Consider the following 57,671-nt stretch of genomic DNA (forward strand, 5'->3'; position numbering starts at 1 on the left):
ATAAAAAACTTGTATGTTAAATTCTGAATTAGAGACCTGACCAAAGGGATTACGACTTTCTTTATCCTCGTAAAAAATTCCTTTTTGAGCATCATTCTGAATTAGAGACCTGACCAAAGGGATTACGACTTACCGGTTTCGTCAACAACTGTCCCCTGTCCGCTCCAGAATTCTGAATTAGAGACCTGACCAAAGGGATTACGACAAGTAAGAATAACAAGCATTTTTTAACAAAAAATTATAAATTCTGAATTAGAGACCTGACCAAAGGGATTACGACTTATCCTCAAGGCTCAGAATTTCTTCGTCCTCAAAACATTCTGAATTAGAGACCTGACCAAAGGGATTGTTCAAAAAAACTTTTTTTTTGATTTTTTATTATTAGCTATTTATTATGAGATATTGTTGTATTGTAATTCTGTTTTTTGCTGGATGTCTAAATTGCAGTAAATATTAATTGTTCCTAATTGCTAACAGGCTGCCTGCCAGAGGCAGGCAGCCCGTAAGGGCTGCCGTTCGGTTTACTTTTTGGGTCTTGTCATGTCAACGGGGTTCACGAGTTTTTCAAAGTCTTCTTCTGCTATGAGGCCTAGCTTCTTTGCTGCTTCTTTAAGTGTAAGGCCTTCTTTATGGGCGGTTTTTGCTATGAGTGCTGCGTTTTCATAACCTATGTGCGGGGTCAGGGCTGTTACAAGCATGAGCGAGTTGGTGAGGTGGTCAGATATTTTTTTTGTGTTTGCCTGAAGTCCGATGAGGCAGTTCTCCGTAAAGCTTGTTATTGCGTCGGAAAGAAGCTGGATGGAGGTGAGTGTGTTGTGTATGATGAGGGGTTTGTATACGTTGAGTTCCAAATGGCCACTTAGGCAGGCTGTGCTTGTGGCTGCACTTAGGCCGGTTGTTTGTACGCATACCATCGTGAGGGCTTCTGCTTGTGTGGGGTTTACTTTGCCGGGCATTATGGAGCTTCCGGGTTCGTTCTCAGGAAGAAGGAGTTCTCCAAGTCCGCAACGGGGGCCAGAGCCCATGAGACGGATGTCGTTGGCTATCTTATGCAGGGCTGAGGCAAGGGAGGTGAGTGCTCCGGCAAGGGCAGAGAAGGTGTCATGGGCTGCCATTGCCTGTGCAGGGTTGTCCATAGGGGAGAGCTTCAGCTTGGTATATAAGGATAGGTGTTGCGCTGCTCTTTCTGCAAAGCCTGGAGGGGTGTTGAGGCCAGTTCCTACTGCGGTTCCACCTATTGGTATGTGTGTGAGTTCTTCTGCTGTGTTTTCTATTCTTTTTTTTGCACTTGTAAGTTGATCATGGTATGTGGCAAATTCTTGTCCAAGGGTTATGGGAACAGCGTCCTGCATGTGTGTTCTGCCTATTTTTACTATGTCTTTAAATTCTGTGGCTTTTTGTGTGAGTGTGTTTATCATTTTTTCTAGTGCGGGATACAGCTGGTCTCTAAGTGCCATAAGTGTAGAGATGTGCATTGCGACAGGGAATGTGTCATTTGAGGATTGGGAGCGGTTTACATGGTCGTTGGGGTGTACGGGTTTTTTTGTGCCTGGTTCTGAGCCTAGGCTTGTATTGGCAATGTTGGCTATTACTTCGTTGAGGTTCATGTTGGTTTGTGTTCCGCTTCCTGTCTGCCAGATTTTTAGGGGAAAGTGTTTTGCTATGTCTTCTTCTGTGATGCTATCACAGGCTTTTTTTATGGCTTCTGCTATGTCTTTTTGCAGGGTGTTGCATTCATAGTTTGCAGTTGCACAGGCTTTTTTTATTGCAAGGTATGAGCGTATAAATATTGGCGGAAAGGTTTCCTGTCCTATTCTAAAGTTTTCCAGTGAGCGTTGTGTCTGCGCTCCCCACATAGCGTTTATGGGAACTTTTACTTCTCCCATGGTGTCTGTTTCTATTCTATGGTTTTGTTTCATCGTTTTTCCTCTTTTTTTGGTTTAGAGACAGGATAATCAAGTGGGAAGCAAAAGCCAAGATGGCAGAGGATAAAAAAAGCCCCCTCATTGCGAGGGGGCTAGGTACGCCCAAGAGGACTCGAACCTCTGACCCGCTGCTTAGAAGGCAGCTGCTCTATCCAGCTGAGCTATGGGCGCATTTTGTCGGGATGAGAGGATTCGAACCTCCGGTCTCCTGCTCCCAAAGCAGGCGCCTTAGCCACTAGGCTACATCCCGTTAGTGCGCAATTATACATATACGTGGCGTTATGGTCAAGATATGATGCTTTTTTGTGTAGTTCTTTTTGTGTTTATTGTCTTCAGTTTGATGGGATATATGTTGTGTATCGCATTTTTTTATGTGCTTTTTAAAGGTGTGCCGCTTATTCTGTGGAAGATAATTATGTCTAAGTTTTTTTGTCGTATAACATGGTATTCTCAAATAGTACTTTTGGTTTATTTACAAGGTCAAATAACGTGGTAAAATTGGACATTCTAGAGATTCTATACTTTTGGGGAGGTTTCATGAAGAAATCCTTTAAAATGCTGGCAGTTATGCTGCTCCTGCTAGCTTTTCTCTCTTCTTCCTGTTCTCTTATAACAGGAAATTCTGAGCAGCAAGGTATAAGTGCCAATGTAGCAAGGGCTGCAGGTACTTATAATTATGCCGAGGCTCTGCAGAAGGCTATTTACTTCTATGAGGCTCAGCAGGCTGGTCCTCTGCCGGAATGGAACCGTGTAGAGTGGCGCGGCGATGCTACCATGAACGATGCTGTTCTTGGCGGCTGGTACGATGCCGGTGACCATGTCAAGTTTAATCTGCCTATGTCTTATACAGCAAGTATGATGGGTTGGGAAATCTATGAGTATGCTTCCTATTTCCAGCAGGCAGGTCAGCTTGATATTCTCAAAAACAACCTCAAGTTTACTCTTGACTATCTTGCCAATTGTTGGGATGGCAATACTTATGTTTACCAGATTGGCGATGGTGGAAAGGATCACTCATGGTGGGGTCCTGTTGAGGTTATAGAGAAGGAGGCTCAGGCCGGTAATCGTCCTGCTTTCTCTGCAAGTCACGGTCTTTCTGCTGTTATGGGGCAGACTGCTGCTGCTCTTGCTCTTGGTTATTATGTTTTTAAAGAGCCTGTATACCTGCAGAAGGCAAAAGAACTTTTTGCAAGGGCTGATGCAGACAGGAGTGATGAAAACTATACAGCAGCAAGTGGCTATTATAACTCTTGGAGCGGATTTTATGATGAGCTTATGTGGGCTTCTGTATGGCTCTATGTTGCAACAGGAGATGCATCTTATCTGACCAAGGCTGAGTCCTATGTTCCTCTTCTCAATAGGCAGGGACAGACAACTGACATAGAGTACAAGTGGGGACATGCATGGGATGATTCTCACTACGGTGCGATGTTGATGCTGGCAAAGCTCACAGGAAAGCAGGAGTATATAGACTTTATTCATATGCATCTTGACTGGTGGGCAAATGGTGCCAATGGTTTTACTCCTGCAGGTCTTGCATGGCTTGATCAGTGGGGAAGCCTCCGCTATGCAACAACAGCTGCTTTTCTGGCTTTTGTCTATGCTGACTGGACAGGTGCGGATCCCGTGAGGGCTCAGACTTATAAGGCTTTTGCAGAAAAGCAGGTTAACTATGCTCTTGGTGATAATGAGCAGAAGAGAAGCTATGTCATAGGTTTTGGTGTAAATCCGCCTCAGCATCCTCACCACAGAACTTCTCACGGTTCATGGTCGGATCAGCAGACTGTACCAGATCATCACAGGCATATTCTCTACGGTGCTCTTGTAGGTGGTCCAGGAAAGGACGGTAGCTATGAGGATGATATTTCTAACTATGTTAACAATGAGGTTGCTTGCGATTATAATGCGGGTTTCTTGGGTGCTCTTGCCCGCATGGTTGGAGAATATGGTGGAACACCTCTTTCCAACTTCCCTGAGCCTGAGGCTAGGCCCGACTACTCAGATGATGAGTTTTTTACAGAAGCTGCTCTCAACAGCTCCGGTTCCAACTATACAGAGATAAAGGTTCTTGCCAACAACCGCTCTGCATGGCCTGCAAGGATGATAAAGGATCTTAGATTCCGTTATTATATTGATATATCAGAGCTTCTTGCCGCAGGCTATACTGCTGCTGATGTTACTGTTACTACCAATTATGTTGAATTCCCTGTAACTATATCTCCTCTCAAACAATACAGCGGAAGCATCTATTATGTGGAAGTTGCTTTTGTTGATGGTACGGATATATATCCTGGTGGTCAGAGCGAATATGCTGGCGAAGTACAGATGAGAATTGCCGCTCCCATAGGTACAACAGTATGGGATCCAACAAATGATCCATCTTACCAGGGGCTTCCTCTTACAAGTACTGCCATAACAAAGACTCCCAATATTCCTATGTATGACGGAACTACTTTGATTTTTGGTAATGAGCCTGATGGAAGCACACCCACACCAACACCCACACCAACACCCACACCAACACCCACACCAACACCCACACCAACACCCACACCAACACCCACACCAACACCCACACCAACACCAACACCAACACCAACACCAACACCAACACCCACACCCACACCAACACCCACACCCACACCTACACCTACACCTACTCCTACTCCTACTCCTACTCCTACTCCAACAGCTACACCTACTCCAACTCAGGGTACTTATGAGCTTATAACTCTGCCTTTTACTTACGACGGTGCCGGCGAGTTCTTCTGGAAGACAGATGCTTTTAGCACTACTGTTAACTGGAATAGGTTTATCAACTCATGGAATCTTGATCTTCTTGACGTAAACGGCGTTGATATAACCAACACATGGACAGCCCAGCATACAATACCTGCTGCTGCAGATGGTTTCTGGTATATTCACTTTAAGTCTTCTGTTGCATGGGCACATGTAGAAATCAAATAATTTTGTTTTACAACAAGGGGAGCAGCTATGCTGCTCCCCGTTCGGTCTTTTATTTCTATTTTTATTAATATCAATATTTTACGGAGAAAAGAATGAAAAGATTTTTTAAGATAACAGGCTTTTTGCTCCTGTTTACTGTGTTTTTTTCTTCCTGCAATCTGGCTTTTGACAGCAGTATAGAAAAGGCAGCTACTGCTCCTTCCCGCGCAACAAGTCTTTCTGTAGGAAGGCTTACTGGTATCAACTGGTTTGGTTTTGAAACCGGTAATTATGTTCTTCACGGTCTATGGGCTCGTGATTACAAGGGGGTATTAAAACAGATAGCTGATCTTGGTTTTAACACTATAAGAATTCCATGGTCTAATGAAATGCTGGATAAGACTCCCAGCTCCATACAGATCAATCCTTCTGCAAGCGATGCTTATACCGGAGAGCCGGGGCTCAATCTGGACCTTGCAGGTCTCAGTTCTCTTGAGGTTCTGGATAAGGTTATAGAAGAGGCTGCAAAGCTTGGACTCTATATAATTCTGGATAACCACTCAAGAAATGCAGACGGATATCTTAACGAGACTCTCTGGTACACAGACACCGTATCAGAAGATAAATGGATTGCAGACTGGGTTATGATGGCCAAACGTTATAAAAATTATCCCAATGTCATAGGTATGGACCTCAACAATGAGCCTCACGGTAACACCGGCATGGGACAGAAGCCCCCTGCAACATGGGGCTATAACCTCACAGAATACGGAAATACGGACTGGAAGGCTGCAGCCGAAAAGTGTGCAGCTGCTATTCTTGATGTAAACCCCAACGTATATATCCTTGTAGAAGGTGTAGAAGAGTATAAGGGCGAGACATACTGGTGGGGTGGAAATCTTGCAGGTGTTAGAGACTATCCCATAACTTCTATACCGGCAGACAAGCTGATCTATTCTCCTCATGAGTACGGTCCCGAGGTATACAATCAGGCATGGTTTAGTGCTTCTGATTTTCCTTCCAATATGCCTGCTATATGGGATGAGCACTTCTGGTTTATATATAAAGAAGGAATTGCACCACTTCTGTTTGGCGAGTTTGGCATAAAGGAAGAGAGTGCGGCTGATCCCTCAAGTGTTGCTTATCAGTGGTTTACAACTTTTATGCAGTATGTGGGCGACAAGGCTTCCTGGACTTTCTGGGCACTTAACCCCAACTCAGGTGATACTGGCGGTATTCTAAAGGACGACTGGGTAAGTGTTAACACAGCAAAATACAACCTCATAAAACCCTATCTTGCAAATGCTCCCACTACACCACCCACAGCTACACCCACAGCTACACCCACAGCTACACCCACAGCTACACCCACAGCTACACCCACAGCTACACCCACAGCTACACCCACACCTACACCTACACCTACACCCACACCTACACCCACACCTACACCCACACCTACTCCTACTCCTACTCCAACAGCTACACCTACTCCAACTCAGGGTACTTATGAGCTTATAACTCTGCCTTTTACTTACGACGGTGCCGGCGAGTTCTTCTGGAAGACAGATGCTTTTAGCACTACTGTTAACTGGAATAGGTTTATCAACTCATGGAATCTTGATCTTCTTGACGTAAACGGCGTTGATATAACCAACACATGGACAGCCCAGCATACAATACCTGCTGCTGCAGACGGATTCTGGTACATTCACTACAAAGGCTCAGTTCCATCATCCCATATTGAGATAAAATAAGCTCCATCTTCTCTCATTGGGGACCATCCGGTCCCCTCTCTTCTCATATCATCAGTCATCACAGCTAAATATCTATCTTATTAAACAAAGGAGAAATCATGAAAATAAAATCTTTTACAATTCTAATAACAGCATTATTACTAACAAGTTGTTCCCTAACCTCACCGGACAGCAACAGAACACTGGAAAGTGCAGGAAGATTTGCAAGCCCTATCAATCAATTTAACTATGTAGATGCTTTTGCTAAGTCAATATTATTTTATGAAGCAAGCTGGTGTGGTCCGGATGCAGGCAATAACAGACTAGCATGGAGAGGGCCTTGCCATACAGAAGACGGAAAGGATGTAGGACTGGACCTTACAGGCGGATTTCATGATGCAGGCGACCATGTAAAATTTGGGTTACCTCAGGCATATGCAGCATCAACACTGGGTTGGGCATACTACGAATATAAAGACACCTTTGTTGCAACAGGACAAGATTCTTATATGCTCAACATCTTAAAACATTTTACTGACTATTTTCTAAAAAGTTACACTAATCCGACAACTTTATACTATCAAGTAGGTGATGGAACTGTAGATCATTCTTACTGGGGACCACCAGAGCTTCAGGATACAAATAGACCGACACTTTTTGTTGCAACACCAAGTACTCCTGCATCGGATATTGCAGGTCAGATGGCAGCTGCACTCGCCATAATGTCCATAAACTACAAAGATATTGATCCGACCTATAGTCAAAAATGCTTGGAAGCTGCAGAAAACCTCTTCGCCTTTGGAAATACATACAGAGGCGCAAGTAAAAGCGGTGGTTTTTATGAGCCCGGTGACTATAAGGATGAACTTACTTGGGGAGCTTTATGGCTATATATCGCAACAGGAAATACAACTTACCTGGATAGTGTAAAAGCTCTTCTTAAGGAAAAAGGAATTGATGGTAGCAATTCATACACCAACTCTTGGACAATCTGCTGGGATGATGTCTGGGCAGGAGTTTTTGTAAAACTCGCACATATAACCAAGGACGCTTTTTATATAAAAATAGCAGAAGACAATTTGGACTTTTGGCTCAACAGGATTCCATACACCTCTGGAGGTCTTGCATATCTTAACTCATGGGGAGTGCTTAGATACAGTGCAGCAGAAGCCATGATAGCAATGGTATATTCTAAGTATTTTCCCAATCAGCAATACATAGATTTTGCACTGTCTCAGATAAACTATATACTCGGTGACAATCCGTTGGGAATGTCCTACGAGGTAGGTTTTGGCAACAACTATCCTAAATTTCCTCACCACAGAGCAGCGAGTGGAAGATTAGAAGGACCTCCAGCAAACGAAAGCAAAACAGATCCTGAAAAGCACCTTTTATATGGCGCTCTTGTTGGCGGCCCAGATGATACAGATAACTATTCCGATGCAATTGATTCATACGAACACACTGAAGTTGCTCTAGATTATAACGCGGGTTTTGTAGGTGCACTGGCAGGGGTTGTCAACTATTTTGGAGCAAATCAAAGTCCGGAACCTACTCCAGGTATAGAGCCTAATCAGCCAGAAATATACGTAAGCGCATATAAAGTAGAAGACACCAATCAGCAAACAGTTATAAAGGCGTATATAAACAATAATACTTTATTACCTCCACGTTGGGAAACAGGATTAAGCTTTAGATACTTTGTAGATCTCAGCGAGATATATCAAAGCGGCCACACTGTCAATGATATAACATCAGCTGTATTTTATGGTCCTAATAATGGCACAATATCAGCACTGCTCCCATGGGACAAAGAGAATCATATCTATTATGTAGAAGCAAGTTGGCCTGATTCTCAGCTCTATGGAAAAGTGGAGTTCCAATTTTCCATTGCATCTTACAATGCTCCCGTATGGAACTCATCCAATGACTTTTCTGCCCAAGGGATTCCCTTAACCGCTCCAGACATAATAAGCGAGAACATTGCGGTATACAAAAACGGAATATTAATTTATGGAAAAGAACCTACAGGGATAATTACTCCGCCACCAACACCTACTCCAACACCTACTCCAACACCTACTCCAACACCTACTCCTACTCCAACACCTACTCCTACTCCAACACCTACTCCTACTCCTACTCCTACTCCTACTCCTACTCCTACTCCAACAGCTACACCTACTCCAACTCAGGGTACTTATGAGCTTATAACTCTGCCTTTTACTTACGACGGTGCCGGCGAGTTCTTCTGGAAGACAGATGCTTTTAGCACTACTGTTAACTGGAATAGGTTTATCAACTCATGGAATCTTGATCTTCTTGACGTAAACGGCGTTGATATAACCAACACATGGACAGCCCAGCATACAATACCTGCTGCAGACGGATTCTGGTACATTCACTACAAAGGCTCAGTTCCATCATCCCATATTGAGATAAAATAAGCTCCATCTTCTCTCATTGGGGACCATCCGGTCCCCTCTCTTCTCTATCTTATTTGCACGAAACCTACACACAAAACATTATACCGAACGTCGGACCTGAGCCATATAAGGCAAAACAGGAAGGAAACCTCAGCCCCTCCTGCCTTCGGCATATATGCTGTACACAAAAGAAGCGTCGCTTTCTTATTAATGCATCTGCCTGAGGCAGCATGGGCCGCAGGAAGCGGCCATGCGTTCGGCATAAAAAAGCAGCATCCTTATAGTACTCGCAAAAACTTGAAATCTATCTGCTCAAGCGGTATAAAAAGATATGAATAAAAACTTTGACAAAATCTACTCGATTCTTCTCAAAGCATATCCAGACCTCTCGTCTTTTATAGAATACAAGCAGCCCTTTGAGCTCCTTATAGGCGTAATACTGTCTGCCCAATCTACTGACAGGCAGGTCAATATAATCCTCCCAAATCTCTTTGCGCGCTACCCGGGAGCAGCAGAGCTTGCGCAGGCAAGTCAAAAGGACGTAGAAGAGCTCATAAGAAGCGTGGGATTCTATCGTATAAAAGCAGCCAACATAATAAAAACCGCAGACATCATCCATAACCAGCACGGCGGAACAATCCCGAGCAGCATGGAAGAACTTACAGCACTTCCTGGAGTAGGAAGGAAAAGCGCCAACGTCATAAGAGGCACAATATACGGACTTCCGGCAATCATCGTGGACACCCATTTTATGCGCGTAAGCCGACGGCTGGGACTGACAGAGCAAAAAACACCGGAAAAAATAGAGAAAGACCTGGCAGCAAAAATCCCACCGAAAAAACAATACCCACTCTCCATGACAGTAAACCGCCATGGAAGAACAACCTGCCATGCAAGAAAACCTGACTGCACAAACTGCATACTCAGAGACTACTGCCCCAAAATAGGACTATAAACCGAACGCAGAAACTGCGCCATATAAAGAAAAGCCCCAAACAAAGCGCAGCTTCTGCTGCCTACGGCAAATAAGCTGCAAAACAAATTGCTCTGGGGAAGAAAACAAAGTTACTCTCTATAATTGAGAATTTTTTTAAGGTAAGGTGAATAAAGCTTTAAGCACTGTTTTCTGATCTATGTCTAAAGATTTTACAAATTCTGAAACGTATTTTGGATATTGATCTTTGATTAAAACAAGAATATTAAATATATCTATATTTTTGCTTTTGATATACCTTGCCATCTGGAAGTCCTTTCTTATAAAATATACAGCATCTCCTAGATATTCGTGTATAGTACTTAAAACATTTACATCCGCTCCTTTTTGAATAAGAAAATCAGCCAAATCAAAGTGGTAGTTTGAGATAGCTGTTAGCAGAGGTTCTTCATTTCTTGCATGCACATCGGCTCCGTATTGTAATAATACATCTACAATCTGATGATAGTTTTTTTCTACGGCAAATATCAGTGCTGCATCTTTAAATGCATGAACATCTGCACCATTATCTAAGAGGAATTTTACAATTTCAACGCTTTGGGCAAGTACGGCTTTTACTATTGTATAGCCAAGGGCTGCGTGTATATTTGCACCATATGGGATAAGCATTTTTACTATATCCAGATTTCCTATTTCTATTGCTTTTTCTATGGGAGGGTCGCTTTCTCTATAGTAGTTATAATCTTTAAAATTTTTATATATACCCATTTCTAAGAGAGTTTTTATCAGTTGTATGTTTTCTTTTGTTATGGCCGTCATAAAAATCTTCTCTAATAATCTGTCGGGATAAGTTACTTTCTGCAACTTTTTCAGTTCTTCTATTTGTCCCTCTGGGGATAAAGAGGCTAATCTGTAATAACATTCTGTTAAGAAACTCATAATACTTTTATTATATATAAACAAAGAAAAAACAAGAAAAAAACCTGATAACAGGTGTACTTTGGAGTCTATTTGCTGATTGGTTTAACTTTTTATAACATATAGCATTCACAAGTAAAAAGTATTTTTTACCACCAAGGGGCGTTTAATTTTTATAATAAGAAATCTTTTTCTGTACTTGGAGGTTCTTACTTTTTGAGAAATTTCTAGCACTGCTTAAGAGCAGATTTTTCTGTTTTTCTTTGCCTTTTATGCTTTTTTCTACGATGATTTTTTCTCCCGTAAATGGGTTGCATCCTGTATAGTACATAAGAGTAGATATGGTAGATGGTGTAGGTGTAAATATCTGGATTTGTTTGGGATTGATATGCAGTTTTTCAGCGGCAAAAGACTTGAGTTTTCTCATGTGCTTCTCAGAGCATCCGGGATGAGCTGCTATAAAGTAGTATGTCAAAAACTGTTTCTTACCTGCTTCTGCAGAGAGTTTGTCAAAAGCTGTCTTAAACTCTATCAATCTGTCGATTGATGGTTTGCCCATAAGTCGTAGGATGCTGTTGTCTATGTGCTCTGGTGCTATCTTGAGTTGGCCTGATACATGGTGCTTTACAATTTCTGCAAGGTATTCTTTTCCATTCTTTGTATCGTCCAATATCATATCATACCTAAGTCCGCTTGCAACAAAGACTTTCCTTATTCCGGGTATGTTTCTTATTTTTTTTAGAAGCTGTATCTGCAGTCCGTGGTCTATGGGAAGACCAGAACAGCTTGAGGGGAATATACAGCGTTTTTTTCTGCATATTCCGGTTTTTATCTTCTTTTTGCATTCCACTTTATACATATTTGCTGTTGCTCCGCCTACATCGTTGATTATACCTTTAAAATCGGGATGAGTGGTGTATCTTTTTATTTCTCTCAATATTGATTCCTGACTTCTACTCTGCACGGTGCGTCCCTGATGCATGGATATGGCGCAGAAATTGCATTCTCCGTAACAGCCTCTGTGGGTGGTTACAGAGAAGCGGATGGTGTCCATTGCTCTTATTTTGCCTTGGTTTTTGTAGATGGGATGAGGTCTGTTCTCAAACTCAAGCTCGTATATGCTGTCAATCTCTTCTGTTGTAAGCAGAGCTGGAGGAGGTGTGATAACAAGGTAGCGATTGTCATAACGTTGGAAGAGTTTTTTTGCTGTTATAGGATCTGTGTTATCATAAAAGGCCATAAACATGCGGGTAAATGCATTTTTATCTTCTTTTACCTCTTGGTACGAGGGTAATTCTATTCCATCGGATGGTTTTTCCCCTGATATATAGCATAGTCCACGTATGTCTTCTATTGTTCTTCCTTCCTTTATTGCTTGTGCCAGCTTGAGTGTGCTGTACTCTGCCATGCCGTACAAGAGATAATCAGCTTTGGCATCCGGCAGTACAGATCTTCGCACTGTATCAGTCCAGTAGTCATAGTGAGCTATTCTCCTAAGGCTGGCTTCTATTCCGCCAAGTACTATGGGTGCTGTTTTCTTAAAGTGCTGTCTTATCAGGTTGGTATAGACTATTGTGGCTCTGTCCGGTCTTCTGTTATTTATTCCTCCAGGGGTGTAGTCGTCTGTTTTGCGTTTTTTACCTGTAGCTGTGTAATTAGCTACCATGGAGTCTACGGCTCCTGCGCTTACTCCCCAAAACAGTCGGGGCTCTCCCAGTCTTGTTATGTCTTTGCTGCTCTTCCAGTCTGGCTGTGGTATTATTGCTACTCTAAATCCATGTTTTATTAGGAATTTGCCCAACAGTGCCACGCCTGTAAATGGCGAGTCTATATAGGCATCTCCTGTTACAAATATGATATCAAGGCTGTCCCAGCCGAGTTTTTTTGTCTCATCCTGTGTTACGGGAATAAACATATGGCTCCTATAAGATGGGAAGTACTGTAAAGTATAGATAATTTTTTGCCGGTAAGGAAGTATCGTGTCCATACAGAGTGTATAGTGGCTGTCTTATAATGGGTTTCTGGTTTTCTGCCGCAGGCAGCAGAGGATGCTGTGTGCAGCATCCTCTGCGTTCGGTCTATGTTATTAATATAAAAATATTTGTTGATTTCTTTTGGGTTTGGTTTTATTCTGTTTATATGGCAAAGCGTTCTTCTATTACAAGAAAGGTTATTGTTATTATCTCTGTTACTCTTATCCTGGGGATAGGGCTCATCACTTATCTTTTTACAAGAAATATTATCAAGACTATCAATGATAGTACTGTCAAAAACCTTGAGGTGCAGACGGATGTGCTTTTTAATGCCATTGAGAATATGATGATGCCGGGTGATGCGGCTCTGGCTTCTGCTTTTTTTTCCGATATTGCAGAGGATAATCCTGGCTCCGAGATTCTGCTTTTTAGGGCGGATGGGAGGCCTGCTTTTACGGATACGAGTACCATAGAGAAGGTAAATGCTATTATAGGGACGGAGAGGTTTGATAAGAATACTCCACGGGTCTTTTCTGATATAGAGAGTCTTTCTGCTGATGAGATTGCTTATATCATGCAGCCCTTTCCTCATACGTTTAAGGAGTCTTATTCCAGTGACAATAGGACTTATATCAGGGTACTTACGCCTCTTATCAATCTCCCCAAGTGTACGCTTTGCCATGGTTCTGACCATACTGTGAGAGGTATTGTAGAAATTAATGAGGATATTACAGACTCCATAATGCAGCAGCGGGATAATCTTGTGTTTGCAGGGGTTTCTTTTGTTGTTATTGTTGTATTGTTGGGCGGGATTCTTACTTTTTTTATGAGAAAAAGTGTTCTTGACCCTGTAAGGGAGATTGGAAGGGCTTGTACTGCTGTTACTGCCGGAGATTTTGATGTGCGCATAGACTTAAGTCAGCAGGATGAGATAGGGCAGTTAGCAGAAACTGTCAATACTATGGTCAAGGGGCTTTACGAGCGTTTTGCTCTCAGTAAGTTTGTGTCCCGTTCTACAATATCGGCGATAGCTAGTGCAAGTGAGGAGGGGGAAAAGCAGTTTGTAACTATGCTTTTTAGCGATGTCAGGAGTTTTACCAATTATTCTTCCAGCCGAGAACCAGCTACTGTTGTGTCCGTTCTCAACAAGCTCCTGTCTCTGCAAACGGATATTATTCATAAGCATGGTGGTGATATCGATAAGTATGTGGGTGATGAGGTTGTTGCAACTTTTATAGGAGAAGGCGCTGAGCTGAGGGCTGCCCGGGCTGCTACGGAGATTGTAGAGGTGCTGTCTGCAAGGCAAGGTGAGCTTGACAATCTTATGGTTGGTCTTGGTATACATTATGGTGAGGTTATTATGGGGCGTGTGGGAAGCAGCAGCAGAGCAGATTATACTGTTATAGGAGATACTGTTAATCTTGCATCGCGTCTTTGCAATTCTGCCAAGCCCGGCATGATTCTGATATCTTCTGCTTTCTACGAGAAAATAAAGGCCAGTGTTGATGTTACAGGCCCGTATGAGCTAAGGGTTAAGGGTAAGGAGGATGTGCAGAAGGTATACGGCCTAAAGAAGGTCTTGCAAGATGCTGGTAAAAAAGAGGAGGAAGCATAAGATATGAAGAAACTGTTTTTATTTTCTATCTTTATAATGTTATTTTTCTCATGCAGTGCAGGTAAAAAAGATTATACGATAGAGGATGACTACAGAAGCTGGAAAAGAACTACCAATATCGAGCTTGATTATCCTATACCCGGACATGGATCTGCATACAGAAGGATATATATCAACCCTACGGGAGAGAATGTAAAGATAGAGAAAAAGGGCAATTGGGAGTCTTATATATATCCAGAAGGAACCGTTATAGTAAAAGAGATTTTTAATAAAAAGCCAGCAGGAGAGGAAAAAGCGGATATTTTGACTGCCATGATCAAGGCTCCCAATGATCCCAATAGCAAAAACGGCTGGGTATGGATAATGCAGCGCGGCAACACTGCTACCATTATAACAGACCCTTTCTGCGTAACATGCCATGAGAATGCCAATGAGAGTCATCCTTATGGAGACGGCAATCCCGGCGCTGTTTTTAGGGATTTTGTATTTTTTCCATACAATCCTTAAAGCGATATAAAATTATTAGCCGTATGAATGCTTTCCATCAAATAAATACGGCACTCCTAGAAGTGTAAATAGCATAAAGACAATGGCTAATAATATTACTGCTCTGGCCCAGTTTTTTTTCTTATAAGCAGGGCTTAGATGAACATAGGCCGTAAGCATGAGCCAGGTAATAAGGCTCCATGTCTCTTTGGCATCCCATGACCAGAAACTCCCCCAGGCAAAGTATGCCCAGACTGCACCAAAGATAAGCGCTCCTGCCGTAAAGAAAAGATATCCCCAATATATGAGGCTTTCTTCTATTCCTAATCCCCTGTCTTTCTTGCTTATAAGTCTTGCTACGAGTATAAAGCCTCCTGCATATATAAGGGATTCTCCCGCTATGCTGGTGAGGACATGAAGAATCAGCCATGCACTTGCAAGGACAGGCTTAACCGAGCCTGGCGGAGGTGCTAGAGGAGACATGGCGAGGCTTATTGCAATCCATGATGCAAAAGAAAGCGCAAGTCTGGCAACAATGTCTTTTTTTATAAAAATTGCTATAAGTGCAGCCATCAGAGATAAAGAAAGGAATACATCATGAAGAGATATCAGGGATAGTACACCCAAGTTTATCGTATTATAAAGCATAAGAGAGATTACAAGGGCTAAAAATAAAAAGAGTATTGTCCCGTATGCTTTCTCAGAAAAAGGCTTTATCATAAAAACTATTGCCATGAGAAGATGAAGCAATGCAATAGCCCAGGCTGCGAATAGTATAATATTATTCATATTTTTTCTCCAATATTTTTATCTTTGCAATCCCCAGGAGGATAAGTCCCACAAGGCTAAAAAGGATGCCTGCAAAAACAATAGCAGAGCCGGATGTTCTTTTTATGAGTAGACCTGCATATATCTCCCTTTGATAAGCTGTTATTTTTATTCCCTCACTTAGTGTTCCGGGAAATATTGCATACTTTTTAGTGTCATAGTATATGGCCTCCTTGTCCATTGTAATTGTCTTGTCTCCAACTATGATACTTTGCCCAGAATAAACAGCCTGTTTTTCTCCATGTATATCAAGGATAATTCTTGAATCCGCATATGTCCACAGATAAACAAGACTATCCCCCAGTCTGCAGGGCAGATTGGCTTCTATCACAACAGGAACCTTACCATTTATAAGAGCCTTTACCTTGAGGACTTCCTTTTTATCTGTTGCTTCTATCTCCGATACCAGAAGGCTGTTTTCTCCTATTTTAAACCCCTCTTCTTTTCCAAGAAAAATAAGACGGGCAGGCGGGTTATGCATGTAGATAGCAAGACCTATTATCACAAGAACAATACCTAAATGAAGAACATCAGCTGCTATACTTTTTATGCCTCTAAAGCTTTCTCCCTTTACCAGCCTGGATGCCATACAGAAAATAAGGCTTAGTCCAAGCGCCAGCATTATTCCAGAGAGGACTATGTTATGTATGCTGCTCCCTGACGCAAGAGCAGAAAGTACACCTGCGGCAAGTCCGGCTGCTGCTGTTTTTAACGCACCGTTTAGAGTTCTGCTCATGGGCTAAGTCTAACATAGGAGCGCCGGCTCTGCTAGTTTTTTGCACAAAGAATAAGAAACAGATACTACCCAGTCAAAGGCTGTACAGCATACCTATCAAAGTCTGGATAAATTGCACTATGATTTATTTATACCGAACGCACGGACTCGGAAAACGAGTCCGTGCTGCCTCCAGGCGGAAGAAAAACAGTCCAAAGGTCGGATAATTTACCCTGATATATGTGCCGCAGGCAGGAGGACATGCCCCCTACCCTTTAATGCAGCACTCAGTACGCATGTCCGACGTTCGGTATAAATTATAATCCAGGGCAATGGAGATTATGCTGTAGATAAATAGCTTTACATGAGTTGACAGTAAACAAAAGGATTGACCTTTGTCGGTTTTGTGTCTAGTATCTCATAATCGGACACCGGCCGATAAACTACCGGAGGATTTTATGATTGATGCTATGATAAGCGGCACAGGCTCTTATGTTCCCAACAAACGCATGAGCAATGACGAGCTTGCGCAGATTGTAGATACTTCTGATGAATGGATATTTTCTCACACTGGAATAAGGGCGCGGCATATAGCTGCTGAGCATGAGGCAGCATCCGACTTAGGTGTAGAGGCCGCAAAAAAAGCGCTTGAAGATGCGGGGATTGAGCCCCTTAAGATAGACCTGGTTTTGGTCGCAACATCTACACCGGATTATAACAGCTATCCGTCCACAGCATGTATTATTCAGGACAGGCTGGGCTGCAAGAATGCCGGCGCCATGGATATAACAGCTGCATGTACAGGTTTTGTCTATGGCCTGGAAACAGCTTCTTCTTTTGTTGCAAGCGGCAGAGCAAAACATGTGCTACTGGTAGGTACAGAGGTTAACAGCAGGATTCTCAACTGGAAAGACAGAAACACCTGTGTGCTTTTTGGCGATGCTGCAGGTGCAGTAGTAGTCAGTGTATCACAGGATAAAGACTCCAGAGTTGCAGACAGCATACTTCGCTCCGACGGTTCAGGGGAGAGAGCACTGCTAAGGCCCGCAGGCGGTTCCCGCAAGCCAATAGAAACAGGAAGCAAAGCTGATGATACCTATGTTACAATGGATGGCCGAAAGGTATATCTTTTTGCAGTTGACGCACTCCGTCGCACAGTAGAGGAACTTATGCAAAGAAACTCGCTGGACATAGAAGATGTTGACTGGATAGTCCCGCATCAGGCCAATGTCCGCATAATACAGGCATGTGCCAACAGACTAGGTATACCGCAGGAAAAGTTTTTCCTCAACCTAGAAGAATACGCTAACACATCGGCAGCATCAATTCCGCTAGCAATGGATGAAATGAGAAAAAAAGGACTGCTAAAAAAAGGCAACAGAATAATAACAGTAGGTTTTGGCGCAGGGCTAACTTATGGAGGCAATTACATAATATGGTAGCAAAGGAGGACGCAACCATATAAAAAACAGGCTGCCACATGGCAGCTTTTTTTACAAACCAAGCATAAGAATAAAAAGGAGCAGGATAAGATAGCAGACTTTCCCTGGACTGTTCAGCAGACTATAAAAGGATTCCTCTAGGATAGACTGCTATCACCATATAAAACAAAGCAAAGACAGAGCATCATGCCCCCCCATCCCATCATATACTTCTTCCAGGGTATAACATATAGGATGTATAACATCACAACCATCAAGTACAACCAAGTCTTATACACTCATCATCGGAGCACTCCTGCCTATCTATCAGGCATCAGTCACATAAGCACTAGTACCATCTGCAATAAAAGTGTCTACAGAAGAAAGAAAAGATTCAAGAAAGGTTTCCTCCTCCTTCCAGTCATCTTCTTTAAAAAACTCATAAACTGCAGGCTCCCCTTTGCCAGTAAAAACAAGCCGTACACTTATATTATTTTTTTTCCATAAAAAATCTGCCATACGTATATATAAGAAGACCTGCATCCTGTATTCCTCGGGAAAGCCTCCAGTCTTCCATTCGTAAATAACAACAGAGTTATTTTCTATTTTTACAGCATCCAGCTTGCCATGGATATAATAATCCCTGTATTTAATCTCCACATCATACTCATGCATAAGAGAAGAAAGCTCAAACCTAGAAGAAAGCCCAACAACAGCATCATAAGCCTTATCAAAAAAGGCATCTACTTCGTCATAAGATAAGGCACCTATGGCATCGGGGTTTAGAAGGACATACTTTTTTAACCTTTCTTTATCTTTTATAAATGCAGACTTTTCTATAAGAAAATGAACAAGATTACCATAGACCGTGGAATCATGCAGATCATATCCAGAAGAAAAAGTCTTTATAATATTCTTTTTAGTCTTTTCATAGGCATCCGCTATCACACTTACGCTGAGACTTTTTTTGATATACGGACCAAGCTCAGGCCTGCATTCTTTGTAAACATGCTTTAGCTCCGATAAGAGCCTTGTATTTGGCTTTTTAAACCATACAGAATCTTGCTTTATCTCTTCTTTGATTATTCTGACATGATTTGAGGCCTTAAGCTCCATCTCCTCTGCATCAGAGAAAAGCAAAGGCAAAAAACTATTATCAGAATTACGCTCAGAAATACTTCCGGCAATAAGTAGATGCGACTCTGCCCTGGTAAGAGCAACATACAAAAGACGCCTTAGCTCATATTCTTCCAGCTTCTTTTTTTTATCCAGATAATCCTTTAATACGGGATTACTCTTGGAAAAAGAGAAAACAGGATAAGAATCATCTATAAAGGCATAAGGAAAACTTTTCTCACTCTCCTTCCTCCCGGACTTTCCTACGGAAACAAGAGCAACAAAAGGAAACTCAAGTCCCTTGGAAGCATGTATGGTCATAATCTTTACAGAACTTTCCGCATCTACTGGAACATCATAAAGCTCCTGCTTTTCAAACCTACCCAGCATATCAAAAAGATAATCTATAAAAGATGCAAGAGATTTTCCCTCGTAACTTCTACAAAGGAAAAGAAGTTCATCATAAACCTTTAAAAAGGGATGAAAATCTATCCTCTTAAGAAGCATAAACCTGTAACCAGCATCATACCATAGATATCGTATAAGCTCTGCAGGAGACATCCTGTCAGCCATGTAAGAAAGCTCTCTGTATATAGTTCTGCCTCTCTTATAAGCATCTGGACTGTCAAGCCCCAGCATATCCAGCTCACTATCCGATAAAGAAAAACACACAGGAAACCTGCGCTCTTTTTCCTTTTTTATAACCTTGGTAATGTCCTTGTCAGACAATGCACACAAAGGCCCCCTAAGGACAGCATAAAAAGACAACCAGTCATCGGGATAAACAATAATAAAAAGCCATGATACAAGATCATTGACAGCAGCTTCAAGAAACATATTTCTGCTTACACCTGCAACATAGGGAATCCCCTCTCTTCTCATGGCTTTTTCGTAAGACAGCTGAGCAGTAGTGCTTCTCATAAGTACAGCTATATCCCCGTATGCAAGAGGTCTAAGCTCTCCACTTCTTTTATCCCTAACCATAAGGGAAGAATTTTCCACAAGCCCCTTGAGTTTTGCGGCAACCCATGCAGCCTCAATATCATCCTTGCTATAAAAAGGGTTTTTGACAACATCAGCAGATTTTTTTTGTATACCTACAAAAACAGAAGGCTCAAGAATGGTCTTATCCATTCTTTTCTCTGCGGGATCAAACCTTATCCCTCCTGCATCAGAGTTATTAAAAAGCTCATGAGAAATCTCGTTAAAAAAATCAACAAGAGCAGGCTCTGATCTGTAGTTATGAGCAAGCCTTATAAACTCCATATCCGGATAATCAGGCTTTACTGCATCATCTCTAAGACTGTTAAAGACAGAAACATCAGCGCCTCTAAAAAGATAGATAGACTGTTTCTCATCTCCCACGATAAAAAGCTTTCCGCGTTCAAGAGAATTGATATCGGGAACAGACTCGGAAAAAATCCCTTTTTTTTCCGCAAGAAAGAAAAGAAACTCTTTCTGCAGCTCATTATTATCCTGGAACTCATCCACAAGAATATAATCAAACCTCTCCTTATAAAAAGCCCTGATCCCTTTATCCTTTTTTATAAGCTCTACAGCTGCTGAGAAAACATCGGAAAAAGTAAGGAGATTGTGGCGTCGTTTAAAAGCTATCACCTCATCATGCCACATTTTTATAAAATCATTGAGAACCAAATTATCCTCAAGATTATCATACATGTGCATAATATCATCAGAAAGATTAATAAGCTCTTTTTTACAGTCATTGGGATTTATGCTATCCTTTGCTGTCCGATCCAAAACAAAAGACTCAAGAAGCCTTTTAATCTCCGGCAGAGACTTGGGAACATTATCAAAGAGAGAAATAAGCTCAGATTCTTTTTCCAGAACCTTATCAAGCTTTTCTGTTGTTTTGTTCTTCTTATTTCCCACTATATCAAGAACAGTCCTGCAGGAAGAAAAAAGATTTCTGACTCCTGTTTCAATCTCTTCTATTTTATCCTCAAGCAGCTTTGTAAATCTGTCGGAGTATTGCCATCTTCCAGAAACAGGATAGCCCGTGATACATGCATAGTTTGCGGCATAGTCCATAAGCACATCTTCTACTATCCTATCCGGTTCCCAGTCTTTACATAATAAAGAAAGAGAGTTCTTAAATTGCTCATCCTGCAATGACCTTAGAAAAAAAGTTCTCGCAAGAGCAGAAAGTCCTTCAAGTTCTTCCCCGTTGCAAATAGAAAAATCAGGAGCAAAACCATAACGGCTGCTATACGGCCTTACGACAGATGCACAAAAAGAATCTATCGTAGATATGACAGCCTTTTCAAAATCCCTTATAAGGTTTTCCTCACCGCTTTCTCTTATACCCTCTGCTATTCTCTGGCGCATCTCGCTTGCAGCCTTTCTGGTAAAAGTAAGAGCCATAATCCTTGATGGTTTTACATTCTTTTCTATGACAAGGTATAGAAATCTTCTTGTAAGCACACGTGTCTTTCCTGAGCCTGCACCAGCAACAACAACAGCATTCTTATCAGTAATAACAGCCTGTCTCTGAGCGCTATCAAGACCCCTCAGTATATCTTCAGTTCTCATTGTTTCTACCCTCTCTTATCGCATACCTTGCGCGGCATAATCGTCTGTAAGCACACGCTCCTGTAAAGGAAGAACACACATTCTCATTATCAATAGCATAGGTAAAGTCACAAACCTGTAGACTATCTACAATACCTTCAAGCAATTCTTCCAATATATTAAAGACATCAAGAAGAGAAGAATCATCCTGATAAGAACCAGCAGAGCTTTTCCTGTTTCTTAAAAGGAGTGGATTGTTCTTATTTTCATTAACTACAGGGAAATACATCCCATCAAGAAGTTTGGAAACATCTTCTCCATAAAGATGATATAAAATCAACATATACAGTAAAACCTGTAAATCTATCTTCTCTCCCCTTTCAAGCTTTTCCTTCTTGGGAAAAGACGGGATATTTCCTGTTTTAAAATCTATGACAATAGTAGAATCATCATTATCGCCAAGAAGTAAATCCATTCTTCCTCTGAGAATAAAACCTGCCTCAGGATTATCCCACTTGAGTTCTGATTCCTGAGACTTGACATATAAGGACAGCCCTATATTCTCAAGACTATCCCGCAACCTCTCCGCAATAGTATTGAGATACGGCTCATATCTTTTTGAAAGAACATCAGAAAAAAAGCCAGCCCCTCTTTTATTAAGACCTTGAAGCAGGACAGATTTAAAATCAAAACCCTCATTTGCAAGCTCATCGAGCCTCTTACCAGCAGAAAAGAAGTAAGATAACACCTCGTGCAAGGCACTTCCCACAATCATCCTGTCATAAAAAATAGGCCTTATCCTATACTCATCGATATCAAGCAGTCTTGAAACAAACATCCTAAAAGGACAATCATAAAAATCCTGTACAAAGTGAGGAGAAAAAACAAAAACACCATCGGAAAAATAATTTTTACTTTCAAACCATGGCTTAATCTCAAAAAAATCACCGGGATTAAAAGACTCCTTAAAAAAATAATGATCAAGATGGAGAGCAGCATCATATCCCTTTTTCTGGGAATAAAAAGGCAAAAAATTGCCAGTCTCTCCAGCAAAAAGACCTTTTTCCCCATATATAGGAAGCTTTTCAAGCTCATCCTGCTCTACTGCATTTGTTTTACCATATATAATCACATAAGGAGGAACCTCATGCTGTCTTCCTCCACCCTCAACATGCATAGAAAAAAAAGCATTACATGCAGAGTAGGCCTGTAAAAAAGCATTACCCAGCTCATATTCCCTTATTGAGGCAGATTCTTTCTCCGGCTCAGGTAGAAAAGAAAGCAAAGAAGTCCTTACACTTGCAGACTCTGCATCAAGTCCCATAACAAAGGTATTTTTAAAAGCAATGCCGGCACTCAACCTGTAAGGAAAAACAGAAACACCACCAGAAGACTCGGAGCTCACATAAGACATACCAGAAAGAACAGCAAGCCACACATCCCATGGCCTTGATACAGAAAACAAACCATCCAATACAACCTCATAATTACATAAACGTTGCAAAGCCCTTCGGGCAAAACCCCATGACCTACGCATCTCTGCACCGGGCTCTCCTCCAAGCAAAAAATCATAAAGAAGAGAAAACCTATCAACAAGCATAGAAAAAGACTCAGAAGAAACAACCGCAGGTAAAAAAGAAAACAGCACCCATGCTATAAAACCAAGCTCAGCAAAAAAACGCTCCTCCGTATCCTTGTAAGCTTCTAAAAAAGAGACATCAAGCACACCCCTGTCAAATCTCTCATCCAAGACTGAGAAAAAAGTATCATCCAGATGATGCTCTACCTCATATTTTATATAAGAAAAAAGCCTGTTTTCACCATAGTCCGCAGAAAAATAAGAAGATTTTACGGCAAGCCTTATTATCTCCCGCATTGTCCCACTAAAACGCCAGGGGACATCAGAGGCAAGACACAAATCCCTCAAAGATTCAAACGAAAAACCAGAAGAAACAGCATCGGATATCAAAAAAACAAGCCTTACTCCCGGGACATCCCTGAGAGACCTGCCAAACTCAAAAGAAAGAGGAACCCCATAGACCTCGGATTCTGTACGCAGAATACCTTCTAAAGCCCTGTCCGCAAGAACAATGGAAAAATCAGCAGCAAAAGCCCCCTTTTCCAGCTGATTTCGCAAAGAACTCAGAACATAACGCACCTCGGACACAGGATCAGGAAACACTGTAAGCTCAACATCCTTGCGCACCAAATCCAACCCAATCCAACCATCTGGAAGCTCATCCTTATAAAAAGCTCTTATTGTAAATAACGATGGATACACAACAACCACATTCCCCGGCAGGCGTCCATCAAGACGCGCATCCAAGAAAGCCTTTTCCGGCTCAAAAAGCATAGCCTCACTAAGAAAACGCTCATAATAAGCCCCCAACAATCTCACAGCTTGTGCCCTCTTCTCCGGTAACCTGTCAAAACCTGCAAGAACATGTGGTGCAATCAGCACATCCGGCAAAATAGAAGCAATATAATTTACAAAAGGCGACTCATCCTCTGGACAATCAAAAAGCCCCTCGAGCTCCCCATCTCTCCTACAAAGCGGAGCAACCATAGAAGCAAAGAGAATCCTCTCCATATTGCCAGCGGGTCTATGCAAAGCATCTGCAACATAAGAACGCAGAAAATCATCCCAGGATAAAAATCGCCCGGCATCAACAGCAGTATAAACATCAGTCATGCAATCAAGAAAGAAACGCCTCACAACCTCGGAAGGAAACACAAAAGCCGCAGCAGGAGAAGACTTATACAAAACACACAGACGGGAAAAAACCCCATCAAAATCAGAAAAAACTTCCTTGTGCATAAAACCCCTTTTTAAACAAAAACATACCGAACGGCGTAAGCGCATAGCGCTTCCGCCTTTTAGAAGAAAACTATATCACAAGCATAAATATTTTAAAAACCATATAAAACTATCTCGAAATAAGATAAGCCTTAAAATCCCTGTAGTGATAAGGGAACCATTCTGCAATCCTGGAGGGAGAAAGGGAAAACATCCTTTGCATACCTTCCACCTCCTGAGGGAAAATAACAGAAATATCCCTCCAGAGCTCAAGCTGAGGTGCAGAAGCCACAGAGAAAAGATTAATAGGAGCAAAAACACTCAATACACCGCCAGCAAAGGTACTGCCCCACTTAAAAAAAGTAATTCTATTGGCCTGGGAATATAGCTCAGATATCTGTCTGTGCAGTTTCTCGGCAGCAGCAGGGTCTGTTTCCGCAAGATAAGAAGGATACAAAGCATCTGCCTGCGCCTTTAATTCCTGACTATTATCATTGAGCCAAAAATAAACAGCAGCAGCATCAAGCCCCAAAGCTATAAGGACTTCGCTCACAGGAAGAATAAAATCAAGAGATGAAACCATCCTCTCTCTATGTCTGCTGTCTGATTTTTCTATAAAAAACACAAGCCTCTCATACCAGAGCTGCCAAGACTCAGAAACATATACAAGAACAGGCCTGAGAGCCTTAAGTCGGCCAAGAGCCTCTCCCGGCCTGTATAGCTCAAAAAGCCTCAGCGCATGATACACATTGATAAGCAAATATTCTTCCCCACAGGAAAAAAGAGTATCCATAAGAAGAGAAGTATAAGGAGTATCGGGGGGAACCTCTGACAACAGTTTTCCTATACGTTCAGGAACAAAAGGGTCCGGAGAAAGAGCCGTATCTTCTATGTATTTCTTGAGCTTGCCAGGCTCAAGAAGAAGCAAAAAACCCTTCTCCTGTCCCCTGTAGACAACAAGAGAAGGAGAAAAAGACACATCGGAAAACATAGCTTTCCATTCTGCTGCTAGCTCTCTAAGTCCTCTCTCGTCACCAGAAATTGCTGCAGAAACAGCCTTTTCTTTTATATCAGCTATATAACTCTTCTCCTCATCCGTAAGCACAGGCACAGAAAAACTAATAACAGAATCAGCCCCCCTGCTCACTGTTATTTTCCCCTTTTCTATAATGACCTGCTTACCAAAACGAAACTGCTCCACTCGCCAGTCATACGTACCCGAAATCACAGGTGCAATGATACCGGACACTTCGCCCAGCTCAACATTGTTGATAACAAGATTATATTTACCCCTTTCTCCAAGATTCTGTACACTGACCCTTCCCATCTCGACTTGCTCAGCAGAAATAGCTTTTATAAGAGAAGTAACCGCTGTCTCCAACTGCTCAAAAGGACTATCCAGTCTGGAGATATTAGATTCTATATTATTAAGGACCTTCCCGTCATCCGTATTTATGAGAGTAAAACTTATAACATAACCTTCGCTACCATTTGAGAAAGCAGTATAAAGAAGTCTGTCTGGATTTTTTTCTTCTATTATTTTTTTTACATCGGTATCCTCACCCTTCTTTATTTCAATCGGGATAACATCCTTTAACAGCATAAGGTCCAGAGAGATAGCATTTTTCAGACTGGACACAATGGCCTTTGCCTGAGGCTCCCTTACATCTGTATCAAAAGGCATTACGGCAACCCGGAGTTCTTTTGAAAAAACAGGAAATACTAACAGAAAAAATATAACAGAAAGAAAAACTTTCTTCATAGTTTACTCCAGGCAATAGATATTTGCAGCAGTTACACCATCCGTATCAGAATAAAATACAAGATACTTTTCTCCGGTATCAGCCAGCGCAGCCTTGATACCATTGGTATAAGAATACAGACTGTAAGGACTATCTGTTTTGGAAGAAGATAGAGAATCATCCTTTCTTATAAGGACAAGAGAACCTGAGCCATCATCATACAGGATAGAAAACCCTTCTGCTTCCATATTGACATCAAGAACACTAACAGTACCAAGTCCCCAAGCTTTACTCCATATTAAATTAGCAGAGTTTAAAAAAATTCCTATTATATCTGTCATATCTGTATCAAGAAAAAAATAATGAGAATTATTGTTACGCAGGGGCAATGCACCAACACCGCTTATAGTTGCAGTAATAGTATCTGAAGAAGAAGCAGAAATTGCATCCGACACAATCGAGAAAAAAACAGAGTTTAAAACTGTTGCACTCGTACCATCATCATCCGCAATAAGCAACATTCCTTCTCCGCTGCCATCACTCCGCATAGAAAGCCCTCCTACAGACATTGATGTTACAGAACCGGAATACACTATTATAGAATCAATAAGACTTGCAGAAGAGGTAGATGTGTCCAAGAGTATGATTTTTACATCCTTTGAAGAATCTGTGTATGCAAAAGCCCATCTGTCAGTACCCATAAAAACAGGCTCGCTCATTTCATGATAGGAAGCAGCTCCAGAAGCCACTACGGTAAAACTGCTTAGGATATTAAGCTCACTGTCAATTAGAAAGAACATAATATCCCCACCATCATATACACTTATACCAATATTCCCACCGCCTGTTGTTGCTTTTATTGCACCTATACTGCTTGAGGCTGTTGCAAGATTACTTGCCCCTACCTTTACAACTGCATCCTCATCACAGGACAATGCAGACAGGACTGTCCCATCAGGCGTATAAAGAAGAACAGCAGCACTACCGCTCCACACTGCCGTAAAGGAAGAAGCAGTGCTGATTCCCATATCATGTTGATTTATGTTTTTCAATGCTATCGCATAAGTATCTGCATTATAAGAAAGCGGATCAAGAGGATTGGAAAAATCTGGCAATCTATATCCGCAGGATATCATACTCTGAGAAAATAAAAAAAGAGAAAAATAGAAAAATATTTTCTTTCCCATACAGCCAGCATACATCAAAAACAGGCTTATTTCAAACGATAAAAAAGAGAAGGCTTCTAAAGCTGTTTTTATTATAAGAGCAGTTTTGACTTATGCCTTTATTTCTTTATCCTTTTATGATAAAAATAGAATAATGCAAAAAAAGATAATTTTGTTTTTTCTGGTTCTAATTTTTTCTTTTCCCATCTTTTCTCAAGAGCTACCGGCAACAGAGATTATACCGGTACAGTTTCTGATAAAAAAACATGCATTATACGTATCTGCCGATAACGGCAAGAGCTGGCAGGAATGCAATATTCCAGGATTAAAAGGAGAGTTTACTTCTTTTTCATGGGATAGAAACGCTACGTCCTTTTTTATTATTTCCACAATGCACCAGCTGGCCATAACAAAGGACAGCGGTCTGTCGTGGAAACTTATCAATGTAGGAGAAAAAATAGAAAGCAGCACCCATATAAGAAGCATTGCAATAGACAAGGGTAAGATATATCTTGGGACATCATTTGGCTCTGTTAGAGTTAGCACGGATGGAGGAAATAGCTGGAAAAAAATAGAGCTTCCGCCTAAGATGCCATTTTTCTTTGGCGGCAATTTTTATGAGGAAATTGCAGGTATTGCTCCTTTTGCAGACGGTTTTGCAGTACTTCTTGGCTTTAAAAATGGCGAATATCTTTTTGATGCATCTTTTTCCAATTATAAAAAGCTTGAAGAACCGGATATCTCCGTAGTACGTCAAATTTTCCCGGAATGGGGATTTAACCTCCAATCAGTTCTCAATTCTTCTTATGTGCTTGTAACACCTGATAAGGGCAGCATAATAAAAATAGACTTTCCACAGGTTACGGATATGGAGAGAGAAAAGCGGCTTGCTCTTGCTTACAATAAATATGCCATATACATACGCGGAGACCTTGCAAAGCCGCAATCCATTGACAAATATATAGAGCTCATAAAGGAGCATGGTTTTAATGCTGCTGTCATTGACTTTAAGGACGAAAATGGACTTATCCGCTATGACAGCAAACTGGAACTGCCACAGAAGATTGGCGCAGTAAGGCCTTTTTTTACAGCAGAGGAACTCATAAAAAAGCTGCACGAGAATAACATATATGTCATAGCCAGGATAGCTGTCTTTAAAGATAAGATGTTTTCTCTTTATGATGGCAGTAAATATGCCTTCATGGATTCCCGTACGGGGAAACCTTGGGGGGTTTTTAAGAAAATAAAAGAAGAGAATAGCGAAGACAGCCGTATTGTGCAGGTAGAATACTGGACAGATGCTTTCTCGGAAGATGTCAGAAAATACAATGTTTCCATAGCAGAGGAGATTGCCTCACTTGGGGCGGATGAGATTCAGTTTGACTATATCAGATTTCCTTCTGACGGTGAGCCTCAGTTCATAGTTTCAAAACACAAACCGGACAATTGGATACGGTCAGATGCTCTTGTTGCATTTTTAAAAGATGTAAGAGAAAAGATTAGTGTACCTATAAGTGTCGATGTTTTTGGCTTTAATGCCACAAGCAGGATGACTTATCTGGGACAGGATATTACAAGATTATGGCCTTATATAGATGTTCTGTGCCCCATGTATTATCCTTCTCACTACGGGGACTTCTACAGAGCGGATATGAGATATTTGGACAGAGCAAGATGGATTTATCAAGAACATACGAGGCGCGCCGCTCTTATGACAGAAAACAATATTATAATAAGGCCTTATGTCCAGGCTTTTCTTCTTGGTGGAGAACTCAAATTTGATGAGACTACTTATTATGAGTATCTAAGGCTTCAGATTGAAGGTTCTCTTGCGGGAGGAGGTTCTGGATATACTCTATGGAATGCTTCCGGAAGATATTACATGGTACCACCCGACTTTAGAGCGTACCAACAGGAGCTTAAAGCTACTGCAGGAGAGAGTTCTTCTCATGTCAGTCTGGACTAGTTATTATCTGCTCAGGAAAAATAATGTCTTTTCATGTTCCAACTATGTTATGCAGGTTCCCTGTCTTCTCTAAATTTTTCTCCCTTATTTGCCGTAGGCAGGCCTTGCCGCAATCACAGCACCTGCTCTCTTAATACAGCGCGGGAAGGCCGTTCGGTATAAAAATAGTTTTTAAAGAAGAAAATTTCAGTCCGCAAGAATAGCCATGTTTTTCCCAAGTTCTTTTGCACGGTACATAGCCCTGTCCGCACGCTTGAGAAAATCCTGGAGATTCTCGTCTTTTTTATACTCGGCAACGCCTATGCTGACGGTTATAAAAACGGTCTTATCCTGCACTGTCACACCAAGCTGAGAACATGCAAGCCTCAATCTCTCTGCCACTGCCATGGCTGCTTCCTCGCAGGTCTCTGGCAGCAAAATGGCAAACTCCTCGCCTCCGTAGCGGTAACCAGAATCATTTTCTCTAAGACTCTCACGAATAAGGCGACCAATCTTACGCAATACCCTGTCGCCTGCAAGGTGTCCATATGTGTCGTTAAACTTCTTAAAATTATCCAAATCCAGAAACAGGAGAGATAGACATCTATCATATCGCGTTGCACGTATAGTTTCCTTGGAAAGTCGTTCGTAAAAAAAGCGTGAGTTGTACAAACCGGTAAGATCATCTGTTATTGATAAAAGCAAAAGCCGTTCTTTTTGCACAGAAAGGTCATCTATTGTCTTTTTGTACATACGCATGAGAAATACAATGCCCGTTGTTATGGACAGAATAGCAAAAACGTAAAATATCTGCAAAATACGCATTGCATATTCATCAACAATAAATATAATTGAGGCAAGAAACTCACCCCACATTGCAGTAAGCAGAAAGACATTACCTATAAATAGCAGTATCATATATTTCAGAGAGAACATCTCCCGCCTTAGAAGCAAAAACCACACCATTGAAACAAGAAACATAAAAAAGTGGAGAAGAGTCTTTAGAGAAAGAGAGAGCTCACCTGTCGGAAAAGTAAAATAAAAAGCGACAGTCTCCGATATAAGTAAAAAGAAAATAATAAGCAAAGAAAGAAAAGCCTTATCCTTCATTCCTACTCCTATTTTAGACTTTACAAAAAAAAAAATCATTAGTATAGTCCGTAAAATGCCGGTTTTTATTACCATAACAGTAGGCATAAGCCTGTCCATAGATGCCTGTGCAGCAACAGTCTCAAGCGTATGCACATATATTGAGATAAAAAAACGACATATAGCACTTATGGCTGCCTTTTTCGGAGTATTTCAGGCAGGCATGGTACTTGCGGGCAGTCTGCTGGGCTCTACAATCATCCGATATATAGAAACATGGGACCACTGGATAGCCTTTATTCTCCTAGCCGGTGCAGGCAGCAAAATGATAGTAGAAGGCATAAGAAACAGAAAAAACGCAGAATGCGAAGCAAAAGAAGGTCGTCCATCCATTCCAACAATCCTGGCACTATCTTTTGCAACAAGCATAGACGCCCTGGGCGTAGGACTCAGCCTGGGACTCGTAGGCATAAACATAACAGAAACAGCAATTCTGATAGGTATGATAACACTCTTTCTCAGCCTTGCAGCAGGCCTCATAGGAAAACTCATAGCACACCTTATAGAAGGAATAGCAGAAATACTCGGCGGTATAGTCCTTTGGATAATAGGCCTTAAAATACTGATAAGCCACATCTTTTTTTCTTAGACCGAACGGATTGACTGCGCAATCACCCTGTCAAGCAACACACAAAAAAGCAAAAACATAACCAGCACTCATAACACATGCAAAGAAGCGCAGTCAATCCTGCCTCTGGCAATAGAAAATAATAAAAAAGAATCCTGCATACAAACAAAGAAAATATAATCGCCAGCACAAGAAAAATCAGGGAGCAGAAACCCTGTTTGCATCCGCAAGAAAAGAAAGCAGAACATTTGCTCCTCGCCTTATCTCCTCACCCGCAGCATTGTACTTAAACCCAAAGAACACACCCAGACCAGAATGTAAAGTATCATGCAAAAAAGCACTCAGAAGCTTAAGATAAGACGCACGCTTTACAGAACCATCCTTCTCACAAAAAATAAAATCCTTAAGCTTATATTTATCCGCAAGCCTGTGTAGCTGAGCCATAAAAAGCGGAAACAATCTGCTCACAAGCCTGACATACGAATTATGATAAGCCTCATCCTTTTCTATAAGATAACGTATCTGCGCAGAGCGGTTTCTGTGGAGACGCCCGTCCTCACCTCTCTTAGAAGGAACAAAATCCATAATAAAACGCTCAACTGTCGGATTATCCCCAAGCATATGGAGAGCAAAAGAAAAAACAAGAAGACCGGCGAGATTATTGAGAAAAGGATTCTTCCTACAATAAGGACGCATAGCTGCAAGCAACCTTACAAGAAGCTTATGGATACGGGAAGAAGAAGCAATAGAAGAATCAAAGACAGCAAAATCATGCTTATTCATCCTCTTCTTAAGCCCGTCTGAGACCTCACATAAAATACACCACAAAGAATTGGAAAGCAGATTTTTTAAAAAAAGTCGGCATTTATCAAGAGAAGCGGAAAAAACTGCAAAAGAATCCACGGATACAATAGCCTCAAGAGAAGAAGAAAAAGAAGAAAGAAAACCATCCACATCAGAAGAAAAACCATCCTCTATAGCCCTGATCCATAAAGCCTTTACAGATGCAGGAAGAGAAAGAGAATCCGACCACAAAGACAAAACCTGATTTTTTACAACAGAAACAGCCTCAAACAGTCTTGCATCCAGAGCAAAAGAAACAGAAAGCTCAGCACTAAGTAAATCAAGAGAAGGATCATAAGGCACTCTTGCCAAAGTTACAATACGTTTTGCCTCATCAGGCAAAATCCTAAGCTCATCTGGAGCAAACCGATTATAGGTAGAAATAACAGCATCGGGCACAAAGCCAGGCTCAATAACAGGCTTAAAACGATTAAGCCATAAAAAAGGCCTTGCATAAGGATTAACATCAAAAAGAGCTCTAAGATATCCCCCAGTAGAGACATGAGAAGTCGGCTCTCCAGTAGAAACAACAAGAACATCCCTTATAGCCGGCAAAAAAATAAGAGTCTCATCCTGAGAAATACCCGGCGGGAAATCCATGATAAGAAAATCATAACGCCTTTCCAACTCTGGCAAAAACCTTATAAAAAGATCATCATATATTCTGCGGGAATCAGAAACCTTTCTCTCAAGCACAGGATACAAAATATCAAAACGCGGCATATAAGAAAAAAGCACATCCTCAAGCCCATAGCCATCAGAAACATGCCTGTAAGACTCCAGAGAAGAAAGAGGGATATCCAGTATTACGTGAATATTGGCAAGAGGGTCAAGATCAACAAGCCCCACACGGAACCCTCGCCTTACATACCATAGAGCAAGATTTAAAGCAGTTGTGGACTTACCTACACCACCCTTACCTGACGCAACAGCAAGAACACGCATAAAACCCCTGGATAAAGATAACAAAAAATAACAATCAATGCCAGATCTGACGCATCTTGGTCTCTACGGTTTTCTGGGTTATAGGCTTTACCATATACATATCACACTTATAGCCTATAGCCTTCTGCACAGTCTCAAGGTCCCTATCGCCTGTAACAACTATCTTCTTGGAAAACCAGCCATCTAAGAGTTCCTTCTCCCGCTGATAACAATAACTAAGCAAATCAAGACCGCTGCCATCGGGCAGATGAATATCTATGCTGATAAGATCATAAGGAAGCTCATCCTCTATAGCCTTTTCAAAGAGGATCTTGGCCTCCGCCATACTCGCAACAGAATCACACATACCATAAGAAGACAAAAAATGCGTCAATTTCTCTCTCGATAGAAACTCATCATCTACAATTAGAATTCTCATATAGATATTGTTATTCAGAGAACTCTGATTTTCAACAATCACTCGAGAAAAAAATAAAAGTTTATTTATCAAACCTCAAGAACCATCGCAGATTTCTTAAGCCAGTCAATAATCTCTATGGACTGCGGACATTTTTCCAGACATTCACCACATTCCACACAATCAGAAGCTCTATGCCCCTTGGGAATCCATCTGTAAGATCCCCTGGCAGCATCCACATCGGAAAATACAACAGAATCATTATATATTTTAAAAATCCTTGGTATCTCAACATCATTGGGACAGGGCTGACAATAATTACAAGCCGTACAGGGGATAACCTTGGAAGACTCAAGCTTTTCTCTCACTCTAGCTATTATGGCAAGATCATTGGAAGAAAGATTGCCAACAGATGCAGCATCAGAAGATGCAAGACTGACATTTTCCTCCACCTGCTCCATTGTGCTCATTCCACTCAAAAGCATTGCAACACCTTCCTTATTCCACAACCACCTAAAAGCCCATTCTACAGGAGACCAACTCCTGCCAGATTCTTTCCATATAGTTTCAAGCAGAGGATTAGACTTTGCTATATAACCACCAAGAAGAGGCTCCATAACAATCACCGGGATTCCTTTCTTACTGGCATACAAGAAACCCTCCGTTCCGGCTTGATAATTTTCATTCATATAATTGTACTGTATTTGACAAAAATCCCAGTCAAAAGAATCGACATATCTTTTAAACTCGGAAAGCTCATCATGAAAAGAAAATCCTCTAAACCTTATTTTACCTTCCTCAACCTTTCTATCCAACCAAGAAAGCAAATCAAATCGCTCTACTGTCTGCCACGCCCCTTTATTTAAAGAATGAAGAAGGTAAAAATCTATATAGTCTGTTCTCAGTCTCTTAAGCTGCTCATAAAAAATCCTATCTGCATCCTTCTCGTTATTGATTTCCCAGACAGGAAGCTTTGTAGCAATAAAAACATCTTCTCTGCGCAAATTGGCAGAAACGAACTCTCCAACAAAAGCCTCGCTGGTCCCCCCATGATAAGGCCAAGCGGTATCAAGATAGTTGAGTCCCTTATCTATAGCATATTTTATTATCCTGGAAGCTTCTGTCTTATCTATAACATTGGAGCGAGAAGCAATAACAGGCAAACGCATACAGCCAAATCCAAGAGAAGAAAGTTTTACACCCAATTTTGGAAGCTCTCTATAATGCATATTACACTCCTGCTATATGAGATTACTTATATATTTTATACTATTTATTTGGTTTAATAAACATAAAAAGAACCAAAAAAAATTAGAGATTTTTGAGATTTTTTATTTTTTTCTATTGACAATCGTACTCCCTTTTTTATATATTTATATCAGAAGATGTGAGCAACAATCTTCTCAGGTTTCACCTCCTTTCCTGAGAAGAAAAATGAGTTACCCGTTTTTATGCCCCTCAGGTTTCTACCTCCTTTCCTGAGGGGCTTTTTTTATAATCATAACAATTATATTGACTTATAAACCAAGCTGCTGTATCATCCAAAACCATGAAAGACTACCCTTTTCAAAAAATAGAAAAAAAATGGCAGGATTATTGGCTGTCCAACAAGACCTTTTCTGTAAAAGAAGATCCCACAGTTCCAAAAGAAAAAAGAAAATATGTTCTTGACATGTTTCCTTATCCATCAGCACAAGGATTACATGTAGGACACCCGGAAGGCTACACTGCAACAGACATATACTGCAGATACCTTAGGATGAAAGGCTACAAAGTACTCCATCCTATGGGCTTTGACTCCTTTGGTCTGCCTGCAGAAATATATGCGATAACAACAGGAACACATCCCCGCATAACAACAGAGCAAAATATAAACAAATTCAGAAAACAGATACAAGCCCTTGGCTTTTCTTACGATTGGGATAGAGAAATATCAACACACACTCCGGAATACTACAAATGGACACAGTGGATGTTCCTCAAAATGTATGAAAAAGGCCTTGCGTACATGGCAGAAATACCAGTCTGGTATTGCGAAGAACTTGGAACAGTACTTGCAAACGAGGAAGTGCTCCAGACTCCAGAAGGCCCTCGATCAGAGAGAGGTAATCACCCTGTAGTAAGAAAACCCTTGAGACAATGGATGCTAAAAATAACAGCATACGCTGACAGACTTCTGGAAGGACTGGATAAACTAGACTGGCCAGAATCCATAAAAGCCATGCAGAGAAACTGGATCGGCAAAAGCGAGGGAGCCAATGTCCGTTTTAAAATAAAAGGCTATGAAGAAAATTTGGAAGTCTTTACCACAAGACCGGATACCCTTTTTGGTGCAACTTATATGGTAATAGCACCAGAGCACCCTCTTGTAGAAAAGATAACAACAGAAAAACAAAAACAGGCAGTAAAAGAATACATAGAAAAAGCTCAGTTAAAATCAGACTTGGAAAGAACAGACCTTGCAAAAGAAAAAACAGGAGTTTTCACAGGCGCATATGCAATAAACCCTTTTACACAACAGGAAATCCCTATTTGGATATCCGATTACATCCTTATGAGCTATGGAACAGGCGCAATAATGGCAGTGCCCGCACATGATGAGAGAGACTGGGAATTTGCCAAGAAATTTAATCTGCCCATCATTCAGGTAGTGTCAAGAGACGGGAAACCCCAAGAGCTTACAGAAGCCTTTACAGAAGAAGGCATAAGCATAAACTCAGGACAATTCTCAGGACTTCCCACAAAAGAAGCAAAAGAGAAAATTATCAGTTATATAGAAGAAAACAAGCTGGGGAGAAGAGCTGTCAACTACAGACTAAGAGACTGGATATTCTCAAGACAGAGATACTGGGGAGAACCATTTCCAGTAGTACACGTAGAAGGAGATGGAGTACAAGCCGTCCCATATTCAGAATTACCTGTAACACTTCCTGAGGTAAAAAGCTACAAACCCACAGGAACAGGAGAATCGCCCTTAGCTGCAATAAAGGAGTGGGTTGAAACAAATGCACCAGATGGCTCGGGGAGAAAAGCCTACAGAGAAACCAACACCATGCCGCAGTGGGCAGGCTCATGCTGGTACTATCTGAGATATCTAGACCCTCACAATGACAAAGAATTCGCATCAAAAGATAAAATAGAATATTGGATGCCTGTAGACCTGTACGTAGGAGGAGCAGAACACGCAGTACTTCACCTCCTATACGCAAGATTCTGGCACAAAGTGCTCTATGATCTCGGGCTTGTAAACACCGACGAACCCTTCATGAGACTTGTAAACCAAGGCATGATCCTCGGAGAAGACGGCGAAAAAATGTCAAAATCCAGAGGTAACGTAGTAAACCCCGATGACATAATAAAAGAATACGGTGCCGACTCGCTTAGAATGTACGAGATGTTTATGGGACCACTGGAAGTCACAAAACCATGGTCAACAAAAGGCCTCTACGGAGTACACAGATTCCTGACAAGAGTATGGAGGATAAGCGAACGTCCCATAGTAGAAACAGAGCCAGAAAAAGAGCACCTTATAGCATTACACAAAACCATAAAAAAAGTTACCAATGACACAGACACACTCAACTTCAATACAGCAATAGCCCAGATGATGACCTATATCAATCAAATCAACAACCTCAAGGAAATCCCAAGAAAACTCTGGGAACCATTTGTACTCCTTCTCGCACCCTATGCACCTCACATAGCAGAAGAAATGTGGGAAAAACTCGGACACAAAGAAAGCCTGGCATACCACCCATGGCCTCAATACGATGAAAAACTCACAATAGACAAAAAAATTACAGTAGTAGTACAGATAAACGGCAAAGTAAGAGCAAAACTGGAAACAGAAAGAGATACCCCCAAGGAAGACCTGGAGAAGCTGGCACTCTCTAACCAAAGAATAAAAGAACTATTGCAAGACAAAACCGTAAAAAAAATAATTACCGTTCCCAACAAAATAGTAAACATAGTCATATAAAAACAGACAATAAAAAAACCGAACGCCATACCCATAAGAGGGTATGGCGTTTTTGTCAACACAACCATAAAAAGAAAATCAAAACACCACTGACTCTGCCCTACCTCGCTCATCTACAAGTACAGAAAAGATTTCTCCTGTATCCACAGAAACAAACCTGCTAACCCCCTCTGGCAAAACGACCTCCATAGAACCATAAAAAGAACCAACATTCAATGGATCAGCAGAAACCCATACATAAGAACCAAAATCAAGCAACACAGAAAAACAATCCTTCTCGGAAACATCATAAACAGAAAAATCACCAGTAAGAATCGCATCACGTAGTCTCAACTTATCAAGAAAAATAGGACTGCTTACGCGCCTTTCAGACTCCTCAAGCAACCTCTTGACATTAAAAGAAGACAAAGAGAACCCCTCCCTAACCAGCTCATATAAAACAGAAACAACAGCACCATCCTCCCAACGAAGAGATACAAATGGGTTCTCACCTGGGAGAATAACTCCACCTGCAGGATATAGGATATCAATCCTACCCGCAAAACGAGGCATCAATAAAAAAACAGCATAAGAAAACACCGGCAACATGAGTTCTAAATCTTTAGAGAGCTCCTTATTATCTACAAAAAGCTCATAAGCAGAGTCAGTAATAACAAAAAGAGAATAATCTATATCAAGCAAATCCCAAGAAGAAGGAACAGACGGCAGAGTTACGGTAACAGAGTAATAAACCGTAGAACAAGAAAAAAACAAAACCATAAAAAGAAATATAAAAATAACCCGCATCAGATAGAAAACATAGAAAATCATATCTCTGATTGAGAAATCTGACTCTTAAATAAATTTCTGATATCTGATAAGACCTTCTTATACGACTCCTCCCTATAATCCGGATATGTCCAAGGAAGAGATAAAAAGTCCTTTTTTCTATAGAGCAAAGTTATCTCAGCGTAGATACCATCCCTTAGAGGTATTCTATGAGCATTATCCTTGGTAGTTGCAAGAATAACACGACTAAGATTTATAAGCCCCGGATCAAGATTTACAAATCTCCGACCATTCCTTAAGAATTCATTTTCTAGATTATTACTAGCAATCTTTATATCAGCAAGCAAAGAAGGATAAACAAGCTCTTTAAAAGCAATAAAAAATCTTTTTAAGCCTCTGCCCATCTCTTCTTCATAATAGTCGGTAAAAGAAAAATCCATAATCTCGGAAATATAATCAATGGCTCCCCACAACTCACCACATCTGGCAATTATCTCATCAAAATTTATAATAGGATTAAAAATAACAGCCACAAAAAGTTTATATTTCGGAAAAGGTTCTGCCACCCCCATAAGCTTACCTCAGTGTTGAAGTTTAAACAATTTTAACCAATACTAAATATATATGGAAGATATAAACAGCAACATAGAAAAAGAACAAGAATTTGGAGAACTCCTAGAAAAAGCTCTAACAGAAAAAACTCATGAGATAAACCAAAACATCCTCCCCGTATTAAAAGAAAAAATAAGAAGCTTTCATACAGCATATTCTACAATATACCAGAACCTCATAAAAAAAGGAGTAATACAGCAGGACCCCTACCACTACGAAGAACAAATGGCAGACATAAACATACCAGACACAAGCCCATTTTCAGAATCAGAAAGAATAAGCCAGATGAGTATAAGGCTGTCAGCATATGATAATCAACTTGATTTTTTAACTACATATTATCAATTTTCGCTTGATTTTATAACAATAGAAAGAATACAAAAAATAGCACAACTTATCAATTATTTTAACTGGCAAAATATAAGCCCCAGAGCAGAACAAATAAACACCCGCTCTATTGCAATAATAATAGATAAAGTTAAACTCGGAAGCGACTCCATGGCAGCAAAACTCATATCATCTTCTGTACAAACCCTTGAAAAATTACAAAAAGAAATAATGAGCATACTACGAGAAATACTTTCTTTCCAAAAAGAAGCTTATAAATTCAGAATAAGACAGATAATACTTATGACTGATAAGCTTGAGAAAAACATCTCAGAAGACAAATTCATTGAACACATTAAAAAAAATATGAAAAAACTTCCAGAAGGAAGCCCATTTTATAAAGAACTTATATTGCAGATATACCAGGAAGACTATGGAAAAGAAAGCAAACAGCTCCGCCAGGACATACTCAATAAAATAGGAATAAAAAAAGAAAAAAAACACAAAGAAGACAAAAGAACAGAGGAAATGCTCTTTATATTGCAAGATTCCCTAACTGCAATAACAACAGTAAGCTCCTCGCTTGATGCGGCCGCAAAAAAGTTATCTGCCAATATAAACCTGTACAAAGGCAGAAAAAAATCAGCATGGCAGAAACTTATAGAATGGCTTTCTGGTCTCTCTGGCAATAAAAAAGGACCTATATTTGATCTTGACTATGTTGACATAACTACTGGTAAAAGGATGCAAGAATCAATAGACATGATTATGTTTTTAAATAACATAAAAATCCTATCAAACAAACTGGATGCATATCACAAAAAACTTTTTACATACGGCATAAAACTCATAAAAGATAAAGAAGAAGAAAGCCTTGACAACATATCAAAACTCTTAGAAAAACTAGGAATAATATCCAGAAGGTTACAATCAACAGAAACATACCTCAAGTCAGAACTTAATAAAATAGAAAGAGAAAAAATACTTACTTTTAAAGAAGAAATAAACAAAATAAGAGCTGCAATACAACTTGCAAACCAAAAAAGACACGAATACATTGCAAGAAAAGAAGAAATAGAACAGCTTAAAAAACTAGGAATAGAAGAATAATCAGCTATAAATTCCCAATATCTTAAGGTTTTCTGCCAGACCTTCAAGCTTTTTGACCGTGTCAAAAAATACATTCTTATTTTCTGGAAGTTCTATATCAAGAAAAAACATATAATTCCACGGTTTCCCCTGGATAGGTCTTGACTCCAACTTCTTAAGATTCAACTTTGCGTCCGCTATTATCCTAAGACAACTTAGAAGAGCTCCTGGTTTATCCGGAGTTTGAAAAGAAAGAGAAGCTTTAGAAGGATTTTCTATAACAGGATGCTCTTCCCGTGCAATAATAAAAAATCTGGTATAATTTCTGGGATTACTTTCTATACCCTGCTTTAAAACCTTTACACCATAGTACTGAGCAGCAACCTCATTTGCTATTGCAGCCTTTCTTATATCCTTTTCTTTTGCAACATAAGCAACAGCACCTGCAGTATCATAAAAAGGAATACGCTCCCACTCGGGATGCTGATCAAGAAAATCCTTACATTGGGAAAGTCCTTGCGGATGAGAATAAACATACCTTATAGTATCAAAACTTGCATCTTCTATAGCTATGAGACTATGCTCTATTCTTATCTGAGTCTCCCCTACTATCTTAATATCCGGATACTGAAGCAACAAATCATAATTCTCAAGGATAGAACCCGCAAGAGAATTTTCTATAGGTATTATTCCATAATCAGCTTTTCCTTCTAGAACAGTGTTAAAAACATCAGAAAATGCCTGACAAGGGACAGTATCGAAGTCATATTTTGAAAAATACTGTGTAAGCGCCTTTTCCGAAAATGCACCGTGTTCTCCCTGAAAAGCAACAGTTAACTGAGTCGTATCGTTCTTTTCGGAGTAAACAGAATACAAAAGCCCGGAAGATTCCGGAATTTTCTCCACCTCCTTACCTATAACAGGAGACATGGCCTCAATATTTCTCATAAGCAGTTCAAACTGCTCTGGATACAAAGACTGAGCACCATCAGAAAGAGCCTTTTCCGGATTATTATGGACCTCAACCATAAGACCGTCAGCTCCTGCTGCTATGGCTGCAAGAGCCATAGGCATAACCTTTGTCCTGACACCTGTTGCATGACTTGGGTCCACAATCACAGGAAGATGACTAAGTTTCTTTATAACCGGTATGGCAGACAAATCAAGAGTATTTCTTGTATAAGTCTCAAAAGTTCTTATTCCTCTCTCACAAAGAATAACATCGTCAGTACCATGAGCAAGAAGATACTCTGCAGCCATAAGCCACTCTTCCATAGTAGCAGCAAGTCCTCTCTTAAGAATAACAGGCAACCCGGTGGCTCCTACCTTTTTGAGCAACTCGAAATTCTGCATATTTCTTGCACCGATTTGAAATATATCAACATATTTTATAAAGATTTCAACATGCTCTGGCGATACTATCTCAGATACAACAGGTATATTTAACTTATCCGACACTTCTTTTAAATATCTTAGCCCCTCTTCACCTAGACCCTGAAAAGAATACGGAGAAGTACGCGGTTTAAAAGCACCCCCCCTAAGTATCACAGCTCCGGAAGACTTAACGGATTCTGCAATAGAAAACAATTGTTCTCTATTCTCAACTGCACACGGACCGGCAATAACCGCTATGCGACCTCCACCTATTTTTATATTATTTTTGAGCTTTACAACAGTATCGGATTTTTTTAACTCTCGTGACGCAAGCTTGTAAGGCTTGCTTATAGGAATAACTCTTGCAACTCCCGGGAGTATTTCCACTTCTCGAATATCAATGGCTAGCTGGCCTACAGCACCGATGACAGTTTCCTCTTCGCCTATTATTTCTCTTATTTTAAGCTTCTTCTCAGATAAGAAGGCTATTATATTATCTTTTTTTTCCTTGGAGATTCCACGCTCTAATACAATAATCATAAAAAGACATTATTGCGTTGTTTTATTAGTGTCAACAGGCTTAAGCTCTCCATTATACGATTTGAAATATTTTTCTATATTGTTAGAGGAAACATCAGCCACCGAGTTCATATAAGAAAAAAACTTTTCTTCAAGTTTATTCTTGAATGTAAAATATTTTTCTATATATCGTAAAGTCATGGCCGGAGTACCACCTGTAACCACTCTGTATTTTCCTGCATTGTAATAGGCAAGAGCCAAAACCTCACTCTTTGCCTCTCTAAGACAATAACTTATATGCTGTATTCCATATTTTGCGTTTATATCCGGATTAAAGAAATCATCCTCTTCCAAATAAGGAAAGGTCTTTGAGTTGAGCTGAAAAAGGCCTCTATCTATGGAAGAAACATTTTCATTTATAGCATAAGGATAATACTCACTCTCTATGTAAGAAAGGGAAAAAGAAACAAAAAGAGGAACATTATACTTATCGGAATAATACAAAATAGGCAAAGCAATATCTCTACTGCCAGTAAGGTTAGTAAAAAAATCCATAACAAAATCACGACTTTCTTCCTGTCTGTAAAGAAAAAGAGCAGGGCTTTTACTTTTTTTTGCAAGAGCCAGTAAACCCCTTACTGCTTCTTGCCTTTTTTCCTCAACTACATTTTTATTATCAATAGGTATCCATTGCCCTGATAAAGTGTTTACAGGGAATTCCGCACAGCTTATAATAGCAAGGGTCAATAATATCAAAAATAATTTTACATAGCTTTGTGTATATTGCATCTTTTCATAAACCTCAATGTGATTATCACAAATTGTAAATCCTATTATAAATATAGAAAATCTACGAACAGAGACAATAATATCTATTTTTTTTTTAATAAAATCAAGTATGCTGCAAATAATCCGGAGGTTAAATAAATGAGGGGCGAAAAATTCTCGCCCCAAAAACATCATTCATGAAGGAAGGTGCTTATATTAACGGACTAAATCTTGCTTACTTGAGCAGATTATAAAATTGAAACATACTAAAAAACGGAGTATAAATATATGGTAATGAAAAAAATACTTTATGCAGAGGATGAGTTTACCAGCAGAAGCATATTGGAAGCCTATATGACAAAAGCAGGTGCAAAATGCTGTTTTGCTACAGACGGAGAGGCTGCCCTAAAATTGTTTGGAGAGAACTCTTTTGATCTTGTTATTCTTGATCAATATATGCCTATTATGTCAGGAGATAAGGTTGCAGCCATTATAAGAGAATCTGGCTCGGATATCCCTATCCTTGCAATAACCAGTGACGAAGGAGAAATAGAAAAACTCAAGAAAGCAGGAATAACAGAATGTTTTATAAAACCACTGCACAAAGAAGATTATCTTTATATAATAGAAAAATATCTAAAGTGAGGCAAAAATGAGAAAAATCCAGTATGCTATTGCATTGCTGATATTATCCTTATCCATTACCCTTTTAGGAGCAGAAGAAAAAGTTTTTTCTGCCAATATAACCCCCTTTCCCGACAATCTTAATCCACAAAGAATAGATAGGGTAAACGAAGCCAATATTGCAATAGCATTGTATGAAGGTCTTGTTTCATACAGTCCTGCCGATTTAAAACCTCTGCCGGGAGTAGCTTACAAATGGGAATGGAACAATGGATATACAGAAATTCGATTTTTTATAAGAGATAATGCATTTTTCTCAGATGGAAGTCCGGTTACTGCAGAAGATTTTAAAAGAAGCTGGCTGTATATGATAAGAGAAGGGCTGACATATGCATCTCTTCTGGATGTAATAGAGGGAGCAAAGGAATACAGGGAAAAAAAAGTGGATGACTCTCAAGTAAAAATAACAGCCGAATCAGATAAAGTACTCTTTCTTAAGCTCAAACATCCAGCCCCTTATATTCTTTCTTTTCTTGGACATCAGGCATTTGTTCCTATAAACAGCAAAATGGATATATCAAAAAAATGGCAGCCATCCAAAGAAATAATATGTAATGGTCCATACATGATAGAAACCATAGAAAAAGAGAAAATCATAATGAAAAAGAACCCATATTACTGGGACAAGGAATACCCAAAGATAGAAAAACTCATAATAACCTCCTATGAAGACAGAGACAAGGTGATGAGACTTTTCAACGGGGACGTAATACACTGGGCACCGGATGGAATCGATGTATCACAACTTGCAAACAGAAAAGCTTTAATCATAAATCCTCTGTTTTCCACTACTTTTTATTTTTTTGACGCAAGAATGGAACCATGGAATAATCCTGATGTCAGAAAAGCTCTAGCATTACTCGTTGACTGGTCAGATGCAAGAAATCCTCAAAAATATTTCTTTCCTACAGCAACATTGGTACCTTCTATTCCCGGATATCCGGAAATAGAAGGAATTACAAAACAGGATAAGACAAAAGCAATGGAACTTCTGGAAAAAGCTGGATATGCTGGAGGCAAAGGCCTGCCAGAGATGATAATATACTGTATGGAAGGTACGGAAGAAGAGTTCCAACAGTTTACCAAAGTATGGAAAGATGAAATAGGACTTAAAGTGACAATAAAATCTTTTTCTACCATGAAAGATTTTTTCTCCGCCATAGAACAAGGAGGATATTCTTTAAGTAGTATCACGTGGTTGGGCGATTTCCCTGATCCAATGACTTTTTTATCTCTGTGGCAAAGTACAAGTGGATTAAACTATGCTCATTATTCATCAGAAGAATATGATAAACTTATAGAAGAAGCAAACAAGAAGATAGGAACAGAAAGGTTATCTATGCTAGCTGAGGCAGAAAAATTTCTGTTGGAGAAGGATGTTATTGTTCTTCCTATTTCCAACTCTCCTGCCATAAATCTAATCGATCTGGATTGGATAGATGGTTGGTATCCTAATCCGCTTGATTTACATCCCTTCAAGTACATAGATTTTATGGAAAGCACAGATGAACAAGGGGTAATAAAATACAACCTATCAAACATGTCCGGAGCAGAATCAAGAAATAGGATATATTTTTAGTATTCTTGTTTTTTTCTTAAACGAGAGATAAGCTCTGTAAGCTTATCTCTCTTGAGACTGCCTATTATAAAAAGGCCTATTGCGACAGCACCTATAAGAGCCGCCATAAACCATTCTTTTTCAAAAAGGGCATGTCCTATCCATACGCTACCTATTATACCGGGAAATCTGGCTAGCATTGATATTATAAGAAAAGATGGGAAGTTTATGTTTCCCAGACCAGCAACGTAGCACAGGATATCTTTGGGAATGCCTGGAATAATAAAGAGTATAAAAAAAATACTTTCTGTTCTTTTTTTTAAGATAAAGGTATCAAAGTTTTCTATTTCTTTTTTTCCCACAAGATCTTCTATAAAACTTCTCCCTGAAAATTTTGCAATAAAATAGTTAAAGGAAGAACCCAATGCTATGCCAATTACAGAATAAAGAAAACCCAAAAAAGGACCAAATATAAATCCTCCTGATATCTGGGCAACTTCTCCAGGAATTATAAATATGATCACTTGAAGGATTTGAAAAATAATGAATCCAACAGGTGCCCATATACCCCAATCTTTTATTAGTGCCGATATTTTCTTGGAATCACTGATAATACTCCATAAATCCGGTGCAAATACAACAACAAGAAAAACAAGCAAAAAAATAACAAAAATGAAAACAGGAAAAATAAAATCCTTTGGCTTAAATTTGCCTTTCATACGTTAATTTTATCTGGTTTCAGCCCATTTGACTAGGTGCAAGTATTTATATATAATTGCAAGCTATGGCAGATAATATTATTTCTCCTGATAATATCCAGTTTAAGGTAAATGACCATGTGGTATATCCTCTTCAAGGTGTTGGAGAGGTTATAAGAATAGAGGAGAGAGATTTCGAGGGAAAAAAGCTTCTCTATTATATCATTTATATACCGGTATCTGATCTTACGATTATGGCTCCGGTTAATAAGGCAGAAGAAATAGGTATAAGGCCTATAGTCTCCAAAGAAGAAGCTCAAGAAGCTCTCAACTTTATGTCAGAAAACCCTCAAGCAGGTCCTACGGATTGGAAAACAAGATATCAGATGAACTATGACCTTCTGAAAAAGGGCAATATAATGGATATTGCCAAGGTCGTAAGAGCACTGTACTACAGAAGTAAGGTAAAAGAGTTGCCAATAATGGAAAGAAAGCTGTTTGACAGCGCACTTAAGATATTGATAGATGAAATCTCCTTTTCTCTCAATATTCCTATAAAAGAAGTAAACGATAGAATTTTTAGCAAGCTTGAGGAGGACTCTCCTGATACTGATGACATTATGGATGATGAGGACAAAGATATTGATGATATCGATGATGATATAGATCTCGATCTGGATTTAGATGAGGATGAGGATGAGGATGAGGACGAAGATGAAGACGAGGAAGATGACGAAGATTAATGCTTTTATAATTACTGCGGCAGGAAACAGCACCAGGATGGGAACGGGAGACAAAAAAGAATACAGGCTTCTCAATAAGAAGCCTGTTATTTTTTTTAGCATTGAGGCTGCTTTAAAAACAAATCTTTTTTCTGTTATTGCAGTAAGTCTCCCCCATGCTGATTTATCGGAATGGCAGGAAAAGATAATGTCAAAGTATGCAGATAGTAACTGCTGTTTTGTCTTTGTTAGCGGGGGCAAAACGCGTCAGGAATCAGTAAAAAATGCACTTATCGGTATAGAAAATCATGCTCCTGATTTTGTTCTGATTCACGATGGGGCAAGACCATGGGTTACTCCGGAGCTTATTGAGAGTGTACTTAAAAAGACATCGGCAACAGGTGCATGTGTTCCCATAATTCCTTCTGTAGATGCTGTAAAGAGAATATTGGATGACGGCAAGGTTATTGAGCATTTATCAAAATATGAATATGTCTCAGCTCAGACTCCTCAGGGATTTTCCTATCCTCTTATAAAGAAAGCTCATTTAGAATATGTTAATTCCGATAGACTTTTTTTTGATGATGCTGAAATGGTTGCAGCAATGGGTAAAGATGTTTTTTTTGTAAAAGGGGATGCAAGAAACAGAAAGATAACTTTTGGATGGGATTTATGATGGTTAGAATAGGTCAGGGTTATGATCTCCATAGGCTGGAAGATGGACTTCCTCTGATAATTGGTGGTGTTAGAATAGACAGTGCCAAAGGTTCTGTTGCTCATTCTGACGGGGATGTTCTTTTACATGCTCTCGCAGATGCGCTGTATGGTGCTGTTGCAGATGGTGATATCGGGTATCATTTTCCACCTTCCAATCCTGATTACCGCAATCTTAACAGCGCTGTCATTCTTAAACATGCAGTTAATCTCACAAGAGAAAAAGGCTTCTCTATCTCCAATATAGATTGTACAGTTGTTTTACAAAAACCAATCTTAAGACCATATATGAATGATATTATAGGAAAGATAGCCGAATTGTGCAGTATTCCCTCGGAGGCAGTATCAGTAAAAGCAAAAACAAAGGAAGGGGTAGATTCTACAGGCAAAGGTGAGGCTATAGAGGCTTTTTCTTCTGTTCTTATCTACAGGTCATAAAAAAGGGCTGCCGCATATGCGGGCAGCCCGTTCGGTATAATTATTTTTTATTCTTCCACGACAAGCAGGGTATTGGGCTCTAGAATCAGATGCAAATCTATGTCTTTATAGGCTTCTCTGTCTTTTAAAAGATGTATAGATATGTGATTGTTTTGAGGTATGAGATAAAGAAGGATATCTGTGAGTTCTTTTACCTGTGTAAGCTCTACGGGGAACCCATCGGAATCCGGTGTGGGTTCAGAACTTTCTGTGGATATAGAAAACCATATGGATATTCCCAGCTCTTTGGCACCTTGTTTGAATTTCTCAATATCTTCTTTTTTGAGAACAGATGCATCCAAACCATCTATAACTACCTGGTCTACCTTAAAAGCTCCATCTTGTTTGAGAGCCTTTAGGGTGGATATGACATGTTCTGTCCTTGCGCCATCTTTGTGAAAGTTGAGAATCACTCTGTTACGTATTATCTCCTCATGAACGTCCATGGCGTCTTCCAGGTTTCTTTTCTTGGATATTTCCCTAAAGATGTCTTCGTACCAGGACAAAAGGTGCTGTACAGAATTGGCATAGGATATGTGGATTACGTGCTTATCCTGAAACAGCTTATCTGTGGCAATGTGTACCAGACAGGCTGTTTTTCCTATTCCTTTTTTTCCTGCTATTATTCCTATCTCTCCGGGCTTAAGTCCCCCATGAATTGATTTGGACAGTATTCGCAGAGGGCTTCTTTTTACTAATAATGATTTTACCATCTCTATTCCTCCATTAATTTTCTTCTTGTTGTTTTTCCCGGAACTTTTTCTTAAGCTCTTCTTCTATGCTCTGCGGTACTTTTGCATACCGGGAAAACTCCATGGTAAACTCTGCTTTTCCCTGAGTAAGGGAGCGGAGGGTGGTGGAGTATCCAAACATCTCACTAAGAGGCACTTCTGCTTCTACTCTGCAGAATTGTCCGTCCTCCGTACTACTTAGTATAATACCTCTGCGCTGGTTTATGCTACCAAAAATATTTCCTTGAAACTCAGTAGGTCCTTCTACAGCTACTTTCATAAGAGGTTCCAGTATTGCTGGTTTTGCCTTCTCATATGCCTGCCGAAAAGCTCCTATGGCTGCCATCTGGAAGGCCATATCGGATGAGTCTACGGGGTGGTATTGTCCGTCATTGATGACTACCCTTATACCAACGATTGGGAAACCAATAAGCCTTCCTTTCTCCATTGCTTTCTGGAAACCTTTATCACAGGAAGGAATGTATTCGTTGGGGATTACGCCTCCCTTGATTTGATCCACAAACTCATAATTGGTTCCTTCTTCCAAAGGTATGGGCTCCATATATCCTGCAACGCGTCCGTACTGACCAGAACCACCTGTCTGTTTCTTGTGCAGGTAATCAAAGTCTGCCCTCTGGGTTATCGTTTCCCTATATGCTACCTGAGGCATTCCTGTCTCTACATCTACCTTGTATTCTCTTTTCATTCTCTCTATGTAGACTTCCAAATGCAGCTCACCCATTCCTTGTATTATGGTTTCATTGCTTTCCGGATCTATATATACTCTGAATGTAGGGTCTTCTTTGGAAAATCTATTGAGAGCTTTTGCCATGTTATCTTCTGATTTCTTATCCTTGGGTTTTACGGCAAGAGAGATAACAGGCTCAGGAACAAACATGGAGGTCATTGCAAGGTTGAGACTGGGATCACAGAAAGTGTCTCCAGATACACAATCTATACCAAATAGCGCAACAATATCACCAGAATGAGCTTCTGATATGTCTTCCATGTGATTAGCATGCATTCTTACAAGTCTTCCAATCTTAAATTTTTTCTTGCTCCTTGTGTTAAAAAGCTCCATACCTTTTTTTACAACACCCTGATAGATTCTTATATAGGTGAGCTGACCATATTGTCCATCTTCAAGCTTAAAAGCATATGCAACAGTAGGTTTGTTATCAACAGAGATAAGTGTAACAGGCTCTTCGTTGTTGGAGAGGTCAAGAGCTGTATTCTCTATCTCATTGGGAGCAGGCAGATATTTTACCACACCATCAAGTAAAGGCTGTACTCCCTTGTTCTTGTAAGCAGAACCTATGAAAACAGGACAAAGTTTGAGAGAAAGCGTACCTTTTCTTACTGCATCATGGATAAGGTTTTCATCCACATCACCGCCCTCCAAGATAGCCTCTGCAAGCTCATCAGAATACATAGAAAGAGCATCTAGCATAAGTTCTCTTTTTTCTTCTGCTTCTTCTCTTAGCTCTGCCGGAATATCTTTCTCAACAACCTGCTCTCCGCTGCTGCCCTCAAAATAGATAGCCTTCATTTTTATAAGGTCAACAACACCCTCATGTTTGTCTTCCAATCCGATAGGGATTTGCATAAGAACAGCATCCATCCCTAGTTTTTCTTCTATTTGGTCTCTTACCTTATATGGGTTTGCACCGGTTCTGTCACACTTGTTGACAAAAGCAAGTCTAGGAACATTGTAGCGCTTGAGCTGTCTGTCCACAGTAAGGGTCTGTGACTGTACTCCTGCAACAGAACATAATACAAGAACAGCCCCGTCTAGAACTCTTAAAGCCCTTTCTACTTCTATGGTAAAGTCAACGTGTCCCGGTGTATCGATTATATTGATAACGTGGTTTTTCCAGGTTACGTTGGTAGAAGCCGAGGTGATCGTGATACCTCTTTCTTTCTCAAGCTCCATAAAATCCATGGTTGCACCGGCACCATCCTTACCACGCACCTCATGTATAGCATGAATCCTGGAGCAATAATAAAGGATACGCTCTGTCAGGGTGGTCTTTCCGGAGTCAATGTGAGCACTAATACCGATATTTCTCATTGTTTTTTGTAACTCGCTCATACTCCCTTCCTTAATCTCGAGTAATTAGTATTTTTCTGGATATACACCTATGGTGTAAAAAATTTAAGCCACTTTTTGTGACAAAACTTGCAGTTATGTACTACGAATGCCCAGTATAAATTGTTGTCAAACTAGTTTCAAGTAGCAGATGAGATTATACTGTTGCAATATCTACCAGTTTTTCTAGATATGGAGCTGTGACTTTTCTTACCTCGTTCTCTTCCAATCCCTCTATCTTTATGATACAAAGCGATTCCTGGCTAGTTTCTCCTAGAAAAGTCGCAATAGATATTATATTGCCTCCTGCATTTGCAATAACAGAGCTTATATCCGCAAGCTCTCCTTTACGCTCAGGAAGAACAGCTGTAAGACGCACGCCTTTTTTCCTGGTACCAAAAAGTTCTACAAACCTCTTAAAGATATCACTCTCAGTTACTATCCCCACAAGAAGGCCGTCATCCATACATACAGGTAAGCCACCTATATTATTGTCAACCATAATTCTTGCAGCATCTTCTATATAGGACTCAGGATTTACGGTTATAACATCCTTTGTCATTATATCTCGTACTTTTACCTTGGAAAGGAGACCCGCCATTTCATAGACATTGAGAGTTGTTGCTGGAGAGGGGCTTACATAAAGCAGATCCTTTTCTGCTATTATTCCCTGTATTTTACCTTGGCTATCTGTAACAGGAAGTCTATGTATCTTTTCTTTTTTTAAGAGTTCTTTTGCCTCCAGTATGTTTATATCTGCCGTAACGGCAACAGGATTTTTGGTCATTATCTCTTTTATGCGCATATCAGCCTCCTAATATAAAGGCTAATACGTAAAAGACGGTATGTCAAAGCCTAACCACCAAGATAGGCTTTTTGAATATCTTCACTTTCCATAAGCTCTTTTGCAGTACCCTGCAGCACTATTCTTCCTGTCTCAAGCACATATGCCCGATTTGCTATCTTGAGAGCCATATGAGCGTTCTGCTCCACAAGCAAAATCGTTGTTCCTTCTTTATTGAGATCCTGTATTATCTCAAAAATCTCCATAACAAGCAGAGGAGCAAGTCCCATAGAAGGCTCGTCAAGAAGCATAAGCCTTGGTCTGGTCATAAGCGCGCGACCTATTGCCAACATCTGCTGTTCTCCTCCACTAAGAGTACCGGCAGGCTGTTTTCTTCTTTCTCTTAAACGTGGGAAACGCTCATAGACACTCTCTATATCCTGTTTTATCCCGGAAACATCCTTTCTCGTATATGCTCCCATATTGAGATTATCTTCCACAGTCAGATCTGCAAACACTCGCCTTCCCTCTGGGACCTGAGTAATCCCCAAGGAAACTATATCGTGAGCCTCCATACTGCCTATATTTTTATCCTCAAAAATAATAGAACCGGAAGCTGCCGGCACAATACCGCATAGAGCGTTGAGAGTTGTGGTTTTTCCTGCTCCATTGGCGCCTATGAGAGTAACAATTTCCCCTTTGTTAACAACAAAGGATATTCCCTGTAAAGCCTGAATAGCACCATATGACACATAAAGATTTTCTACCTTAAGCAAGTCACACCTCCTCTCCAAGATAGGCCTTGATAACATCGGGATTAGCCTTTATTTCTTCCGGTAGTCCTTTTGCAATGATTTTACCGTAATCCAAAACAATAAGCCGCTGACAAACATTCATAACAAGGTTCATATCATGCTCTATGAGAAGAACCGTCAGATCAAACTCTCTGTGTATAAAATTGATGATCTCCATCAGAGCTTTTGTTTCCTGGGGGTTCATACCTGCTGCAGGCTCATCAAGAAGCAGAAGAGAGGGATGAACAGCCAAAGCTCTTACAATTTCTAGCTTCCTTTGTTCCCCGTAAGGTAGGTTTTGCGCCTGTTCTTCTGCTTTGTCAGCTATGCCAAAAGTAGAAAGAAGCTCAAGTGCTTCTTCTTTCATAGTCTTTTCTTCTTGATAATATCTTCCTGTTCTAAAAAGAGCATCTACAATATTATATCTCAGAGAATGATGGAAAGACACAAGAACATTTTCCAAAACTGTTCTCTGTTTGAGCAATCTTATATTCTGAAAAGTTCTTGCAATACCCATGCGTGCTATCTTATGAGAAGGAAGTCCGGTTATATCCTGCATTGTGCCTGCGGCTGCAAAAAAAATTCTACCCTCAGTAGGAGCATAAATACCAGAAAGCATATTGAAAACCGTTGTTTTTCCAGCACCATTGGGACCTATAAGCCCCACAAGCTCTCCTTTTTTGAGCTCAAGGGAAAAATCATCAACAGCTCTTAATCCTCCAAAAGATATAGAAAGCTCTCTTACATCCAGAATCCTTTCCACAACATCACTCCTTGCCACTATCCGCTTTTTTTACGGCATTTTTTCCAGAGAAGACTCGTTTTATAAAGGATATGATAGAAAATTCCTTTTCGCCAAAAAGCCCCTGAGGCCTAAAAAGCATCATAATTATCAGAAGAAGCGGATATATCACCATTCTGTAATCTTTTAAAAATCTGAGCCCCTCCTGCAGACCTGTAAGAAGAAAAGCCGCTATAACAGTCCCTGTGATGCTCCCCATCCCTCCAAATACGACTATAATAAGAATCTCAACAGATCTTAAAAAAGTAAAACCCTGAGGAGACAAATATCCAAAGAAAGGCGCATAGAGTCCGCCACCTATTCCTGCAATGGCAGCAGAAATAGTGAAGGCCATTATCTTATATCTCTGGGCACTTATCCCCATACTTGATGCGGCAATCTCATCATCTCTTATAGCTATGAGAGCTCTTCCGTAAGAGGATTTGATAAACACATACATAAAGGCAATCACAAGTATCATAAAGACAAAAACAACATCCATCGCAACAATCTGCTTTAGGTATCTTCCCTGTGCAAAAGCAGGAATCCCTTTGAGACCGGCAGCTCCTCCTGTAAGCTTGGGGAGATTGATTATTATAACTCTTATAACCTCTCCAAAGGCTAAAGTAACTATAGCAAGATAATCTCCTCTGAGACGGAAGGTAGGTATTGCTATGAGCCATCCTATGAAACCAGATACAATAGCACCCAGTATTATTGCAAAAACAGGAGGTATATTGAGGTGCATCATAAAAAGAGCAGTGGAGTACGCACCAACAGCCATAAAACCCGCATGACCTATTGCAAGCTGACCAGTAAAACCTGTTATCAGATTGAGACCCAGAGCCATTATAACATTGATACCGGCAAGAGTAACAATCTGAGCAATATACAAACTTGTGATTCTGGCATTAACAAGAACAGAAAGAACCAGAGGGAAAATCAAACCTATAATAGCAAGCTGAACAGCCTGAACATGACCCTTTTGCATAACTTACACCTTTTCGCTTATCTTTTTGCCAAGAAGCCCTGTAGGCTTTACAAGCAGTATCACTATAAGAATACCAAAGGCTATGGCATCAGCCATCTGAGAGCTTATATAGCCTTTGGTATAAGTCTCAGCAAGCCCCATTATAAAACCACCAATCATTGCTCCAGGTATACTGCCTATACCCCCAAGGACAGCAGCAACAAAGGCCTTAAGACCAGGGATTATCCCCATATTGGGTTCTATCAGGGGATAGGAAAAAGAATACAGAATACCCGCTGCTGCAGCCATCATGGAACCAAGTGCAAAAGTAAAAGAAATTATCCTGTTGACGTTTATGCCCATAAGGGCACTTGCCTGTTTATCAAAGGAAACAGCTCTCATAGCTTTTCCAACCTTTGTGTAATCCACAATGTAGGTCAGAACAGCCATAAGTACAAGGGCAACAATAAGAACTATAAGCTGTAGCGGATTTATTACAATGCCTGCAAACCTGAGAGGCTCAAAGCTTGCAACAGGAAAAGTTCTATAATCAGGTCCTATAAAAGGCAAAACCCTTGCAACATTTTCTATTAAGAGGCTTACACCTATCGCTGTTATGAGAGCATTGATTCTGGGCGCAGTTCTAAGAGGCTTATATGCTAATCTCTCTATTGTTATCCCGAGAATAGCACATCCTGTCATGGACACAACAAAAGCCAGAATAATTCCTTCTGGAGTAGGCCCTGTCACTCTCAACACAAAGTATGCAAAAAAAGCTCCCAGCATCAATATATCGCCGTGCGCAAAATTGATTAGCTTTATTATGCCGTATATCATCGTATAACCAATGGCTATAAGAGCATATACACCCCCAAGTGCCACACCATTGATGGTCTGTTGAAAAAACTGCTCCATAACATCCTACTCCTGAAAACTGTAAAAAAACAGGGACAGCATATAATGCTGCCCCCTTTTTATAAATCTCTTACGGATTAACTGTTGTCTTATACTTTATCACAAGTTTGTCGCCCTCTGGAACCACCTCGTTAATCACAGCGGACTTAATAGGATTGTGTTTCTCGTCAAAAGAAACCTGACCTGTTACAAACTTGCCATTAGTTTCTGCAAGAGCTTTCTTTATTGCCTCTGCATCTGTAGAATTTGCCTTTTCTATTGCAGCAGCAAGAATCTTCATAGCATCATAGCCAAGAGCGGCAAGCGCACTGGGAACCTTGTCATACTTTTTCTGGTAAGCTTCTACAAAAGCCTTGACATCGGCATCATCGGAATCAGGAGAATAGTGGTTGGAAAAATATCCGGGAGCAAGCTCTGCTCCTGCTACTTCCTGTATTCCATCCCAACCGTCCGCACCAAGCATGGGAACCATTATACCCTGAGAACGGACCTGCTTTGCTATAAGAGAAACAGTATTGTAATAATCGGGCACAAACAGCACATCCGGATTAGTTGCTGCTATCTTTGTAATCTGTGCATTAAAATCTTTATCGCCGGACTGATAAGATTCAAAAGCAACAATCTCACCACCCATAGCAGAAAAAGACTGTTTAAAGTTGTTGGCAATTCCCGATGAATAGTCATTACTTACATCATAAAGAACAGCTGCCTTCTTTGCAGAAAGAGTTTCCTTGGCAAACTTTGCAACAACATATCCCTGGAAAGAATCGATAAAACACGAGCGGAATATAAAATCTCCTGCCTCTGTTACCTTGTCATTGGTAGCTGTAGGAGTTATTAGGGGAACACCATCTGACTGAGCGGAGTCAACAACTGCAAGAGCACAGTTGGAAGTAAGAGGACCCACTATAGCAGCAACCTCATCCTGAGTAACAAGCTTAAGATAAGCTGCCTTGGTCTTCTCGGGATTACCCTCGTCATCCTCTACTATAAGTTTGATCTTGGAGCCCTTTGTCATACTATTGTACTCTTCTGCGGCCATTCTGATAGCATTGGTTGTATCCACACCATAAGTAGTAAGATTACCGCTCTGCGGCATTATAACACCTACTTTGATAACATCAGACTTCTGAGAGCAACCTGCAAAAACAAGCGCTGCCAACAGAAAGACAATAGCTGTAACAAGCACCTTCTTCATAGAAACCTCCTCGGTTTACATAAATTTTCAATGTATACAATACTTTTTATTTTTTCATCTGTCCATACCTCACAGAACAACTTATGACCCAATACAACTTATTTGTAGGAACAGACTCGGAAGCAATTACACCCTTATACCGAACGCGCAGGGACGCATGGCATCCCTGCGCTGCCTCAGGCTGAAGTGTATACATACAAAAATACTTGCCCACTCTTGCAAAAGCCAGGAGGCGTCTCAGCTTTTCCTCCTCCTGTCATATGGAACGATTATCAGAAATTACCACCAAGTCGCAACGACAATCTATTCTCCCACTCCATTTATATCCTCATTTGTAAAGGCATGGGGTTATATTTGCAGCATATATGCGTCAAAAAGCCTCTCCCATAGTCTTCCGCCGGAAGCAGCACGGACTCGCCTTCCGAGTCCGTGCGTTCGGTATAAACAAATCATGGATTATTGAGAAACTTTTTTGTATTATGTAAACAGAATAATATAAGAGGAGCTTGCAATATGCCTTCTATAAACGGAACCGGATGCTGCCTCCTGGATTATATCTGTCAGACAGATATCTCAGAGCCGGAGCTCAGTGCCCTTACCAGCCAAGAGACAGGAGACGGTGGGATTGTGCCAGAGGGACTTGTTCTTATGGAGGAACTAAGTGCCTTCTCGGGGAAAACAGAGGAAGAGATAAGAAGCCTTATCATACGCAAGGCAAGCTCGGTTACGAGCAATCTTGGAGGAGTAGGGATTGTCCCACTGATACACGTGAGACAAATGCTTGCAGAAGAAAGCGATAAAATAGGTTTTTGCCAGTTTTACGGCATGGATAAAACAGGAGAAACTCTTGTAAAATATCTGGAATACTACAATATAGATACCACATGTTTCAGGAAAAAAGAAGGATACAGTCCTGAGACTTTGGTGTTGTCTAAAGGCGAGAAACGTTCTTTTATCTCAAGGCTGGGTGTTGCAGCAAAGATAAAGGCAGAGGATATAGACAAATCTTTTTATAAGGCGGATGTGCTTGTTTACGGAGCAACTGCTCTTAGCCCGCTTTTGCATGCGGACTTGGACAGTCTTTTAAAAAAATCACGGGATAATGGAGCAATAAACTTTGTTCTTACAGTACACGATTTTTTCAGCGAAAAATGGTCACCAGGAAGACCATGGAACATGGGAAAGTCCACAAAGACCTACAGTCTCATTGACATCCTTATTGGCAACAGAGAAGAGGCTATGGGACTCACGGGAGAAAAAAACTTTGATAAATCAGTAGAAAGGCTAAAGGATTGGGGGGTAAAAAACATGATTTTTACTTCAGGAGCAGAACCTGTGTATTATTATGTAAATCCGCCTCTTTTTAAAAACAAAGAAGAGGGTTATTTCCCTGTACCACAGCTTTCTTCTATTATTACAGAGCTCAACCTGGAGAATACAGACGGCGATTCCACAGGCTGCGGCGATAATTTTGCAGGCGGAATAATATATTCTATATATAAGGAGACAAAGGAGAGTGGTAATAAAAACGGATTTGATATTCATAATGCACTTTTGCACGGAGCAGCATCAGGTATCCTAAGCTGCACATACAAAGGCGGGGTCTATAAAGAAAATATGGTCGGAGAAAAAAAGTCTTTGATAGAAAAAATAATAAGGCTAATAAAAGAAAAGCAAAAGACGCCATAGGTAATGATATGCTTTTTTAAGATATTGCACAGCTTAAAAAAATCTAAAAACTGTTTATTTTAAGCACAGCCTGATGGCTATGCGTCCGGCATATGCTTTTCTCTATCGTTATGAGCACCAGGCACTTTGGGTGCGATTGACAGCCTGCGATTATTCTTAAATAATAACATGACGACTGGCGCAACAGGCGGAAAAAACCGCCGGGGAGTCTTCTTTCTTCTGTCGCGCGTCTGGGCAGAAGTAGATTATTTTTTTTGGAGGAAGACATGTCCCAATCAGTATTGGAACGCTACCTTGCCAATAATCCG

At 40.4% G+C, this 57,671-nt stretch carries 44 protein-coding genes, 2 tRNA genes, 1 CRISPR repeat array and 1 riboswitch (2 of these 48 running past the window's edge); of the genes, 18 read left to right on the forward strand and 28 right to left on the reverse strand.

All coding sequences use genetic code 11. The annotated features are described in order from the left end of the window. Nucleotides 1-353: a CRISPR direct-repeat array (repeat unit 36 nt; unit sequence ATTCTGAATTAGAGACCTGACCAAAGGGATTACGAC); it begins 1,152 nt to the left of the window's first position. Between the two features lie 168 nt (nt 354-521). The 3 genes from fumC to WKV44_00515 all read right to left on the reverse strand — a co-directional run bounded on the left by fumC (nt 522) and on the right by WKV44_00515 (nt 2,175). Further along, nucleotides 522-1,919, reverse strand: a complete 1,398-nt coding sequence (gene fumC / locus WKV44_00505) for a class II fumarate hydratase (protein MEM5947018.1) — start codon at nt 1,917-1,919, stop codon at nt 522-524. 103 nt (nt 1,920-2,022) lie between these two features. Next, a tRNA-Arg gene (locus tag WKV44_00510) sits at nt 2,023-2,096 on the reverse strand. Between the two features lie 6 nt (nt 2,097-2,102). After that, nucleotides 2,103-2,175 (reverse strand) — tRNA-Pro (locus tag WKV44_00515). Between the two features lie 287 nt (nt 2,176-2,462). On the opposite strand from WKV44_00515, the gene WKV44_00520 reads away from it, so the two are divergent. The 4 genes from WKV44_00520 to nth all read left to right on the forward strand — a co-directional run bounded on the left by WKV44_00520 (nt 2,463) and on the right by nth (nt 9,988). Continuing rightward, complete coding sequence (locus WKV44_00520) at nt 2,463-4,892, forward strand: glycoside hydrolase family 9 protein (GenBank protein MEM5947019.1); 2,430 nt, start codon at nt 2,463-2,465, stop codon at nt 4,890-4,892. Nucleotides 4,893-4,984: 92 nt separating this feature from the next. Then, a complete protein-coding gene (locus tag WKV44_00525) occupies nt 4,985-6,628 on the forward strand; it encodes a cellulase family glycosylhydrolase (protein ID MEM5947020.1) in 1,644 nt (547 codons plus the stop codon). Nucleotides 6,629-6,726: 98 nt separating this feature from the next. Continuing rightward, a complete protein-coding gene (locus tag WKV44_00530) occupies nt 6,727-9,054 on the forward strand; it encodes a glycoside hydrolase family 9 protein (GenBank protein ID MEM5947021.1) in 2,328 nt (775 codons plus the stop codon). Between the two features lie 310 nt (nt 9,055-9,364). After that, entirely contained in the window at nt 9,365-9,988 is a 624-nt protein-coding gene (nth, locus tag WKV44_00535; GenBank protein MEM5947022.1) for an endonuclease III, read from the forward strand. 135 nt (nt 9,989-10,123) lie between these two features. Here the strand turns inward: nth and WKV44_00540 are convergent, their stop codons facing one another. Further along, nucleotides 10,124-10,906 (reverse strand): ankyrin repeat domain-containing protein, encoded by a 783-nt coding sequence (locus tag WKV44_00540; protein ID MEM5947023.1) that lies wholly within the window; start codon nt 10,904-10,906, stop codon nt 10,124-10,126. 145 nt (nt 10,907-11,051) lie between these two features. Beyond that, nucleotides 11,052-12,800 carry a YgiQ family radical SAM protein gene (locus WKV44_00545; protein ID MEM5947024.1) on the reverse strand — a complete coding sequence of 583 codons (1,749 nt, stop codon included), beginning with the start codon at nt 12,798-12,800 and terminating at the stop codon, nt 11,052-11,054. Between the two features lie 224 nt (nt 12,801-13,024). Here WKV44_00545 and WKV44_00550 point away from each other — a divergent pair, with 224 nt between their 5' ends. Continuing rightward, nucleotides 13,025-14,473, forward strand: a complete 1,449-nt coding sequence (locus WKV44_00550) for an adenylate/guanylate cyclase domain-containing protein (GenBank protein ID MEM5947025.1) — start codon at nt 13,025-13,027, stop codon at nt 14,471-14,473. Nucleotides 14,474-14,476: 3 nt separating this feature from the next. After that, a complete protein-coding gene (locus tag WKV44_00555) occupies nt 14,477-14,980 on the forward strand; it encodes a cytochrome P460 family protein (GenBank protein MEM5947026.1) in 504 nt (167 codons plus the stop codon). Between the two features lie 15 nt (nt 14,981-14,995). On the opposite strand, the gene ccsA is transcribed toward WKV44_00555, so the two are convergent. Then, nucleotides 14,996-15,748 (reverse strand): cytochrome c biogenesis protein CcsA, encoded by a 753-nt coding sequence (ccsA, locus tag WKV44_00560; GenBank protein MEM5947027.1) that lies wholly within the window; start codon nt 15,746-15,748, stop codon nt 14,996-14,998. Then, nucleotides 15,741-16,523: a hypothetical protein gene (locus WKV44_00565; protein ID MEM5947028.1), complete on the reverse strand. Its 783-nt coding sequence runs from the start codon at nt 16,521-16,523 to the stop codon at nt 15,741-15,743. The genes ccsA and WKV44_00565 overlap by 8 nt, the downstream gene beginning before the upstream one ends. Before the next feature lie 437 nt (nt 16,524-16,960). Between WKV44_00565 and WKV44_00570 the strand changes: the two genes are divergently transcribed. Beyond that, nucleotides 16,961-17,944 carry a beta-ketoacyl-ACP synthase III gene (locus WKV44_00570; protein MEM5947029.1) on the forward strand — a complete coding sequence of 328 codons (984 nt, stop codon included), beginning with the start codon at nt 16,961-16,963 and terminating at the stop codon, nt 17,942-17,944. A gap of 306 nt (nt 17,945-18,250) precedes the next feature. Here the strand turns inward: WKV44_00570 and WKV44_00575 are convergent, their stop codons facing one another. From WKV44_00575 to WKV44_00590, 4 genes are all read right to left on the reverse strand, one after another. After that, nucleotides 18,251-21,592, reverse strand: a complete 3,342-nt coding sequence (locus tag WKV44_00575; protein MEM5947030.1) for a UvrD-helicase domain-containing protein — start codon at nt 21,590-21,592, stop codon at nt 18,251-18,253. Further along, nucleotides 21,582-24,389 (reverse strand): PD-(D/E)XK nuclease family protein, encoded by a 2,808-nt coding sequence (locus WKV44_00580; GenBank protein MEM5947031.1) that lies wholly within the window; start codon nt 24,387-24,389, stop codon nt 21,582-21,584. Before WKV44_00580 ends, WKV44_00575 begins: the two co-directional genes overlap by 11 nt. 109 nt (nt 24,390-24,498) lie before the next feature. After that, entirely contained in the window at nt 24,499-26,130 is a 1,632-nt protein-coding gene (locus tag WKV44_00585) for a hypothetical protein (GenBank protein ID MEM5947032.1), read from the reverse strand. 3 nt (nt 26,131-26,133) lie between these two features. Continuing rightward, nucleotides 26,134-27,297 carry a hypothetical protein gene (locus WKV44_00590; protein ID MEM5947033.1) on the reverse strand — a complete coding sequence of 388 codons (1,164 nt, stop codon included), beginning with the start codon at nt 27,295-27,297 and terminating at the stop codon, nt 26,134-26,136. A 133-nt stretch (nt 27,298-27,430) separates the two neighbouring features. Between WKV44_00590 and WKV44_00595 the strand changes: the two genes are divergently transcribed. Then, entirely contained in the window at nt 27,431-29,242 is a 1,812-nt protein-coding gene (locus tag WKV44_00595; GenBank protein ID MEM5947034.1) for a putative glycoside hydrolase, read from the forward strand. 186 nt (nt 29,243-29,428) lie between these two features. On the opposite strand, the gene WKV44_00600 is transcribed toward WKV44_00595, so the two are convergent. Continuing rightward, a complete protein-coding gene (locus WKV44_00600; GenBank protein ID MEM5947035.1) occupies nt 29,429-30,331 on the reverse strand; it encodes a GGDEF domain-containing protein in 903 nt (300 codons plus the stop codon). Nucleotides 30,332-30,386: 55 nt separating this feature from the next. Here WKV44_00600 and WKV44_00605 point away from each other — a divergent pair, with 55 nt between their 5' ends. Then, nucleotides 30,387-30,959: a manganese efflux pump MntP family protein gene (locus WKV44_00605; protein ID MEM5947036.1), complete on the forward strand. Its 573-nt coding sequence runs from the start codon at nt 30,387-30,389 to the stop codon at nt 30,957-30,959. Nucleotides 30,960-31,136: 177 nt separating this feature from the next. Here WKV44_00605 and WKV44_00610 read toward each other — a convergent pair whose 3' ends face one another. The 3 genes from WKV44_00610 to WKV44_00620 form a co-directional block, all read right to left on the reverse strand. Then, nucleotides 31,137-32,726, reverse strand: coding sequence for a P-loop NTPase (locus tag WKV44_00610; protein MEM5947037.1), 1,590 nt, complete (start codon nt 32,724-32,726; stop codon nt 31,137-31,139). Between the two features lie 34 nt (nt 32,727-32,760). Further along, the gene (locus WKV44_00615; GenBank protein ID MEM5947038.1) at nt 32,761-33,144 is read right to left on the reverse strand and encodes a response regulator; all 384 of its coding nucleotides are present in this window, start codon (nt 33,142-33,144) and stop codon (nt 32,761-32,763) included. A 68-nt stretch (nt 33,145-33,212) separates the two neighbouring features. Beyond that, nucleotides 33,213-34,352: an aldo/keto reductase gene (locus tag WKV44_00620; GenBank protein MEM5947039.1), complete on the reverse strand. Its 1,140-nt coding sequence runs from the start codon at nt 34,350-34,352 to the stop codon at nt 33,213-33,215. A gap of 320 nt (nt 34,353-34,672) precedes the next feature. On the opposite strand from WKV44_00620, the gene leuS reads away from it, so the two are divergent. Continuing rightward, nucleotides 34,673-37,102: a leucine--tRNA ligase gene (gene leuS / locus WKV44_00625; GenBank protein MEM5947040.1), complete on the forward strand. Its 2,430-nt coding sequence runs from the start codon at nt 34,673-34,675 to the stop codon at nt 37,100-37,102. A gap of 78 nt (nt 37,103-37,180) precedes the next feature. On the opposite strand, the gene WKV44_00630 is transcribed toward leuS, so the two are convergent. Together WKV44_00630 and WKV44_00635 are read right to left on the reverse strand one after the other, a co-directional pair. After that, the gene (locus tag WKV44_00630) at nt 37,181-37,912 is read right to left on the reverse strand and encodes a hypothetical protein (GenBank protein ID MEM5947041.1); all 732 of its coding nucleotides are present in this window, start codon (nt 37,910-37,912) and stop codon (nt 37,181-37,183) included. Further along, the gene (locus WKV44_00635) at nt 37,909-38,442 is read right to left on the reverse strand and encodes a DUF4416 family protein (protein MEM5947042.1); all 534 of its coding nucleotides are present in this window, start codon (nt 38,440-38,442) and stop codon (nt 37,909-37,911) included. Before WKV44_00635 ends, WKV44_00630 begins: the two co-directional genes overlap by 4 nt. Before the next feature lie 52 nt (nt 38,443-38,494). Here WKV44_00635 and WKV44_00640 point away from each other — a divergent pair, with 52 nt between their 5' ends. After that, nucleotides 38,495-39,919 carry a hypothetical protein gene (locus WKV44_00640; GenBank protein MEM5947043.1) on the forward strand — a complete coding sequence of 475 codons (1,425 nt, stop codon included), beginning with the start codon at nt 38,495-38,497 and terminating at the stop codon, nt 39,917-39,919. On the opposite strand, the gene aroF is transcribed toward WKV44_00640, so the two are convergent. Beyond that, a complete protein-coding gene (gene aroF, locus WKV44_00645) occupies nt 39,920-41,812 on the reverse strand; it encodes a 3-deoxy-7-phosphoheptulonate synthase (protein MEM5947044.1) in 1,893 nt (630 codons plus the stop codon). A 9-nt stretch (nt 41,813-41,821) separates the two neighbouring features. Continuing rightward, entirely contained in the window at nt 41,822-42,580 is a 759-nt protein-coding gene (locus tag WKV44_00650; GenBank protein MEM5947045.1) for a transglycosylase SLT domain-containing protein, read from the reverse strand. A gap of 273 nt (nt 42,581-42,853) precedes the next feature. Between WKV44_00650 and WKV44_00655 the strand changes: the two genes are divergently transcribed. After that, complete coding sequence (locus tag WKV44_00655) at nt 42,854-43,204, forward strand: response regulator (GenBank protein MEM5947046.1); 351 nt, start codon at nt 42,854-42,856, stop codon at nt 43,202-43,204. 7 nt (nt 43,205-43,211) lie between these two features. Next, nucleotides 43,212-44,822 carry a peptide ABC transporter substrate-binding protein gene (locus WKV44_00660; protein MEM5947047.1) on the forward strand — a complete coding sequence of 537 codons (1,611 nt, stop codon included), beginning with the start codon at nt 43,212-43,214 and terminating at the stop codon, nt 44,820-44,822. On the opposite strand, the gene WKV44_00665 is transcribed toward WKV44_00660, so the two are convergent. Continuing rightward, on the reverse strand, nt 44,819-45,520 hold the full coding sequence (locus WKV44_00665; protein ID MEM5947048.1) for a TVP38/TMEM64 family protein: 702 nt from the start codon (nt 45,518-45,520) through the stop codon (nt 44,819-44,821). The genes WKV44_00660 and WKV44_00665 overlap by 4 nt on opposite strands. A gap of 65 nt (nt 45,521-45,585) precedes the next feature. Here WKV44_00665 and WKV44_00670 point away from each other — a divergent pair, with 65 nt between their 5' ends. Genes WKV44_00670 through ispF form a run of 3 tightly spaced genes read left to right on the forward strand, consistent with a single transcriptional unit; the run spans nt 45,586 to nt 47,373 of the window. Further along, on the forward strand, nt 45,586-46,242 hold the full coding sequence (locus WKV44_00670; protein ID MEM5947049.1) for a CarD family transcriptional regulator: 657 nt from the start codon (nt 45,586-45,588) through the stop codon (nt 46,240-46,242). Continuing rightward, the gene (locus WKV44_00675) at nt 46,214-46,897 is read left to right on the forward strand and encodes an IspD/TarI family cytidylyltransferase (GenBank protein MEM5947050.1); all 684 of its coding nucleotides are present in this window, start codon (nt 46,214-46,216) and stop codon (nt 46,895-46,897) included. Before WKV44_00670 ends, WKV44_00675 begins: the two co-directional genes overlap by 29 nt. Next, complete coding sequence (gene ispF / locus WKV44_00680; protein MEM5947051.1) at nt 46,894-47,373, forward strand: 2-C-methyl-D-erythritol 2,4-cyclodiphosphate synthase; 480 nt, start codon at nt 46,894-46,896, stop codon at nt 47,371-47,373. The genes WKV44_00675 and ispF overlap by 4 nt, the downstream gene beginning before the upstream one ends. A gap of 47 nt (nt 47,374-47,420) precedes the next feature. Here the strand turns inward: ispF and WKV44_00685 are convergent, their stop codons facing one another. The 8 genes from WKV44_00685 to WKV44_00720 form a co-directional block, all read right to left on the reverse strand. Continuing rightward, nucleotides 47,421-48,125 carry a hypothetical protein gene (locus WKV44_00685; protein MEM5947052.1) on the reverse strand — a complete coding sequence of 235 codons (705 nt, stop codon included), beginning with the start codon at nt 48,123-48,125 and terminating at the stop codon, nt 47,421-47,423. A 13-nt stretch (nt 48,126-48,138) separates the two neighbouring features. Next, on the reverse strand, nt 48,139-50,235 hold the full coding sequence (fusA, locus tag WKV44_00690) for an elongation factor G (protein MEM5947053.1): 2,097 nt from the start codon (nt 50,233-50,235) through the stop codon (nt 48,139-48,141). 154 nt (nt 50,236-50,389) lie between these two features. Then, nucleotides 50,390-51,037: a CBS and ACT domain-containing protein gene (locus WKV44_00695; GenBank protein MEM5947054.1), complete on the reverse strand. Its 648-nt coding sequence runs from the start codon at nt 51,035-51,037 to the stop codon at nt 50,390-50,392. Nucleotides 51,038-51,087: 50 nt separating this feature from the next. Then, on the reverse strand, nt 51,088-51,792 hold the full coding sequence (locus tag WKV44_00700; GenBank protein ID MEM5947055.1) for an ABC transporter ATP-binding protein: 705 nt from the start codon (nt 51,790-51,792) through the stop codon (nt 51,088-51,090). A 1-nt stretch (nt 51,793) separates the two neighbouring features. After that, a complete protein-coding gene (locus WKV44_00705; GenBank protein ID MEM5947056.1) occupies nt 51,794-52,573 on the reverse strand; it encodes an ABC transporter ATP-binding protein in 780 nt (259 codons plus the stop codon). A 4-nt stretch (nt 52,574-52,577) separates the two neighbouring features. Further along, a complete protein-coding gene (locus WKV44_00710; protein MEM5947057.1) occupies nt 52,578-53,582 on the reverse strand; it encodes a branched-chain amino acid ABC transporter permease in 1,005 nt (334 codons plus the stop codon). Nucleotides 53,583-53,585: 3 nt separating this feature from the next. Then, complete coding sequence (locus WKV44_00715; protein ID MEM5947058.1) at nt 53,586-54,476, reverse strand: branched-chain amino acid ABC transporter permease; 891 nt, start codon at nt 54,474-54,476, stop codon at nt 53,586-53,588. A gap of 70 nt (nt 54,477-54,546) precedes the next feature. Beyond that, entirely contained in the window at nt 54,547-55,674 is a 1,128-nt protein-coding gene (locus WKV44_00720; GenBank protein ID MEM5947059.1) for an ABC transporter substrate-binding protein, read from the reverse strand. Nucleotides 55,675-56,187: 513 nt separating this feature from the next. On the opposite strand from WKV44_00720, the gene WKV44_00725 reads away from it, so the two are divergent. Together WKV44_00725 and WKV44_00730 are read left to right on the forward strand one after the other, a co-directional pair. Then, entirely contained in the window at nt 56,188-57,363 is a 1,176-nt protein-coding gene (locus WKV44_00725) for a carbohydrate kinase family protein (protein MEM5947060.1), read from the forward strand. A 161-nt stretch (nt 57,364-57,524) separates the two neighbouring features. Then, nucleotides 57,525-57,606, forward strand: a riboswitch (ZMP/ZTP riboswitch). Between the two features lie 23 nt (nt 57,607-57,629). Beyond that, nucleotides 57,630-57,671: the start of a glycine hydroxymethyltransferase gene (locus tag WKV44_00730; GenBank protein ID MEM5947061.1), read on the forward strand. The gene runs 1,458 nt beyond the window's last position; the window shows 42 of its 1,500 coding nt (coding positions 1-42); it begins with the start codon at nt 57,630-57,632; its stop codon lies beyond the right edge, outside the window.

It is taken from the genome of Spirochaetia bacterium 38H-sp (assembly GCA_039023545.1).
GTDB classification, from domain to species: Bacteria; Spirochaetota; Spirochaetia; order Winmispirales; family Winmispiraceae; genus Rarispira; species Rarispira pelagica.

What these genes read in the sequence shown, in the direction of transcription:
- fumC (MEM5947018.1), bottom strand. Translation starts at nt 1,919, where the DNA reads ATGAAACAAAACCATAGAATAGAAACAGACACCATGGGAGAAGTAAAA.
- WKV44_00710 (MEM5947057.1), bottom strand. Translation starts at nt 53,582, where the DNA reads ATGCAAAAGGGTCATGTTCAGGCTGTTCAGCTTGCTATTATAGGTTTG.
- WKV44_00580 (MEM5947031.1), bottom strand. Translation starts at nt 24,389, where the DNA reads ATGCACAAGGAAGTTTTTTCTGATTTTGATGGGGTTTTTTCCCGTCTG.
- fusA (MEM5947053.1), bottom strand. Translation starts at nt 50,235, where the DNA reads ATGAGCGAGTTACAAAAAACAATGAGAAATATCGGTATTAGTGCTCAC.
- WKV44_00615 (MEM5947038.1), bottom strand. Translation starts at nt 33,144, where the DNA reads ATGAGAATTCTAATTGTAGATGATGAGTTTCTATCGAGAGAGAAATTG.
- WKV44_00715 (MEM5947058.1), bottom strand. Translation starts at nt 54,476, where the DNA reads ATGGAGCAGTTTTTTCAACAGACCATCAATGGTGTGGCACTTGGGGGT.
- WKV44_00630 (MEM5947041.1), bottom strand. Translation starts at nt 37,912, where the DNA reads ATGATTTTCTATGTTTTCTATCTGATGCGGGTTATTTTTATATTTCTT.
- WKV44_00685 (MEM5947052.1), bottom strand. Translation starts at nt 48,125, where the DNA reads ATGGTAAAATCATTATTAGTAAAAAGAAGCCCTCTGCGAATACTGTCC.
- WKV44_00640 (MEM5947043.1), top strand. Translation starts at nt 38,495, where the DNA reads ATGGAAGATATAAACAGCAACATAGAAAAAGAACAAGAATTTGGAGAA.
- WKV44_00570 (MEM5947029.1), top strand. Translation starts at nt 16,961, where the DNA reads ATGATTGATGCTATGATAAGCGGCACAGGCTCTTATGTTCCCAACAAA.
- aroF (MEM5947044.1), bottom strand. Translation starts at nt 41,812, where the DNA reads ATGATTATTGTATTAGAGCGTGGAATCTCCAAGGAAAAAAAAGATAAT.
- nth (MEM5947022.1), top strand. Translation starts at nt 9,365, where the DNA reads ATGAATAAAAACTTTGACAAAATCTACTCGATTCTTCTCAAAGCATAT.
- ispF (MEM5947051.1), top strand. Translation starts at nt 46,894, where the DNA reads ATGATGGTTAGAATAGGTCAGGGTTATGATCTCCATAGGCTGGAAGAT.
- WKV44_00575 (MEM5947030.1), bottom strand. Translation starts at nt 21,592, where the DNA reads ATGAGAACTGAAGATATACTGAGGGGTCTTGATAGCGCTCAGAGACAG.
- WKV44_00595 (MEM5947034.1), top strand. Translation starts at nt 27,431, where the DNA reads ATGCAAAAAAAGATAATTTTGTTTTTTCTGGTTCTAATTTTTTCTTTT.
- WKV44_00675 (MEM5947050.1), top strand. Translation starts at nt 46,214, where the DNA reads ATGAAGACGAGGAAGATGACGAAGATTAATGCTTTTATAATTACTGCG.
- leuS (MEM5947040.1), top strand. Translation starts at nt 34,673, where the DNA reads ATGAAAGACTACCCTTTTCAAAAAATAGAAAAAAAATGGCAGGATTAT.
- WKV44_00665 (MEM5947048.1), bottom strand. Translation starts at nt 45,520, where the DNA reads ATGAAAGGCAAATTTAAGCCAAAGGATTTTATTTTTCCTGTTTTCATT.
- WKV44_00610 (MEM5947037.1), bottom strand. Translation starts at nt 32,726, where the DNA reads ATGCGTGTTCTTGCTGTTGCGTCAGGTAAGGGTGGTGTAGGTAAGTCC.
- WKV44_00585 (MEM5947032.1), bottom strand. Translation starts at nt 26,130, where the DNA reads ATGAAGAAAGTTTTTCTTTCTGTTATATTTTTTCTGTTAGTATTTCCT.
- WKV44_00545 (MEM5947024.1), bottom strand. Translation starts at nt 12,800, where the DNA reads ATGTTTATTCCCGTAACACAGGATGAGACAAAAAAACTCGGCTGGGAC.
- WKV44_00540 (MEM5947023.1), bottom strand. Translation starts at nt 10,906, where the DNA reads ATGAGTTTCTTAACAGAATGTTATTACAGATTAGCCTCTTTATCCCCA.
- WKV44_00600 (MEM5947035.1), bottom strand. Translation starts at nt 30,331, where the DNA reads ATGAAGGATAAGGCTTTTCTTTCTTTGCTTATTATTTTCTTTTTACTT.
- WKV44_00525 (MEM5947020.1), top strand. Translation starts at nt 4,985, where the DNA reads ATGAAAAGATTTTTTAAGATAACAGGCTTTTTGCTCCTGTTTACTGTG.
- WKV44_00555 (MEM5947026.1), top strand. Translation starts at nt 14,477, where the DNA reads ATGAAGAAACTGTTTTTATTTTCTATCTTTATAATGTTATTTTTCTCA.
- WKV44_00635 (MEM5947042.1), bottom strand. Translation starts at nt 38,442, where the DNA reads ATGGGGGTGGCAGAACCTTTTCCGAAATATAAACTTTTTGTGGCTGTT.
- WKV44_00620 (MEM5947039.1), bottom strand. Translation starts at nt 34,352, where the DNA reads ATGCATTATAGAGAGCTTCCAAAATTGGGTGTAAAACTTTCTTCTCTT.
- WKV44_00670 (MEM5947049.1), top strand. Translation starts at nt 45,586, where the DNA reads ATGGCAGATAATATTATTTCTCCTGATAATATCCAGTTTAAGGTAAAT.
- WKV44_00660 (MEM5947047.1), top strand. Translation starts at nt 43,212, where the DNA reads ATGAGAAAAATCCAGTATGCTATTGCATTGCTGATATTATCCTTATCC.
- WKV44_00650 (MEM5947045.1), bottom strand. Translation starts at nt 42,580, where the DNA reads ATGCAATATACACAAAGCTATGTAAAATTATTTTTGATATTATTGACC.
- WKV44_00550 (MEM5947025.1), top strand. Translation starts at nt 13,025, where the DNA reads ATGGCAAAGCGTTCTTCTATTACAAGAAAGGTTATTGTTATTATCTCT.
- WKV44_00520 (MEM5947019.1), top strand. Translation starts at nt 2,463, where the DNA reads ATGAAGAAATCCTTTAAAATGCTGGCAGTTATGCTGCTCCTGCTAGCT.
- WKV44_00565 (MEM5947028.1), bottom strand. Translation starts at nt 16,523, where the DNA reads ATGAGCAGAACTCTAAACGGTGCGTTAAAAACAGCAGCAGCCGGACTT.
- WKV44_00695 (MEM5947054.1), bottom strand. Translation starts at nt 51,037, where the DNA reads ATGCGCATAAAAGAGATAATGACCAAAAATCCTGTTGCCGTTACGGCA.
- ccsA (MEM5947027.1), bottom strand. Translation starts at nt 15,748, where the DNA reads ATGAATAATATTATACTATTCGCAGCCTGGGCTATTGCATTGCTTCAT.
- WKV44_00655 (MEM5947046.1), top strand. Translation starts at nt 42,854, where the DNA reads ATGAAAAAAATACTTTATGCAGAGGATGAGTTTACCAGCAGAAGCATA.
- WKV44_00530 (MEM5947021.1), top strand. Translation starts at nt 6,727, where the DNA reads ATGAAAATAAAATCTTTTACAATTCTAATAACAGCATTATTACTAACA.
- WKV44_00720 (MEM5947059.1), bottom strand. Translation starts at nt 55,674, where the DNA reads ATGAAGAAGGTGCTTGTTACAGCTATTGTCTTTCTGTTGGCAGCGCTT.
- WKV44_00605 (MEM5947036.1), top strand. Translation starts at nt 30,387, where the DNA reads ATGCCGGTTTTTATTACCATAACAGTAGGCATAAGCCTGTCCATAGAT.
- WKV44_00590 (MEM5947033.1), bottom strand. Translation starts at nt 27,297, where the DNA reads ATGGGAAAGAAAATATTTTTCTATTTTTCTCTTTTTTTATTTTCTCAG.
- WKV44_00725 (MEM5947060.1), top strand. Translation starts at nt 56,188, where the DNA reads ATGCCTTCTATAAACGGAACCGGATGCTGCCTCCTGGATTATATCTGT.